Origin of the sequence: Sphingobacterium bovistauri, from assembly GCF_020295405.1 — a bacterium.
GTDB lineage: Bacteria > Bacteroidota > Bacteroidia > Sphingobacteriales > Sphingobacteriaceae > Sphingobacterium > Sphingobacterium bovistauri.
In genome coordinates this window covers 1-45,120 of sequence record NZ_JADEYP010000032.1, presented here as the reverse complement: position 1 = coordinate 45,120, position 45,120 = coordinate 1, and the positions used below count along the sequence as shown (strand labels likewise).

The following is a 45,120-nucleotide window of genomic DNA, read 5'->3' as shown; positions in this document are numbered from 1 at the left end:
TATAAACTCTTCTATTAGCAATAAAACAGAATCCAAAACTGTCAATAATTACAAAATATCCAAAATATCCTCTGTATCCAAGTATGCAGCTTAACAATTAGAAGTTTTCTTAAAAATCGAAATAAAACAAAGAAGCTGCCCTTTTTGGACAGCTTCTTCTTATTTTTACAGTGTTATCATTATCTATCTTGTTGAATACAAAAATAAAGCAGCTTTTTACAGTAATAAAAAATTACACTATTTTAAACTACGTCAAATAGTGCTCTTGACTAACATGATTATTAATTGATATCATTTTGTAATTGTGCTAAGTAGTTATATTGACGACCTTTGATAGCTGCTTCAGTATCTTTTTTTCGACCTATAAGCGCACCTATCCCCAAGCCAATTGGTAGACCAATACCAATTAACGCCATGTTTTTCAAAGCTGTTCCTAGTATTATACCGAAAGGAATGCCAAATGCAGTCATGCCTATAGCTAACCATTTTTTACTGTAATATCCTACAGGTACAATTTTTAAATCTTGCTCAATGAAGTTGATAATCTCATTTTCTGTCAAATTAACTAAGCGAAATAATGCGCCATTTATTTTGTTTGAAGAATTTAGATTTTGGATTTTATAGTTAATTTTTTCAATTAAAATTTCCGACTCTATACGTGATTCCACGACAGTAAGTAGATTTTGCAATCGAATATATGCTTTCGTCAGTTTGTCATTAGGCATCCCAGCGATTAGATCGGTTTGTAATTGAATTAATTTCATATTAATTGCGTTGTTAAAGGTATGTGATTGGGTAGATGATATTATATGCTAAGATTTTTTCAGCGTGCATCTTAACTTACAATAAATATAATTATAATATTTTATTTAATCAATATATATTGTTAAGTATAAGTTTTTTTTACAATATATTTCTGCAATTTTACAATAGTATGGCGAAATATTTTGTGATAGAGAACCGTTTATAATGATTGTAAAACATGCCTCATACGAGAACAATACTGTGGGATGGTAAGTAAGTAAAGAGGCTAATAAACATGTTTTGATGGCTGCACTATGCTATAATCTTAAGAAATACGTAAAGTTGGTTCGCAAAAATTCCCAAATCATAGCCCAAAGTATGACCGTAATGCAAGGTCAACTTTTGTTTTATCAAAACGGACTTATCAACTTGCAAATAAGCCAATCTAAGCGCTTCAAATTTCTACAATAAATCATCACTAAAAACAACAAACCGCGCTTAAAAAGGCTTAAACGAGGTTAAATATTCTTGATTTTTAACTTTTAGAAGGAGTTGTGCAACAGTTACCGATCTTGTACGATCGTTATGTTATTTTTTGTTTTATTTCGTCAAAATTTTCAGCTAAAAGTAGTTTGTAGAATTCTTTTACTTCTAACCAATCTTTAGCTTTGTAATTTGATTGAACTCCTTCAAATACAATTGCCAAATTTAATTCTTTGTCAGTTTCAATAACATTTTCATCGTCAGTTATTACTGAAACCCAAAATGCTCCGTGTTCATCATTGGTTTCTTGAATTTCAATAATTGCTTTTTCAATATCGGTAAAATCAATATTATCTTTATTGTAGCCTTCAGCGTATTGAATATAGTTTTCGCTCATAATTTAGCTGATATAATCCCAAAATTTATCCATTGAATTATTTAAATATGAATTTAAGGCAAATTCAAAATCATCACTAATATTTTTTTGAAGAATTTCATTCGTTAAGTCAGGTCTAATAGCCCAAATCCAACAAAGAATTTCTTCATTTAATGGTGGATTATTGTCTGGAATAAATTCGATAAATCCTTCGTTTACTCCGATTGCATTTATAACTATACAATCTACAACTGATAATCTTTCATCTAAATTTTCAAAATCAACTATTTCTTCAAAAGTAATTTCGTTTGGATAATTTTCGATTAATTCTTTAAGCGTTTTGTTTTTCATAATGTCGTACAACGTTTTCGGGCTTTGCGTTCAGCAGGTTTCGGAGCACAAAATTTCAATTTTGCATTTAAACCCGCTTTTGATAATACGATGTTAGCTGTAGTGCTTGTTATTTTTCTGTTGCGTTTACAATTATTTTTCCAGTTAAGTACATGCTATGATAAGTTGCAAAAATTAATTCGAATTTAAAGTTGTTTTCATTTTGTTTTAAATCAGTTTTATAAAATGAGTTTTTAAATTGAATTTCATCTTCCCAGCTTTTACAAATTTCATCTATGAATGGTCGTGCTTGAATTTTGTTGTCTTTGAGTATACATTCAACATTCAACATTTGATTTTTATTGGATAACGATTTTGTGAATTTGATTTTTTTTATTCCGTGAATTTTGCTTAATCCATATTCAAAATCTGCTATAAATCCTCCTATGTTTTGAAAATCATAAGGCTTACATTCAACTGGAAGATTCATAAAAAAAGATTCATAATTCCAATAATTAAAATCAGACCTTAAAATTTTAGTTATTTTTCCGCGACCAACAGTTTTAAATCCTTCTCTTGCCTCAAAATATTGTCCTTCTAAAAATTGACCAACATGAAAATGTGGGCTTAATGTTCGTATTTTAACTTTTACTGTTTCACCAGGGTTACAAATTTCTTTGTCTATAAATTCCTGTGGTGCATCCCAATCTTTACCCTTGTAAAAAAACTGGCCTCTATACCCTGAATTTATATAACCTTTTCTTCCTCCTTCTTGCTCAGTTAAGTAATATATTTCGCCTTCAAGTTCTGGATTGGAAAGTTTAATTTTTTGATTTAACATTATTTGGATATGTTGTTTTTAGCATTACAGCTAACGTACCGGCGGCTTGGCGTCAGTGGCGGAAATTGAAGCGAAAAGTTTCAATTTAGCGACATTGTAAGCAAAAGCCAATTAATTGATTAAATTTAAGAAAAAAGTCAATATAACCACGAAGTGCTCACGAATTCATTATAATAGAAAAATAAAATAGATAAGTAATTGGCTTTTTTGCGGAATAGAAAGCCCAAACTTCAAAGTTTGCCTTAATTCTCCATTGCGCTAAACCCTTGTGCATGTTGCACAACTCAATATGGTAAAAAATGCGTATCTTATAGTATGCAAGGACGCAAGAATTTCACTCCTCAATTATTTTATCAAACTAGTTTGGAAAGTTTAGTTCCCAAGGATAACTTTTATCGGATATTGCTTGGCGAGCTGGATTTACATTATTTGTATGCATCTACTTCTAAGTATTACGGTAGAGAAGGACAAGGCAGCATTGATCCGGTAGTATTCTTTAAGATATTGCTAGTTGGCTATTTGAATAATATCAATAGCGACAGATTGTTATTGCGATTTTGTGGAGATAGCTTGAGTATTCGCTTGTTTTTGTGTTATGATTTGGATGAAGAGTTGCCTTGGCATTCGACGATCTCACGCACACGCCAACTGTATGGTGAAGAAGTTTTTTTAAGTTTATTTCAAGAAGTTTTGCGCAAATGCATAGCTAAAGGTATGGTTCGTGGTAAGCGTCAATGTGTAGACAGTGCTTTTATGAAAGCCAATGCGAGTATGGATTCTTTGATCGAAAAGGAGATTGTGGATGATGTGAAGGCTTATACTGAAGAACTGAATATCCATTCGGAATATCAAGTTACGGCACAGAATCAGAAAGAGGTGGAGCAACACCATGCATGGAAGAAAGAAACCTATAAAGATATGCCAGGCTCACGGATGACCATCCAAAAGGATGAAGATGGTGAGGAGATCCGTCCAAAATTTCTGAGCAACCACACGCATTATTCGCCTACAGATCCTGATGCAAAGATCTCGACCAAACCGGGCAAGCCTCGTCAATTGAATTATGCTGGTCAGCTAGCTGTAGACGATGCTCATCATGTGATTACAGGTGCCTGTGCAAGCACAGCTGGGAGCAAGGATAGTGCTATTTTTTGTGAGATAATGGATCAGACTATCGATAACCTGAAAGAAAATAATATCGAATTAGAAGAAGTTATTGCTGATGCAGGTTACAGTAGTGGGGGTAGTTTGCAGTATTGTGAAGATCACCATATTGATGCATGGATACCGAATTTTGGACAATACAAACCCGAGCGTGAAGGTTTTATTTTCAACGCAGATCAAGACCGTTACGAATGTATTAAAGAGGGCGGGAATAGGGCGATTTTACCCTTTAAAGGTATCCGAAGAGACAGCAAGGGTTACAGCAAGAAAACGTTCAGAAGTAGCGAGAAGGATTGTAAAGATTGTCCTTTACGCGAGCATTGTTGTGGTAAGGTGAGCAAGTTTAAGAAGTTGGATGAGAGTATTCATAAGCCACTTTATGACAAGATGCACCAAAAATTGACAGCAAACAAAGCTTATCATCGACGATGGTAAAGCGTAGGAGTAGTACAGTAGAGCCTGTTTTGGGGACATTGATCAACCACCACAATATGAAGCGGATAAATAGTCGAGGTCTGGCGCAGGCAAATAAACATGTTTTGATGGCAGCACTATGCTATAACTTGAAAAAGTATCTGAAATTCAGTCGCAAAAATCCCCAAATCCTAGCCCAAAGTATGACCGTAAAGAAAGGTCAACTTTTGTTTTATCAAAACGTACTTATCAACATGCAAATAAGCCAATTTAAGCGCTTCAAATTTCTACAATAAATCATCGCTAAAAACAACAAACCTCGCTTAAAAAGGCTTAAACGAGGTTAAATATTCTTGATTTTTAACTTTTAGAAGTAGTTGTGCAACAGTTACCCTTGTTAGCTGATGTAATTTATGGTTTGCAATAGATTGTTACCTCTGTATTTAGTTCCTGACAGCTTGATATTAGAGACGAAACAAACCATAAAATTTGTATTGTTTCATTTCTTTCTGCGAAATAAACACCATTAGTTAGATTTTCTAAATACGTTTCTAAGTCTGATTTCGAAATAAAATCTATTACAAGAACTACATGTTTCCTAAGATATGGATTGTTTATTGTCTCTTTAAACTGATTAATTATTTGATTTGCATTTTGCCCTTTTCTGCTTCTTGTAATTTGTGTGTTTACACCGTCTGAACTATTGTAATTTGAGTTCCAAATGTTTCTTTTGCTTTCTAGTTGAAAGTCTTGGGGTGTTAAGTTTCCAAGATTTTTTTGTGCTTGACCAACAATATCTTGAAATGCCGAAGCCGAAGCGTTAGATGATTTGTGTTTTGAATGAAAGAATGAAATTTTATTTTCAGAAATTCCTATATGGTCTGCCCATTCTTTTGATAAATCGTCACAAATGAAATAATCAAAGTCGTTTTGAAAGTTGTCCTCAACAAATCTGAAAATTGAATTAGTTTCAAATAAAGTTGAAGTTGCCAAAAAAGCCCCCTTCTCGGATGTTACATTATCAAGGTCATTGTGTGGCTGAAAAATTTTTAAAAAATTAGGAATACTACCAATAAGACGACTGTCTTTAAACAGTTTTCTATTTGTATATGCTAGGTCTATATTGTCAAAATTAATGATAAATGAATTTTTGCCATTAATGTAATCGGTTATCGAAATTTCATTTCCATTGTCATGTATAAGCTTTACATTTTTCAATTTTTGTGAACGGACAGTAATTGATTTGTCATTTAATTTTATTTCCAAGTCCTTACTAGTACTATTCTCAATGCTGTGTATTCCTCCATTTGTAAATACTTTACATAAGCGTTCAAATTTTGCTAAGAAATCGATTAGATTAAAATCTTTATCTTGATTTTCGCCATCATCATTTATGTATCTTATAATAACTCTATTTATTAATCCCTGCTCAAAATCTGTGTATATATTGCTAAAATTAAAAAGTATAGAAATTGGCACTAATGTATCTTTAAGAACTTCATAATCTTGTGGTTCAGCAAAGATTGATAAAAAGGTATTAGTGTTTATGTGATTTTTTATTTGGTGTACAAGGTTTTTAGACCAAAAGCAGAAATTTTCTATCGAATTTTTCTTTCCAAATTTATTTATTCTTGATGAATTCAACATTAAAGATGTTTTCTCTTCATTATTTTTTAGTCTTAACGAGTTTAGTAAATAATTGCTCGCTCCAAGTGCAGAAAAGTTTTCTTTTAAATCAATTGCTTCAATTGTTTTTTCTCTTACTGCTTTATCTGATACATTTAGATTTTTGAGAGAAAATTTTTCAAAACTGGTATCGTCTGTTACAAATAAAGTAGATAATACCGAATAGTCTAATGGTTTGAATTGTTTGATAAAATCTTGAAGTTTACTGATATTTTTTTTACTAATTACGATGTAATCTTCAATTTCAACAATAAGCAAATATGCAATCTTCTCCTCCTCCCAATTGGCTAGTTCTTCTTCTATAAAGGTTGGTTTTGTTGTGTATTTAAATACGCAAACTGAATAATAAATATCCTCATCGTCATTTAGCTTTAATCTAATTGAGTTTAGGAGGTAGTTTCCTGTTTTTACAGAAGATACTGTTCTGAAGATTTCAGTTATTTTATTATTTGAAATTTGCACATCATCACTATTCTCGTAGAAATATGCATTTTCGTTTATTAAAATATTTTCGATTTTCTCTTGAATTGTCATCGGAGGTCGGTTATTATATCAGCTAACATAATTATAAACGCAATATAATATTTTTTCTTAGAAGTGTAAAGTTGTTTATAACTTTCTGTTATATAGTTAGTTTTATTTTAATTCAGTTTTGCGGTATTTGTATAAAGACACATATTTATAGTTTATCTTTATTTGTTTTGCGTTATGAATTTTTTAATAGAAAATTATAAAATTGAGGAATCCAGAAAAGAAAATAGGCATGTGTTAGTGTTTCATTTTTCAATGGATAATAAATTGCGTAAGGAATTAAAAGAATTTTTACCGACCGTAAGGTGGTCTATGACAGACAAGGTGTGGTGGGTTCATGATACAGTACCGGTACGCAGATTATTAGGTATGAGACCTCGTGATTTTACTGGGGAAGAGTTGCTTGTGCATATGTCTACTATTAATGCTGTAGAATTCAATAATTATTTAACCGAATTACATCTAAAAGGATATAGTCCTAATACTATAAAAACCTATGCTGTCGAATTTGCACAATTACTTTATGTATTGAAAGATAATGCTGTACGTGATTTAACTACCGAAAAATTAAGATCATATTTATTTTATTGTATAAAGGTACAACAGCTTTCTGAAAATCAAATTCATAGTAGGCTTAATGCGCTTAAGTTTTATTTTGAGTCCGTATTGAAACAAGAAAAGTTCTTTTTTGAGATTCCGCGCCCTAAGAAGATAAATTTGTTGCCAAAAGTATTAAGCACAAAAGAAATAGCAAGGCTTTTTGGTTGCACAACGAATCTAAAACACCTGATGATGCTTAAATTGTGCTATGGCATGGGCTTGAGGGTGAGTGAAGTCGCAAATTTGCACGTATCTGATATTGATTCAGATCGAATGCAAGTACGTATTAGTTGTTCCAAAAATAAGAAAGATCGGTATGTACCTTTGCCCGAATCAATTTTGCCTGAACTAAGAGCTTATTATATACAATACAAACCTAAAGATTATTTATTTGAAGGACAGTTAGGTGGTACTATAGCCATACGTACGATACAAGCAGTTTTTAAAATTAGCATGCGTAAAGCTAAGATAAATAAGAAAGTAGGTATACATGGGCTAAGGCATAGTTATGCTACACATCTATTGGAATATGGAACGGATATGTCTTTTATTCAAAAATTATTGGGACATAATCATATTTCGACAACTGAGATTTATGCACAAGTATCCAATAAAATCTTGTCTAAGGTACAAAGCCCACTTGATAGGATGTAAAAGAAAAGGATATCTTTACGAGATATCCTTTTCTTTAGATTTTTTTTCTGCCTTTTCTTTTTGTTTGCGTTGAAAATCCGCGACTTCTATAATACGTGGAATACTGCTTTTAGGTGCCATATTACGTAGTTTCTTGAGTTTTTTGCGGTAGCGTATCGCTCTAAATGTGCGGTTATCTTTATAGAGATTCCAATTCATTAATAATACAGAGAAAAGCACGATTGCTAATCCTGCTATTTGTAAAACGGTAACTTGATGATCCGTGAAAAAATAGACTAGGGCAAGCGCAACAATTGGATTGACATAAGCATAGGTACTTACTTCTGTGGCAGGTCGCACTTGCAAAAGCCAGATGTAAGAGCTAAAGGCTAATATAGAGCCCATTAGCACTAAGTAAATCATTGCTCCCCAGTCTGCAGGATGCACTTGGGTGTAGTTGAAAGCTGCGTATTCACCTTTGACTAATGCTACGATGGTAAAAGCAACACCTGCTGTTACCATTTGCCATGCCGTTTTTACCATTACATTAAGCGAAGGCTCTTTCTTTTTGTCCCAAGACTTCGGCTTTTGATAATATTTTGAATATAAAGAACCAATAGTCCATCCTATAGTTCCCAATACCAAAACTATCATGGCGGTAATGTTTTGGGATTTCTCTTCTTGGGGGATAGAATTGGTCATTAATTGTTCTGCAAATAGCATGACTACGCCTGTAAACCCAAAGGCTAGCCCCATAATAATCGCTGGACTTGAAAAGTTTTCTTTCCATTTTGGTTTGTCAAAAATTATAAACCAAATAGCTGTAGCAGCAGACAAAATGGATACAATACCGCTGGATATGTATTGCTCAGACCAAATAATCGCAGCCATATCTATGAATAGCAATAGAAAACCAACGAAAACAGCTTGCTTAATATCCGCTTTGTTGAATAATTTATAGCCACGTAGCTTGCAGTAGCCCATTAATAATGAACCTGCGATAATAAATCGAATAGACCCCAGTACAAATGGGGTGAACGAACGTAGAGCCTCCTCTATAAAGAAAAAAGTGGAGCCCCATACAATGTATACAACGAGATAAGCTGCAACAATTTTAGCAGCAGATATCTTTTGATCTTCCATTATACCGTTTGTGTTGGAATAACTAATTTTTGTTCTTCTTTTACAGTTTCTAATACGATAGTGGTACGCGTAGAAATGATTCCTTCGATTTTCCCCAATGTATTGCGCATAAGATCGACCAATCCAGCAGCGTCATTAGTCCTAACTTTAATCAAATATCCATCATCACCTGCGATATCATGTACTTCTTGCACTTCTGGTATTTCAGCCAATAAGTATGCAACACCTTGTTCGCCAATAATGTCTGATGTTTTAATAAAAATAAAAGAAAGTAGATTTTGATCTAATGCAGCCGGATTTATTTTTGCATTGTATTGCAAGATAACTTCTTTTTGTTCTAGTTTTTTGACACGTTCTAGTATTGCAGAAGGAGCCATGCCTAGTTCTCGTGCAATATCAGCATTATTAGTACGCGCATTATTTTGCATAATGCGTAGTATCTGATAATCAATATTGTCTAATGAAATTTCTAGTTTTTTCATAATTCTGCAAAATTAGTAATTTTTAGAATAATATTCAAATTTTTGGTGTTAAATACGAATTTTGTTCTACAGTGATGTTTTGTGCGTTTTTAAAGGTAGGTTGTGTTTAATCTACTTGCGTTTTTTTTGCGTTATTTAAATTAAAACAAACACAAACACAAACATAAAATAATAGGGTTGTAAACTATCAAAAATAAGATTCTTTATGTAGATTTGTTTACATTAATGTTGAATTTTAACAAAAGTATGTCACTATCATTAGAAAAGCTTAAAATCGAAATTGAAGGAGAGTTATATTTTGAAGAGAACAATCCTAAACATCAAACTATTTTAGTTGCCTATTCGACTGATGCTTCTGTATATCAGGAAAAGCCGTTGGCTGTAGCTATACCTTATACCAAGTCTGATTTATTGAAATTGATTGATTATGCTAATGCACATCAAATTACATTGATACCACGTACCGCTGGTACATCATTAGCAGGACAGGTTGTGGGTAAAGGAATAATTGTTGATGTTTCGAAGTTTTTCAATAAGATCTTGGAAGTGAATGAGCAAGAACAATGGGCTCGCGTGCAACCAGGTGTGATTCGTGATGATTTGAATGCGTATTTGAAAAGTTACGGTTTGATGTTTGGTCCCGAAACTTCTACAGCAAATCGTGCAATGATAGGAGGCATGATTGGTAATAATTCATCAGGCTTACATTCTATTGTTTGGGGAGATACACGCGAAAATTTGATAGAAGCGAATGTTTTGCTCAATGATGGTACTGAAGTTATTTTTAAGGAGTTAAATAACCAAGATTATTTTAAAAAGCTTTCACAAAAAGATCGCGAAGGAGAAATATATCGCCAGCTAAATGATATTATCAGTAATAAGGATAATATTGATGTCATTGATTCGGGGTATCCCAAAAAAGATATCACACGACGTAATACAGGCTATGCTTTGGATTATTTAGTGGATATATCGAAACCTTTTAATCTATGCAATCTTTTGGCTGGTTCAGAAGGTACCATCGGTATCGTAACAGAGGCTAAGATTAAATTAAGATCTCTTCCTCCAAAAGAAATAGGTTTGTTGTGTGTTCACTTCTCGGATATGGTGGAATGTATGCATGGTAATGTGGTTGCATTGTCACATAATCCTGAAGCTTCGGAGCTGGTGGATAAATACATTTTGGATTTCACCATAGGACATCCAACTTATCAATACAATAGATTTTTTATTGAAGGTGATCCACAAGCTTTATTGATTGTCGAATTTAGAGCTGATAATGTTGAAGATATTATTCAGAAGGCGGATGCATTAAAAGAAGATTTAATTAATCAAGGTTTAGGCTATGCTTATCCTTTAGTTTTGGGAAATAAGGATACCAATTTGGTCTGGGATGTGCGTAAAGCAGGTTTGGGATTGATTCGTAATTTGCCGGGGGATGAACAACCCGTTAATTTGATTGAGGATTGTGCTGTTTCTCCAGTGGACTTACCAGCTTATGTAGCAGATGTACAACAATTATTGAAAGACGAAGGTGTACATGCTTCTTATTATGCGCATGCAGGAGCAGGTGAGTTGCATATTGAGCCCTTTGTAAATTTGAAATCAGCAGAAGGTCGACGTCAGTTTCGCTCTATTTTAGAGAAAACTACAGATCTTGTGTTGAAATATAATGGTTCATTGAGTGGTGAGCATGGAGATGGTCGACTTAGAGGTGAATTTATTGGTAAGGTATTGGGAGATAAAGTATATGTTTTACTGCAAAATGTGAAAAATATTTTTGATCCAAATGGAATTTTCAATGCAAATAAAATTGTCAATACACCACCAATGGATACTTCACTACGCTATGATAATGTCGTAGATGGCAAAGAAATTAAGACTTATTTTGATTTTACGAAAGACGAAAGCATCTTACGTCTAGCAGAAAAATGTTCGGGATCTGGTGATTGTCGTAAGACAGAAATCACGGGCGGTACGATGTGTCCTTCTTTTATGGCTACACGCAATGAAAAGGATACGACACGAGCGCGAGCTAATATGTTGAGACAGTTTTTGACGAATTCTACAAAGCAAAACCGTTTTGATCACGAAGAGATTAAAGAGGTCATGGATTTGTGTTTGAGTTGTAAAGGTTGTAAGACAGAATGTCCATCTAGTGTGGATGTAGCGAAGATGAAAGCAGAGTTTTTGCAACATTATTACGACGCTAACGGCGCACCTTTTCGCTCTAAAGTAATTGCTAATTTCACTAAGTCACAACAGTTGGGCTCTTTGGTAGCTCCGATTTATAACTTCTTTTCACAAAATAAATTTACTTCTGGTGTTATTAAGCAAATCGTAGGTTTTGCACCAGATAGATCTTTGCCAGAAGTATCGGGTACCACGTTGAAACAATGGTTGAAAAAGCAAAATACGCCAACTTCAAAACGTAAAGTATATCTTTTTTGTGATGAATTTACAGATTATAACGATACAAGTATCGGGCAAACAGCTTATAAATTGTTGACAGCATTGGGTTATGAAGTGTTGTTTGCTCCACACAAAGAAAGTGGACGTACGTATTTATCAAAAGGTTTTGTCAAGGAAGCGAAGAAATTGGCTAATGCGAATGTTTCCATGTTAAAAGACAAAATAACTGCTGATATACCACTTTTAGGTATCGAGCCTTCGGCAATTATTACTTTCCGTGATGAATATTTAACCTTGGTAGATGTAGCTTTGAAAGCTGATGCCCAAAAAATTGCTTCACACACGTTTATGGTGGATGAGTTTTTAGCGCAAGAAATAGATAAAGGACATATTCATCCAGAACAATTTTCTGTCGAAAAACAACATATCAAATTGCATGGTCACTGTTATCAAAAAGCTTTCCACCTGGTTGGCTATACGGAAAAATTATTGTCCTTTCCTGCAAATTATAGTGTCGAAGTAATTCCTTCGGGTTGCTGTGGTATGGCTGGTTCATTTGGGTACGAAAAAGAGCATTATGATATTTCGATGAAAGTTGCGGAATTAGTGTTACTTCCTGCTGTTCGTACAGCTAAAGAAGATACAATCATCGTGGCAGCGGGTACTTCGTGTCGTCACCAAATCAAAGATGGTGCAGCTCGTAAATCCTATCATCCGGTTGAAATTTTGTATAATGCTTTAATAAAATAAAACTTTATTGTAATTTGAATACTTTAATTAGTAAAGTAAATATTATGAAAGCTATAAAATCAATATTGGCTACAGCGTTGGTGATCGGGATGTTAACAGGTTGTGGTAATTCAGGCAATTCCAATCAAACAGCGGTAACAGGTACTTCGTTGGAGAAATTCACTAACGATAAGACTGCTGCAAAACAACAGTTGTTTTTACGTATCGTGGATGAGTCTCAAACTGATTCTTCACATTTGTATGTCGCTAAATCTGTTTTTGAACAGGATACTGTAGGATTGCAAATTGAAGTTTTAAAAAATATAATTCCAGGTGTAAATGGTCAGGGGCGACCTACAGAAGAAGGATTTGTGAAAGCTGCAATGAAATTTTCATCGATTGGTGCTGAGTCAGATAATCTAGTAAAGGCTTTAGCATCTATGTTTGGTTCTCAGTCAGGAGGATCTTTTGCGAAGGAAACACTTTTGCCAACTGTATTTTCATCGAATACCGTGGCGGTAGATTTGACAAAAAAAGCAACATACAGCTTTAAGTTGTTTTTTGATAATACAGTGGGTGAGCCTGCTGAGGTTTTTGCTACATTAGATTTGTACAAGCGTTCCTTTGAAATTGGTGAAAAGGATGCATCATATCGAACACAATTACTTTCAGCTTTGGAAGGTAAATAAATAAAATAGGCTTATCAACTTTGATAAGCCTATTTTATTTATATATATGTTGATAGATTGCTTTACTGAGGATGTTGATAGCTTGTTCGGCTTCGATCTCATTCATATGCCCAAATCCTAAACGCATACCGGTAATGTATTGATTTTGGTATAATAAATAGTTGGGTATTGTAAGATTTAGTGTTTGACAATACTTTGCTATAGATAACAGTGGTAGTTTGCTACTGAATGTAATCCAGAATGCTAATCCTGATTTAGGTGTTTCAAAATCGACGGTTTGTTCCAGATTTTGAGTTAGAAGCTGTTGAAAGTAATCTCTTCTTTTTAGGTATGTTTTAGTATTTCGATGAATCTGTCTTAATAAAAGTCCTTCCTTGATATATTCCACAATTGTTTTCTCAATCAGATAATTTGAAGGTGATTGTAGGCTGTTTTTTACCTTTATCAATTCTGAAATAACATTATCAGGAGCTATGATGTAGGCTATATTATACGGTGTAGGTAATAGGTCTTGAAATGAATTAAGATAAATGACGCAGCCATGTGTGTCCATTTTTTTGAGTGTGCTTAGTTTGTTTTTAGCATATACAAAATCACTCGAATTATCATCTTCAATGATTATGCATTTGTACTGATTGGCTAAAAGAAGTAATTGTTGTTTTGTGTCTTCATCTATAGATTTTACAGTCGGGTATAGGTGGTTAGTCTGAAGATAAATTGCTCTTATGGTATATGTTTTGAACAGACTGTGTAATTTATTGAAATCTAATCCATCTTCGGTTACGCCAACAGGAAGAATATCTATGTTAGCGTGTTTGAGCTTCATGTGTACCGCATAATTACCTGGTTCAATAATAATTACTTTATCATTAGCTTTTAGTAGCGTTTGGATAATTGTATTTATAGCCGTAGTATTATTGTTTGTGGCAAGTATTTGATGCGTACTTAAAGTTAAAGACTTAGTAACATGAATGTAATTGATAAGCTGATTTTTAAGACTTTCATTTTCTTGAAAGAAATCTCTATTTAGTGTGTTTGTTGTTGTTTTTTTTAGACTAATTGAGGATAAAGTTTGATTCATCTCTTTAAGTGGTAATAAAGCGTTGTCTGCTGTGCCATCAGTAAAGTAATATTCGCTGGTAATTGTCGTATTAGGCAATTCCAAAATGATGTTCCTATCTATTGTAAAATCTGCATTTATTGGGTTTTCTATATTATGTATATGCGTTTGAGGAGTATTTTTTAGTTTTTTTGCGGATACGAAAACTCCTTTTTTAGGGATTATATCTACCCAGCCTTGTGCAGAGAGTTCGTCGAATGCTGAGACGACGGTATTGCGGTGTACGTATAGAGCTGTGCTTAACATTCTACTACTCGGTAATTTGCTCCCCGTACTCAGTGCTTTTGTATGTATCGCGTTAATAATTCCTTGTGCTATTTGTAAATAAATAGGTGTTGAGTCAGTACGCTCTATTCGTATGTAAGTACTTAATATCTGCAATTCTGGACTATTCATTGTTTTAAAACTGGACTAGATGAATTAATTCGAAATATAACACATTTGCAACACTTTAAATAATTATTATCCGCATGAATAAAAAGTTAGTTGCGTTTATTTTTTCTAGTTTATTAGCGAGTCATTTTGTTTTGGCACAAACTGCAGCGACCATGAGACAAGACTCGATTGCTGAGGTTATTATATCGGAAAACCGATTCCAAATTCCATTTGCGAAGCGAAATAGGAATATTGAAATCATTACGAGCGAAGACATTGCTAGGCTCTCGGTTAAGTCAGTCAATGAAGTGTTGGCATATATGAATGGTGTAGATGTCCGTCAAAGAGGGCCTTTTGGTACCCAAGCAGACATTAGTATTGATGGCGGAACTTTCGAGCAGGCACTTATTTTACTTAATGGCGTAAAAATTTCTGATCCACAAACGGGGCATCATACCATGAATATTCCAGTTGCATTAGATGCTATTGAGCGAATCGAAGTTTTGCGAGGCCCTATGGCTCGTGTATATGGTGTTAATGCATTGACAGGAGCTATAAATATCGTCACTAAGACTGCAAATAGTAATGCGCTCTCTGTACATGTGCAAAGCGGTTCTTCGTTTGAAAATAAGGCTGAAAATGACGGTGATGGCAAATATTGGGGCGGAGGCCTGCAGGTGGTAGGGCAATTGGGTAATGAGAAATTGCAAAATTTGTTTTCTCTATCTGGTCAAAAGTCAAATGGTCAACGCTATAATAGCGCGACACAGGATTTTCGTTTGTATTATCAAGGTGCTTATTCTATTAATGAGCTTAATTCATTAGAATGGTCTGCAGGATATATTGATAATGAATTTGGAGCTAACGGCTATTACGCAGCACCTGGTGATAAAGAGTCTTATGAGCTAGTTAAAACTGGATTCGCTCATTTTGCAACTAAACATTACTTGAGTGAAAACTTTTATATCAGTCCACGTATCTCAAATCGATATAATACGGATGATTACCGTTACTTCCGCAATGACTTAAGTAAGGCACGTTCTGAACATAAAAACAATGTTTTATCATTTGAGTTAAATAGCCGATTATCCACGAAAGTAGGTGATTTCGGAATTGGTCTGGAGATAAGAGATGAAGATGTGAAAAGTAATAATCTTGGTAATCATTCGCGTGAAAACTTTGGTTCATATTTAGAATATCGTACTGAATTAATTCCTAAAATAGCACTTCATTTAGGTGCCTATAGCAATTATAATAGCAATTACGGTTGGGAGATTTATCCTGGCGTAGATATTGGTTATCAATTTTCTAAAAATTGGAAATTGAATGTTAATGTTGGGAAAAGTCAACGTATTCCATCGTTTACAGATTTGTATTTAAAACAACCTGCTAATATTGGTAATCCAGATTTGAAATCTGAATATGCGTTGCAATATGAGGCTTCGGTGCAGGGGGCAGTTGGTAAGTCACAATTGGAGATTCGTTATTTCTTCAGAGATATTAGCGATTTCGTAGATTGGGTCAAAAATACGGGTAATATATCTGATCCTGCTGAAATAAGTAAAATTCCATATAAACCATATAATTTGGGGAATAATAGAATGCATGGAATAAGTGCTTCTTTAAGTCGTACGTATTCACTAGGTAGTAGTAGAAAACTTTCTTATCGATTCGGTTATAATTATTTAGCTCCTGAAGAATTGATGTATACTAATGGTGTAATATCTAAATATGTTTTAGAAAGTTTAAAGCATCAGGGGTTAATCAGAATAATGTATTCGACTTCTAAATGGGAATTCAGCACGGGAAATAGATGGATAAAAAGAGAATTGAATGACCCTTATTTTTTATCAGACGCACGTATAGCTTTTAAATTTAAATCATTAAATGTATATACCGATTTGACGAATTTAGCTAATGTTTCGTATCAAGAGTCGGGTGCTGTTCTAATGCCTAAACGATGGTTTACAATGGGGGTGAAGTGTATTATTAAATAATCAAAATCCCTATTTTTAGGTATGATAAAGCTAGTCGTTAATAAGTATTTTTGTGGAAAGGTATTGCTACTACCAAAAGATTATTTACTTAACTATGTGTGAAAAGAAAAAAAGCATCTGAGGAATCAGATGCTTTTTTATGTTGTAGTAAAATCTATTTGATGAATTTGCCTACTTCTTGAGCTAAGTCAATGATTTTGTTTGAATAACCCCATTCGTTGTCATACCAAGATACAACTTTTACGAAGTTATCATTCAATGAAATACCAGCTTGTGCATCGAAGATTGACGTACGCGCATCACCTAAGAAATCTGTAGATACAACTTCGTCTTCAGTGTAACCTAAGATACCTTTTAATTCACCTTCTGAAGCCTCTTTCATTGCTTTTTTAACATCTTCGTAAGAAGCGCCTTTATCTAAGCGAACTACTAAATCTACTACTGAAACATCGGCTGTAGGAACACGGAATGACATCCCTGTTAATTTACCTTTCAATGAAGGTAAAACTAAACCTACTGCTTTAGCTGCGCCTGTTGATGAAGGGATGATGTTTTGGTAAGCACCACGTCCACCTCTCCAATCTTTCGCTGAAGGACCGTCTACAGTTTTTTGAGTAGCAGTCACGGCGTGAACTGTAGTCATTAAACCTTCAATGATACCGAATTTATCGTGTAATACTTTAGCAATAGGAGCTAAACAGTTAGTAGTACATGAAGCGTTTGATACAATATTTTGATCTGCTGTTAATTCTTTGTGGTTTACACCCATTACGAATGTAGGTGTATCATCTTTTGCCGGAGCAGACATGATTACCTTTTTAGCACCAGCATCGATATGTTTTTGTGCAGTGTCTTGTGTTAAGAATAAACCAGTAGATTCAATAACAACTTCAGCACCTACTTCATTCCATTTTAAGTTTGCAGGATCTTTTTCAGCAGTTACACGGATAGTTTTTCCGTTTACTACTAAGTTGCCATCTTTTACCTCTACAGTACCGTCAAATCTTCCGTGAGTAGAATCATATTTTAACATGTAAGCCATGTAATCTGGTTCTACTAAATCGTTGATACCTACGATTTCGATATCAGCACGATTCACAGCAGCTCTGAAAGCTAAACGACCAATACGGCCAAATCCGTTAATTCCAATTTTCATTTTCTTAATTTTTATTAATGTAATATTTTATTAGATTTTGAATAGGTTCTTTATTAATTGTTTGAATATTCAAATGATATTCTTTAGCATATTCCATAAGCCAATCTTGGTAGTGATGAGCTACTGATCCAGTCAAACTGATAGGGGAGTCTGGATATTGGTCAAGTAATGGTAATATGTAGGTGCTTATATAAAGGTCAAGACCTTTTTTAATAGTATTTGAAAGGTAAGTCTCATGCCTATTTTCATAGAAAAAATCAGCGAAAGAAGTCAAAAATATATTAGGATTTGGGTTGTTGTAAAGTTTCTCCAATATATATTTTCTGTCCAAATTATATTTATCATCTAATTTCTCACGAAAACCTTGAGGCATTGCATCAGTTAGGTAATCACGCAATACTTGTTGGGCAATCCAGTTTGTGGATCCTTCATCTGCCAAAATGTAACCTAAACCATAGTTATTAGGTACTATTTTTTTACCAGTATAATAAGCTGCATTGGAACCCGAGCCAATAATACCTACGATGCCTTTTTCATCTCCAAAAGTAGAGAGGGCAGAGGCATCCAAATCGTGCGAAGCCTTTACTTTAGCATTTTTGAAGAAGTTAGAAAATACGGCAACGATTTTATCCTGTCTTTCTTTTGATGATGCGCCGGCTCCAAAGAAGAAAATTTTACGAATTCTTTCTGCATTGTAGAGCAAATCCGTGTTTTTATTTAAGAGTTGATTGATAAAATTTTCATCTTGAATATACGAATTGATACCTGCTGTACGAAAACCATGCAATAGTTTTCCTTTGTCAGCAAGTCGCCAATCTGCATATCTAGATCCAGTGAAAATTACTAAAATCATATAGGAATATTATTTGTTCATAATATTTGCAATTTCTAATAACTCATCATCCAATTTAAACTCTTTATTGTTTAATGCTTCCTCTAATGGAGTTATTATCATTTGGTTTCCGCGAATACCTATTGTTCCGCGTGTATTACCTTTGATAAGTTCGTTGACTGCGGTATACCCCATACGTGTAGCAAGAACTCTGTCAAAACTACTTGGAGATCCTCCACGTTGCAAATGCCCTAATATACTAACTTTTATGTCAAGATGATTAATTTTATCTTTAACAATTTTAGCAACATTATACGCACCACCATTTTTGTCACCCTCAGCAATGATAACAATCATAGATGTTTTTTGACGAGCTTCAGCAAACTCTAATTCTTCGATCAGGTTGTCAATTCCTGAGTTTAATTCGGGCAGAAGAATTGCTTCAGCACCACCACCTACACCAGCATTAAGTGCAATACAACCTGAGTCCCTACCCATCACTTCAACGAAAAATACACGGCTATGAGAAGAAGCTGTGTCACGTATTTTATCAATAGCGTCTATTACAGTATTATTCGCAGTGTCGTAACCTAATGTGTAGTCAGTGCCGTATAGATCATTATCAATAGTGCCTGGTATACACATTACAGGAATGTCATATTCTTTAGAGAAGAAATCGGCACCTGTAAATGTCCCATCACCACCGATAGCTACTAAAGCGTCGATTGCATGTGCTTTGATATTATCATAGGCTTGTTTTCTACCTTCTTTAGTTTTGAATTCTAGGCAGCGTGCTGATTTTAGTATTGTACCTCCTTTTTGAATGATTGAACTTACCGAACGACGATTCATGTCAATAAACGAACCTTCAATCATTCCTTGATAACCATGATAAATACCAGTTACAGCTATATTATTATAAATAGCAGTTCTAACAACTGCACGAATTGCGGCATTCATGCCAGGTGCATCACCACCCGAAGTAAAAACTCCAATTCTTTTAATATCTTTCAAAGTAATTTAGATTAAGTTCCCACGAATATAATGTGTATTTTTTACACTATTAAATTTTTATCCAATTATTTTTTGTTTGTTTGGCAATTTTTATCCATCTTGTCGCTGTTAATCAAACGTATTTAAGCGTTTATTCGGTTGATTGACTGAGATTAGTTTAATAACGCCAAAAACTTTAAATTATTGGTTGTTTTGAATTTAATTGCACTAATTTGTGGTAAGAGTTTTTTAACAAAATAATTATTTAGGGAAATTATGTTGTCATTTTTTACAGTAGATTGTTTGATATTTACCTTTCATGAAGGTAAGTTGAAAGTCTTGTTGAATGAGCGTAATGAGTATCCTTACCGCGATTGGTGGGCTATGCCTGGGTATTTTGTTGATAAGCAAGAGGAGATGGAGGAAGCTGTTAATCGTATTGCATACGAACATACAGGCTTAAAAAATATCTATCTAGAGCAATTAGTAGCAATGGCTGGACTTAAGCGACATCCAGAAGGACGTATTTTGACGGTGGCTTATATGGCATTGGTGCGTTATGATGATGTTAAGAATAAAGTTAAGCCTGTCACAAACTATATGCGTCAAGCTAAATGGTTTGATGTGAATGAAGTCCCAGAATTAGCATTTGACCATAATGATATCTTAAAATTAGGTCTAGAAAAATTGAAACGTAATTTAAATTACTCAACCGCTTCGTTTGAGATTCTACCCGAAAAATTCACTTTAACCCAGTTGCAACAGATTTATGAAGCAGTACTAGGGGAGACGCTTGATAAACGCAATTTTAGAAAGCGAATGAGTAATTTAGGCTATCTTAAAGAATTAGATGAATATCAAACAGGTGTTTCCTACCGAGCTGCTAGACTCTACAAGCTAGATAAACGCAAATTCTTAAAACTGTTCGCTTAGAATAGTATTTTACTAAACAAAACTTTTTTGTCAGATAATTGTATTTTTTTAGTACAATTCGAAGTTCTATTTAAATGTTTTGTATTTTTGAACATTCTTTTGTTAAAGTCAAAAGTAAAAAATACAAAATGGATAAAAGAAAAGAGGAAATAATAGAGATTGCTATTCGTCGATTTTCTCATTATGGTTTTGCAAAAACCACAATGAATGAAATTGCTGATGACCTTAAAATTACTAAGGCGAATCTGTATTACTATTATCCAGAAAAGATTGGGCTGATTAAAGATGTCATTGCCTATATTTCGCAGGATTTAATAGTTGATGAAGAGAGGTTAGTTTCTGGATATAATGGTGATTTTTTAGGTACAATGTTTGCGTTGTTAAGCTTTCGAGCTGACCATATGCGTAAGTATTATATGCTTTACATTAATGAAAATCTAGATTGGATTAAAGATCATCAGTTTACTGAATTTATTGATGAAATAGAATGTAAGGATTTATCAGTATTACAAACATTGCTTCATAAAGCTGTGGATGAGGGAACTCTAAAATTAAGTAATATTGAAGAATCTACTTATGTATTGCGAAATATTATAAAAGGATTAGGATTAATACATACCATACGAGATGTAATCTGTGGTATACCAAATAAGGAAAATATAGATAAGATATTAGATAGCCAAATTAGCGCTATCAAATTAATTTTTGAAGAACGTATAGTTACTAATAAATAAAAATGAAAAGGATCAGAATAATAGCTGTTTTATTAGCCGGTCTGTTCAGTGCTTCTTATGCAAGTGCACAAGAAGTATTGAGCCTACAAGATGCCATAAAATTTGCTTTACAAAACAAAGCAGATGCCAAAAAGGCAGCTTTGGAAGTGGAGAACGCTCAGTATCAAATAGATGAAGTGAGAGGCAGTGCTTTGCCTCAGATTAATGCATCTGGAAGTTTGAAGTACAATATTCTTATTCCAGAGATGGCAATAGGTGATAACGTATTCAAAATGGGACAACCTTGGAGTTCTACTGCTGGTGTTTCATTGAATCAACAATTGTTTAATCAGTCCGTTTTTACAGGTTTAAAAGCAGCTAATACGACACGTGAATTTTATGCTATTAATAAAAGCTTAACAGAGGAACAATTAATTGAACGTGTAGCGAAAGCTTATTATGATGTGTTTCAAACACAATTAAGTCTTGAAACAATTGATATCAATTTAAATAGCACTACAAAAACTAGAGATGTAATCTCAGGTTTGGTAGATGCAGGTTTGGGCAAGAAAATTGATCTTGACCGTACTAATGTAGCTGTCAATAATTTGAAGGCTAACCGTCAGATCGTAGTTAATGCATTAGAGTTACAAGAGAATGCATTGAAATTTGCGATTGGAATGCCAATGGATCGTGATGTTCAATTACCTAAAGAAACATTTGATGTGAATGCAGGTATTGCATTGGAATCAATGAATGTAGAGAATAGAACGGAAGTTTTATTGTCTAAGAAACAAATTGAATTATTGGAGCTCAATAAACAAGCTAAAATTGCAGATTTGTACCCAAAATTATCTTTAGGGGCAGATTTTGGTTTCAGTGGTTTTGGTAAAGGTTTTCCAATTGGTGGAGATTTTAATTGGCCAAAGACGTCGAGTGTAGGTTTGAATTTATCTATTCCGATTTTTGCAGGAGGATCTACAAAATCAAGAATAAACCAAGCGGATATTCAAATTCGTCAAGCGCAAGTAGCTTTAGATGATACAAAATTAGGATTATCGTTAGCAAATGATAATGCTAAGGCACAAATCAAAAATTCATTATTGACGATCAATACGAATAGAAGTAATGTGAATCTAGCGAAAGAAGTATTGGAAGATACGAATAACAATTACAAAAATGGTTTAGCTACGTTGACAGAATTACTTGATGCTGAAAATGCTTATGCGGATGCACAAAACAATTTGAATACAGCTTTATTGAATTATAAAGTAGCTGAAGTACAGCTAATAAAAGCGAACGGTCAATTAAAATCATTAATAAACGAATAAGAAAATAATCTAAATAAGAATATGAAACGTGCTATAATTACGGTAATTATTATTGCTGCTGCTTTAGGAGGTATATTTTTTATCTTAAACAAAAATAAAGCAAAAAACGAAGCTGTAACTGCAGAGGCAGCTAAAACAAATGCATATGTAGCAGTACGTATTGACACTGCTCGTTTGGATAATATCAATTTAGCGAATTCTGCTAATGGTACTTTCCAGCCAAAACAAGAGGTTACTGTAGGGGCTGAGGCTTCAGGTAGAGTGGTACGTGTATTGGTAGACGAGGGTTCTCGTGTGAGTGCTGGACAGACTTTGGCGGTGATCGAAGGTGATAAATTGAATGTAAATGTGTCAAATGCACAGGCAAATTATGATAATGCACAACAAAATCTTCAACGTTTTGAAAGTGCTTACAAAACTGGTGGTGTTACGCAACAACAATTAGATCAAGCAAGATTGCAATTTGAGACATCAAAAAATAATTTAAAAAGTTCTAAATTAACGGCTGGTGATGTCACTATCAAAACTTCAGTAAGTGGTATCGTGAATTCTCGTAAAATAGAGCCAGGAACTTATGTAAGCCCGGGTACTGCAGCGTTTGAAATTGTCAATGTTAGCTCATTAAAATTACGTGTGAACGTAGATGAGAAGAATGTAGCAGCACTTCGTGTTGGTCAGTCTGTGGATATAATCGCATCTGTTTATACAGATAAAACATATACAGGTAAAGTTACTTTTATCGCGCCTAAATCAGACGGTAGCTTAAATTTCCCAGTAGAAATCGAAGTACCTAACTCAAGTGGTGAATTACGTGCAGGTATGTATGGTACAGCTACTTTTGGTGGAAATGCTTCTTCAAGCGCATTAGTAATCCCTCGTTCGGCTTTCGTAGGATCTGTTAGTGATAATAGAGTGTTTGTAGCGAAAAATGGTAAGGCTATCGAAACTAAAGTGGTTTCTGGTAGAAACTTTGGTGACAATATCGAAGTGTTGAGCGGATTAAATGCTGGTGATCAGGTTATTATTTCTGGACAAATCAACTTGTTAGATCAAACTGCAATCGAAGTTATTAAGTAATTAAGATTGAGTAAATATTAGCTATGAAAATATCTGAAATATCGATAAAACGACCTAGTATCATTTTGGTGTTATTCATCATTTTGACACTGGGTGGTATATTCTCATACTCTCAGATGGGGTATGAGTTGATTCCGAAATTCGAAGTAAATGTGATTACCGTACAGACGGTGTATCCCGGAGCTTCGCCTACGGAAGTAGAAAATACAGTGACGAAAAAAATTGAAGATGCTGTAGCGTCCTTGGAGATGGTGAAGAAGATTGAGTCTACTTCGATGGAAAACGTCTCAGTGGTGATGATTACGCTCAATAATGGCGCCGATGTCAATTTCTTGTTGACAGATGCGCAGCGTAAAATCAATTCAATTTTGAATGACTTACCAGATGATGTAAATGCACCATCTTTAAATAAATTCTCTTTGGATGATGTCGCTATCATGAGTTTAGCGGTGACTTCTTCTTTATCGGAGAAAGAACTTTACGACTTATTGGATTCCAAAATTCAACCCGTATTTGCACGTGTAAACGGTGTGGCTAAGGTGGATATGATTGGTGGTGAAGAGCGCGAAATTCAGGTGAAAGTAGATCCAGATAAAATCGAAGGATACGGACTTTCTTTATCGGCAGTACAACAAGCTATTGCTTCTTCCAACTTAGACTTTCCAACAGGTAATGTTGCTTCTCAACAAAATAGAACAACAATTCGTCTTGCGGGTAAAGTAACTACTATTGATGAGTTACGTAATTTGCCGTTGACAACACCTGCTGGTGTGACAATATTCTTGCGTGATATCGCAGATATTCAAGATGGTGTAACGGAGATTGAGAAAATTGCACGTGTAGATCGTAAAAACACGATTATGTTGCAAGTCTTCAAGCAATCTGACGCAAATGCTGTTGCAGTATCGGAATTGGTACGCAAGACAATTGCTGACGTGGATGAAGAAGGGAATGTAATAAGTGGTATTGAAAAGGATTATGCAGCACAAGGAATCAAGATTGATGTAGCAAATGATTCATCAGAATTTACATTGACTGCAGCGAGTAACGTAATCTTTGACTTAGTGGTGGCGATTGTATTGGTAGGTTTTATCATGTTGTTTTTCTTACACTCGTTGAGAAATGCGGCAATTACGATGGTAGCTATTCCTTTGTCACTTATTGCTACATTCATTGGATTGTATCTAATGGGGTACACGTTGAATCTAATGTCTCTATTAGGACTTTCCTTAGTGGTAGGTATTTTGGTCGATGATGCAATTGTTGTTATTGAGAATATTCACCGTCATATGGAGATGGGTAAAAGCAAAGTGCGTGCAGCATATGATGGTGCAGCAGAGATTGGTTTTACCGTTGTAGCTATTACATTAGTTATTGTGGTAGTATTCTTACCTATTGCGATGTCAACAGGTCTAGTTGCTAATATATTGGCACAATTCTGTGTGACTGTAATTATTTCGACGTTATTGTCTCTATTAGTTTCCTTTACGTTAGTGCCTTGGTTATACTCTCGTTTTGGTAAATTAGAATATTTAAGTACAACTTCATTCTTCGGACGAATTGTTCACGGATTTGAGGCTGGTTTAGATGCTTTCACACATAAGATATCAGATATCTTAAAATGGTCATTGAAAAGCAGATTAAACAAAATTTTAACCCTGTTATTATCTATTGGACTTTTCTTTGGTTCTGTGGCATTGATTCCTATGGGCTATATTGGTTCAGACTTTTTCCCTTCATCGGATAGAGGTGAATTCATGTTGCAATTTGAATTAGAAAAGGATGCTACTTTAGAACGTACAAATGCATTAGTGCGTCAAGCAGAAGATATTTTAGCTGGTAAAGGAGAAATCAAAAAAACGATTACGACTGTAGGTCAATCTTCGGATGGTGGTATGAGTGCAGCGACGGGATCTCGATACAAAGCAGAGATTCACGTCATGTTGACGGACGAGGCAAAGAAAAACACAGATTCTAAAGTGTTCGCTGTGAATTTGCGTAATGAGTTGTTACCACTTTTGGTCGGAGCAAAAATTGTCAGCGTACCGATGGGTATCATGGGGCCTGAGCAAGCACCATTAAAATTAACTATCATTGGGTCTTCGGTACAAGATGCACAAGAGTTTGCTTTGCAAGCGGCGGATTTGCTAAGAGAAATTCCGGGAAGTAGAGATGTGAAGTTGACTTCGGAATCGGGTAATCCAGAGATTAGTGTGCGAGTAGATCGTGATAAAATGACTTCTTTAGGATTGAATGTGGCATCGGTTGGTATGACTATGCAAACGGCATTTTCTGGTAATACAGATAATAAATTCCGTGCAGGTGATAACGAGTATGATATCAATATTCAGTTTGACGATAAAGGTCGTTCAAATTTAAATGATGTTAAAAAATTAAAATTTATCAATAATTCAGGGCAGTCTATCTCATTAGATCAATTTGCTACAGTAGAATTTAGTTCGGGACCTACATTGTTAGAGCGTCGCGACAAATCTCCAGCTGTATCTGTACAAGGTGGTGTAATTGGTCGTCCTACGGGTACGATTGCTGCAGAATGGGAAGAGAAATTTTCAAAATTACCACGTAAAGCTGGGGTAACTTATGTTTGGGGTGGTAATATGGAGAATCAATCAGAAGGTTTTGGTACATTAGGAGTAGCTTTGATCGCGTCTATCTTATTGGTATACCTAGTGATGGTAGCGCTATATGATAACTTTGCAACTCCATTCGTTGTATTATTCTCTATTCCATTATCATTTATTGGAGCATTATTGTTCTTAGCATTGACAAATCAATCGTTAAACATTTTTACTATTCTAGGTATAATCATGTTGATTGGTTTGGTGGCGAAGAATGCGATCATGCTTGTGGATTTTGCGAATCACCGTAAGGAAGATGGATATACGACACATGATGCATTGGTAGCTGCTAATCACGCACGTCTTCGTCCTATCTTGATGACGACGATTGCGATGGTGTTTGGTATGATTCCGATCGCTATGGCGACTGGTGATGGTGCAGATATGAATAGAGGTCTTGCTATTGTAATTATTGGTGGATTATTATCTTCAATGTTCTTGACGTTAGTTGTAGTGCCAGTAGTATATTCATTAATGGATAGTCTGCAACGTCGTTTTAGTAAAGGTGAAAAAATCAACTATGCAGATGCTATGGTTGCGGATTACGTACCGAATGAGCATTTTGTAGACAAACATTAGTAATTATTCATTCAGTCAAAAAAAAGGAGAGTTATTAACTCTCCTTTTTTTTGACTGAATTTCATTGACTTAATCAATTTTTTCAAAAATATTCGTATATTAAATAATAAAAAATTTGCGATTTAAGGCTTTTTAGGTATATTTGCATCACCAAAACGGAAGAGGCTATACCCGGAAGTGATGGTTGAAAGCATTCCTAGCTCAATTGGATAGAGCGTCTGACTACGGATCAGAAGGTTAGGGGTTCGACTCCCTTGGAGTGCACTTAGTTAACTGAAAGCCTAATTCATACAAGGATTAGGCTTTTTATTTTGTCACAAAATAAAACATAATCAAACTATGCTAAACCTTGTATTATTCGGTCCTCCAGGAGCAGGTAAAGGAACTCAATCGGAAAAACTTATTGCAAAGTACAAGTTGGTACATATATCTACTGGTGATATTTTCCGTGCACACATCAAGGATCAAACTGAACTAGGTAAACAAGTAAGTCAAATCATCGCAGAGGGAAATTTGGTTCCAGATTCGATTACTATTGCGATGTTGGAAGAAGAAATCAAAAAGAACCCTGAAGCAACAGGATTTATTTTTGATGGTTTTCCACGTACGGTAGCACAAGCTGAGGCATTAGATGCATTTTTGAATAGCATTGATACTTCTATTTCTGGTGTGGTGGCTTTGGATGTGACAGAAGAAGAATTAACTCAACGTATCGCTAAACGTCAAGAGATCTCTGGTCGTGCAGATGATGCAGCAGATAAGTTGAAAAAACGTATAGAAGAATACTTCAGTAAGACTATTCATGTATTGCCTTACTACGAAGCGCAAGGGAAGTTGACTAAAGTAAACGGTATTGGCGAGATCGAAGCAATTTTCGGTGAATTGTCTGCTGTTATTGACGGCTACCAAGCTTAATTTTATAAAGAATATATTAACGATATGGCTCAAGGTTCAAATTTTGTTGATTATGTAAAGGTGTGTTGTCGTTCGGGGCATGGTGGGGCTGGTTCTTCACATTTGCATCGCGATAAAACTACGATGAAGGGTGGGCCAGACGGTGGTGATGGAGGACGCGGTGGACATATTATCCTAACAGGTTCTTCGCAACACTGGACGTTATTACACTTAAAATTCAGAAAGCATATCCTCGCAGCCAATGGTGAACGAGGTGGTTCAGCATTGCGTACTGGAGCTACGGGTAAAGACGAGATTTTGGAAGTGCCACTAGGTACTGTCGCGAAAGATGCAGAAACAGGTGAAATTATTTTTGAAATAACCGAAGAAGGGGAAACAAAAATCTTAACCCCTGGTGGTAAAGGTGGTTTAGGAAATAACAATTTCAAGTCAGCTACCCAACAAACACCGCGTTTTTCGCAACCAGGAATGCCTGGCCAAGAAAGATGGATTATTTTGGAGTTGAAGGTATTAGCGGATGTAGGTTTGGTAGGATTCCCGAATGCGGGTAAATCGACTTTGCTTTCTGTAGTATCTGCAGCAAAACCGGAGATTGCGAATTATCCTTTTACAACCTTAGTGCCGAATTTAGGTATTGTAGGTTATCGCGACAATAAATCTTTCGTGATGGCGGATATTCCAGGTATCATCGAAGGAGCGTCAGAAGGAAAGGGATTAGGTTACCGTTTCTTGCGCCATATTGAGCGTAACTCGGTACTGTTGTTTATGGTTCCAGCTGATACAGATCGTACGATAGAAGAGGAATACACCATTCTATTGAATGAATTGAAAGCATACAACCCAGAAATGTTGGCAAAACCACGTCTTTTGGCAATTACCAAATCGGATATGTTAGATGAAGAATTGGAAGAAGAAATGAAAGCTCAGCTTCCTTCAGATATTCCATATATCTTTATTTCTTCAGTTGCGGGCAAGAAAATTACGCAATTGAAAGATATGCTTTGGAAAGCAATAAACGAGTAGTAAGCAAGATGCAAATTTACTGCTTTAAAAATCAGTAAGTTTGCTGAAAATTACCATAAAAAATGCAAAATAGTTTGCAGAAACGCTCAGAATAGCTATCTTTGCATCACTTCAAACAACGAAGGGTATTTCATTAAGAAATAGGATTCCGTAGCTCAGCTGGTAGAGCAATACACTTTTAATGTATGGGTCCTGGGTTCGAATCCCAGCGGGATCACGAAATAAAAAGCCTCACAGAAATGTGAGGCTTTTTTGTGCCCTAGACCAAGAACTACAACACATTCAATTAAACCTAATTGTTTTATTATTGACTCTTGGGGTGATATTATTAAACAATAAGATTTTGTATATTAGTTTAATCTACGCTATTATCAGCGGACAGGCAATTTTAAATCGTGTAAATTTCATAATTTTGATATCAGGATATATAAAAAATATGAGAATTCAGAGTTCTCAATTCTCCTATTTTAAATGCTCCTTCGATTTGAGGCCGGTTAAGTGATATAGTTGTTAACATAAATACCCTTGCATATGGAAATATTCCAGCGACCGAAATCGGTAATCGAGTTTTTATAGCAGATTTATATGTAAGATTTTATGAAATCAACAGCTAATACTCATGTGTTATTCAAGTTTTGAAGACTATGTAAATAATAAAGATTACTTAAAACTTTAGCTAACATGATAATGTCGAAATGACTGTTGAAGGATAAATTGAAAGACTAGACTTTAATACGCTATATAAATGAATTCAAACCAATTGAACATATAAAAAAATGAAAATAGCAATCTTTGGAGCCACAGGTAAAACTGGAATTGAATTGGTAAAAGAAGCGCTTGCGCACGGACATGATGTCTCTGTCATGGTACGTGATCCGAAACGATTACCAACATTTTCTAAGGAGATAACCGTGTTTACAGGTGACTTTACAAACTTGGATGTTGTAAAATCTACTGTTCAAGGTCAGGATGCTGTAATCTGTACACTTGGCTCGAGAGAATTGTATAAAAATTCAGGACTAAGAACCTTTGGAACACGATTGATCATTGAAGCGATGCAGGAAGCGGGCGTACAGCGATTGGTTGTGATGTCGTCCATGGGTATAGGTGAAAGCTGGAACAAACTCTTTATGCCTGCAGCTCGTGCTGATCATGAGGCACAAGAGTCGGCTGTTAAATCAAGTTCTTTGGACTGGACGATTATCCGCCCTAGTGGTTTAACAGATGTACCAAGTGTGAGCACATATGAATTCGGGAAAGACATCTCGCCCAAGACTTCAAGAATATCACGTGCTAACGTGGCTGATTTGATGTTAAAAGTGATTGAATCCAATAGTCATGTACATAAAGCTATCACTATTACAAATTAACCCTATAGAGGATTTAAGTTAGGTTAGTTTTTTTGCTCTAAGACAAGTTAATTTCTAAAACTTAAAGCTATTTTTACTACAACATACTTAAGTTTTGACCAATGACTAAATCAGAAATAGCACAAGCTTTCTCAAATGGTGATTTTGATAAGTGTTTTGAGTACCTGACTGACAATACAATTTGGAATACACCAGGCGAACAGTTGCTCACGGGAAAACAGGAAATTGAAACATTTTGCAAATCAATCAGCAACTATTTTGATAGCGTGACGACCAATTTTCAGCAGCTCAATGTAATAGAGAACACGAATTGTGTTGCTATAAATGGTACCGCGGAATTTATCAGAGATGGTAAGAGCATTTCTTTTGTTTCGTCTTGTGATGTATATGTATTTCATAAGAACCATTCGATAAAGAGTATTACTTCGTATTGTATCACTGAGCGTCCAACAGTATAATGGCTTAAATCAAGGTAATATGAAATAGTTGTAGTGAACAGGTCGAATCAGCTGTTTATATCGGTTCAGTATAAAATATTTAACTTTCTTATTTGTCACTATTATAATGTTGAATCTTTTACTTTGTAATTAGTTATTAAGCGATTATTCACTAAAGAAATCATAAAACCATGCAAAAGTTAACATTTCAAAAGGAAATAGATGCCCCAGCGCAAAAAGTGTACGAGACCATGCTAGGGTTACAGGATAAATCTACCTATGAATATTGGGCAGCTACTTTTAATTCAACCTCTACATATGAGGGTAGTTGGGGTAAGGGAAGTAAAATCCTCTTTGTAGGCTGTGATGAGAATGGGAAAAGAGGCGGGATGGTTTCAGAAGTGGATGAAAATCAACCAGGAAAGTTAGTTTCGGTGAGGCATTTTGGCTTTGTAGACGGTGATGAGGAAATTACCACAGGTGAACAAGTCGAAAAATGGGCTGGTGGATATGAAATTTATCATTTCGAAGAGCACAATGGCAAAACGACAGTTATAGTTGAATTGGATACGATTGATGAATTTAAGGCATATTTTGAGGATAAATATCCCCAAGCTATGGATAAGCTAAAAGAAGCTTGCGAAAAGTAAGATTGTAACTAGCTATCAAATGTTAGTCGCTAACGTTTATTTATTTTTAATAGATAAAAACTGAATGATGAAAAATATTTAGCTGTTATTATTTCTCCTTTTAATTTTTACGAGTGGTTGTAAAAATACACTGGCACAAGATCCAATTCCAGATCATATTAGCCTAATTGTACTATCGAAGGAGTTTGGAGAAGCTTGCATCATTAATATTTAGTTACTCTATTATAAAGAATGAATTGTTTACAGAAATAGAAAGTCGATATCGCACTACTTCCTAAAGAAGTAGTATTGGTGAATCGCAATCCTGATTATTCGTTATGGAGACGTTTTTCTTGTATCCATAACTGTTTACGATAGTGCATTTGATCCTTCATTATGGTGGAATAATCATTATCCCAAAGCGACATCAAGCGACATCATAACTATAAATCCTCCAATAAAACCTATTGTAGCTAAATCCGAACTTTTATTTTGTTGTGCTTCCGGAATAACCTCTTCCACGACAACGAAAATCATAGCACCAGCTGCAAAAGCTAATGCGTATGGGAGAATAGGAGAGAAGAATGTTACCGCAAGCGCACCAACGACTCCAGCGATAGGTTCAACAATTGCTGAAGCTTGTCCATAAAAGAAACTTTTGCGACGTGATAGCCCCATTCTACGTAAAGGCATGGATACAGCAATACCTTCAGGGAAATTTTGTAATCCAATTCCTAGTGCCAAAGTAGCTGCACCAGCGATAGTTGCTTCGGGGATACCTGCTGCTACACCACCAAATAATACTCCCACAGCCAAACCTTCGGGAATATTGTGTAAAGTAATGGCCAAAATCATTAAAGTGGTCTTTTGCCAAGGCGTTTTTACCCCTTCTACTTTTTGGAAATTAACGTGTAAATGGGGGAGTACTTTATCAATACTATATAGAAATCCAGCACCCAAAAGAAAACCTATAACAGCGGGATAAACTTGTGTAAAGCCGCTTCCTTCACTCATATTTATAGCAGGAATTAACAAACTCCAGACACTAGCAGCGACCATTACCCCCCCTGTAAATCCCAGCATGGCATCCATTAGATTTTTGTTATATCCTTTGAAGAAGAATACAAAAGATGATCCTAATGCTGTGACGAACCATGTGAATAGAGTAGCGTATAATGCAGCAATGATGGGATCGATACTTTTTAAATAGGTTATTACGGTATCTAGCATACTTTGTTAAAATTTGTTTTTAATTCCCATAAAGATACAATTCGCTGTTATAAAATCACAAATGCTAAATTATAAGTTTTAAATTATTTATAAATTGTAACAGAAATGTATTAAAATCGGATTGATTAATAGAATTTATTGTTCTTTTTAACGTAAAAAACAATAATTGGTAATTGTTTTACTGTTTGGGAAGTCTGTTGTAATATTTTTGGTGTAAAAAAAGCCTCATCATTGATGAAGCTTTTTTACGTACTGAGGTAAATAAGGATTGACCTTTTAATTTAATTAGAATTCAAGTAAATAATGAATTTAAGTCTTAAAAGAAAATCTCGACCTTAATAATGTATTATAAAATCTAATAATTGATGCCTAAAATTTTGCTGTGAACAGCTCGTTTGATAAATAGAAATAATCAATTATATTTTGGATAATATTATTTTTTATTGAAAATTTCTTCTAATTTTTCGCCTAATTTATAACCTTTCAAATTCACGGCAATTACTTTTCCATTAGGATCAATTAAGTAGTTTTGAGGTACTGCTCTAACCATATAAAGTGTAGCAGCCTCATTTTTCCAGCCCTTTAGGTCACTCACGTTCGTCCAATTTAATTGGTCTTTTTCAATAGCAGCCAACCAAGCGTTTTTACCATTTGGGGAATCCAATGAAACACCTAATACTGCAAAACCTTTATCTTTATATTGGTTGTAATTTTTTACAACATTTGGATTTTCTGCGCGACAAGGTCCGCACCAACTAGCCCAAAAATCTAAAAGTACATATTGACCTCTGAAATCAGATAATTTAACTGGTTTATCATTTACGTCATTTTGCGTAAAATCTGGAGCAATTTTTCCTATACCAGCAACTAATGCACCTTTAAGGTAATCTTTAAGTAATGCCCCTACAGATGAGTTTTGTATATCTACTGATAATGTGTGAAATAATGTGTCAAATTCGTTAGGCAGAAGCATATGATGAATGCCTCTTAGTCCATGTATACTAAATAATGAAGTTGGATTTTCTTTAATATAATTACTAACAAGATCTTTTCTAAGTATATTGATTTTATCTTGTTTTGCAAATATTGGTTTTGTAATATTTAAATCTTGTCTTTGTTCTGCAGTAAGTGCACCGAATTCTTTACGTATTTCCGCAAATTGCTTTTCAGAAGGTTTTAAATAATTTATATAATGTTCATACTGCACATTAATTGGCATTCCTGTAACCTTAGCATTGCTTATAGAATCTTTAAAATTAATGGTTGCAATTCCTTTCTCAACATAAATCGTTTTTGAATCATCGATTTGTGTTTTTTTGTTCACGTTAATGTTAGGGCTATAGGATAAAGTTACCTGTGTAGCTTGGTTTACCGTTAATTTGAATTCGGCTGGTTGATCTGAAATTAATACAGAATCTGTAATAACAGGACCGTATAAGTTATATTTTATAAACACTTTTCCCGAAGGATTTTTTCCGTCAACTTTAAATTTTAATGTTGTTTGCTCATCTTGTGCCGATACGATGCTTGGTAAAAAACCAAGAATTAACAGGGATTTTTTGAAAATTTTGTGCATAAAATTTTTATCGTAATGTTTAATTTTTTATTAAAGTAACGTGGACTTTTTTCTTTTGATATTAATTTAATTTCAATGCTATTTTTGCCGGAAAAATTCGTTCAGGATCGTTGAAAATCGCACAACTTTCGATCAGGTTATTCTCAGCAAGTTTTACTTTTTTATTGAACACTTTTTTACCGTCGTAGATCACTTTAATTTTCTTTGATAAATCAATCATATCATCACTTAAATAGATGTCAATACTACCAGAAGAAAGTGGTTTTGATTTACTCAAATCGGAGTTCTTTACTGCATCATTTAAATAAATAGTATTTGATTTTTTGTCGATATTGAATATGAATGAAGCACGGTTATATTCGTCTCCTTCAGCGATGTTCAAAGGCTTGGTGATAGCTATATTGTAGAAGGATTGGCGGTATCTACCGTCCATTGCAAATAATATCCATTCGTATGATGTAGGGCGTGGTGTTCTGCTATATTGAACCAACCAAGGTGTTGTTACACTGTAATCTATACCATGACCTTTACCTTTTTGAATATTAATTTTGTGTACATAATTTCCAGGATACACATTACTTAAGCTATCGAATTGATCCTTTGCGCTTTGTGTTAGTTTGTTGCGACCAAACATATGGTCAAATTCACCTGTTTCAAAAGAGAATGCAATATGTCTAAAATTAATAGGAGGTGCGTTATGCAAAGGTTCTCCACCAGCCATTGGTCCTGCGCCAGCTAAATAATCGGCATAAAATGCACCTAATCGTTGACTTCCATATCCACCCTCAGAAATACCCATCATGTAGAATTTATTTGGATTGAAAGTGTCATCGATCATAATCATTCTGATCAAATTTTCCCATGCATATTGTTTTGATTTGAACCACCAACGGTAACGTCGTTCACTCGGAATTTGAGGTACTATATACGAAGTAGCACCATCTTTGTATTGGTAGCTTAATCCTAATGTGCTAAGGAATTCTCGGTCCTTAGGACCTGACCCATGTAAATTTAAAAAGATAGGGTATCCAGTAGCAGGTTTTTCCTTTTTCTTAATGTAATAAAATGGCATTGGCTCTTCACCTTTTAATTGCCAAGTGTGCACAGGAATGTCTGCTAAAACTTGTGGATTATCAGGGAATTTTGTAGGTAGTTTTTCAAACGTAGTATTAGCGATTTTCCATAAATTCCATATTTTTCCTTGAGAAATTTTTACATCTTTTAAAGATAGAATATTTCCTTTTTCAAATTTGTAATTTCCTGACTTTTCATAGTCAGCGATTCTTTCTCTAAAGTATTTTACGATCAAACTGTCTTGCTCAGAGCTTTGGGCAGAAGCAGGAATTAAGCAGCAAATAAAAGAAAAGCTGAGTAAAAGTAAAGTGCTATTAAATTTTAGCATAGGATTTAATATTTAGATATTTTGATTTAATGGCGTCAAATATATGTAGAATTATAATTCAAGATTCTACTGGATATGTTTTTGTTGGTAACATTAGCGTTACTGACTTGGTCGGAAAAATTTTAAGTCTATTTGCGAATTTTGTTAATTTTTTCAAGTATATGTCGTAAAATTGTGAAAATATGCAATTGATTACTGGATTTTATAAGAAATTTGCATTATTGAATTAATAAATGACTTTTGTAGATAAATTTATTGATAATCAAATAGATAGCGATTCGGAGTTACTTAGGCTAATCAAATTAAGTGACCGTCATGCTTTTGCATTGATTTACAATAAGTATTGCGAAATATTATTTGAACATGCATATCGAATTGTCAGAGATCGAGAGGTTTGCATGGATATTGTTCAGGAAATATTCGCTTGGTTTTGGACGAATAGGGAGTATTTAGAAATAAACTCCTTGAAGCCTTATTTGTTAGCTGCAGTAAAATTTCAAGTAGCAAATTATATTCGTAAGAATAAAACCCACGAAAAGTATATTCAAAATTTTCTTAAAGTAAGTTCTTCTATACCAGCAATTGATGAAATTTCAGAAATAAAGGAATTAAAAGATTTAATCACACATCTTACCAATCTTTTGCCCGAAAAGTGTAAGCAAGTCTTTATGCTTAGCCGTAATGAATATCTTTCAAACAAAGAGATTGCAGCAAAAATGGGAATTTCTGAAAAAACTGTTGAAATGCATATCACGCTAGCTTTGAAAAAGTTAAGGGTCGGGGTTTCGGATTACCTTAATCTTCTTTTGATCTTTTTTTAATTTTTTCTCTTTCCTGTACAGGGATGGGCTCCTGTTGTGTTACTTATATATAGATAAAAGTATGGAAAACGATTTCTTCAAACATCTATTGACTAAAATTTCGGAGGGCCGAGCGTCTGATGATGAGTTGTTGTTGTATCAAAAGTGGTACGAGCAACAATTGCTTGAGGATATCGATGAAGAAGAGTTTACCGCAGTTAAAGCAGGTGTTTCTTCAGAAATTTATTCGAGGCTACAATCCATTTTGGATGCCGAAGGTACTCTTGAGCCGAATAATATCGATGGTTCTTTTGTGGGTAAATCATTATGGAAAAGGTGGGTAGCTTCGGTTGCTGCAGTGCTTTTAATTATTGGTTTGGGAGTGTATTCCGTTAAAAATCAACAACCAATTCACATCATTCAGAAGGAATATAAGCAAGTGAATTTTGATACGACAGAAGGGGTCATATTGAAACTTGCCAATGGTAATGAAATTGATTTGTCATCAATATCTAGCGATAGCATTAGTCAATTAACGAATAAAGATGTAGTGAAGGAAGGTGATATGATTCAGTATGATCTGTCATCAACTGTTCAGCATTCATCGGGTCAAGGAAAGCAAGAAGAGATTTTTAATACGCTGTATACGCCTGCCGGTAAAACTTTTCAAATTGTGTTAGCTGATGGAACTAAAGTTTGGCTAAATGCTCAATCTATGTTGCGTTTTCCAATTAATTTTTTGAGTGATCAAAGAAGAGTACAGCTGATTGGGGAAGGTTATTTTGAGGTAGTTTCCAATTCTTCAAAGCCTTTTGTAGTTGAAAGTCAAGGACAAGAAGTTCTTGTTCATGGGACTAAGTTTAATATCAATGCATACAATGATGTCTCGGCTATCAAAAGTACACTTTTTGAGGGAAGCGTATCTGTGCGTAATGTTAGTTCTAATAAAACTTTGAATCTGCTTCCAGGTCATCAATCCGTGTTTTCTTCTTCAAAATTCAACAAGCAGAAAGTACTTCTCAAAAATGTTTTGGGTTGGAAAAATGGATTTTTTGTCTTTCATAATGAAAAATTTGGAGACATATGCCACTCATTGTCTAGATGGTATAATGTTGAATTTGATACCTCTAACAATCCAAAAATATTAAATCAAGTGTTTAGTGGAACTGTAGCGAAGTTAGAAACTGTTGATGATGTATTGGCCGTATTAGCTGAGACCAGCACTTTTAAATACAAACGAGTAGGAAGGAGGATCTTGATTATGAATTAGATTTTACTTGTCTAAAATATCTATAACCTAGCGTCTATCGCATGAAAAATTAAATAACTAGTCCAAAATATTAATTTATTAATTATGAGGTATATCTTAATATTCCTTTTGTGTATAAATTTCCAACTTTTTGCAAATCAGTATGGAAATAAAATCACAATTGTAAAAAAGAATATCAATCTTGAAACGATTTTAAAAAATATTCAGTCACAGACTGATTTACACATCATTTGGCAGCCTAATCAAATTAACAATGATGTGAAATATAATGTCAACGTATCGAACTTAACATTTGAAGAGTTATTTCGTCAATTACATTTAGACGATCATCATACCTATACTGTTAAAAACAAAACTATCATTATTAAACCAAAAACTAAGGTGAGTAATAATGTTGTTCAAAGTTTTGTTGTATCAGGTGTGGTAAAAGACAATATTTCAAAAAAGCCAATTGCTGGTGTAAGTGTTATAGTCGAAAAATCTGGTTCTATCTACTCTGTAAGTTCGGATAGTAAAGGAAATTTTTCTATAAATGTTAAAGCTGGCGGCTTGTATGATTTGACATTTTCTTATGTTGGGTATTTACGTGCTAAACGTCAGGTTCAAGTAGAGCCTAATACCCCAACTGCAATTGAAACTTTCTTAGATGAAAAGGCAATTACATTTGAAGATGTTGTGGTAACAGGTTACCAAACATTAAGCAAAAGAGAGCAAACGTCTGCGATTACTTCCTTAAAAATGGAAGATATTATGTTGCCAGGGGTGAGTTCATTGGACCAAATGTTGGAAGGACGTGTTCCAGAACTTATGGTAATGAACAACTCAGGGGAGGTTGGTTCAACAGCAAGATTACGTGTGCGCGGAACCTCTACAATTTTGGGAAATAGAGAGCCTTTGTGGGTACTGGATGGATGGCCAATGACCGACCCAGTTAATGTCACACCAGAAGATTTGAACAATCCTGATTACATCAATATCATTGGAAATGCAATAGCAGGGATTAATCCACAAGATATTGAGCGTATTGACGTATTAAAAGATGCGGCTGCTACAGCACTTTATGGTACTAGAGCTGCAAACGGTGTAATTGTGGTAACGACGAAAAAAGGAACAGTTGGAAAGACAAGAGTTAGTTACAACCATTCTTCCAAAGTTACGAGAAGACCACGTTATACTGACCGTGCTATAAACTTGATGAATTCACAGGAAAGAGTAGAGTTTGGTCGTAATTTGTCAAATCTACATTATAGATTTCCTCAAAATATGGCTCCAGTAGGTTATGAAGGTGCTATCAATAAATACTATACAGGACAATTAGATTATGACGGTTTCTTAAAGGAGGTTAAACACTATGAAACTGTAAATACGGATTGGTTCGATATCTTGACAAGAGATGCTTATTCTTCATTCCATACAGTTGATGTTTCTGGCGGCACGAAAGAAGTTCGTTATTATGGTTCATTAGGTTACGACAAAGATAACGGTGTTATAAATAATTCTTATAGTGATCGTTATAGTATGCGTATGAACTTTGATGGAAATATCACATCAAAATTGAAGATGAATCTTCGTTTGAACGGTAATGTGCAAAAGAGAAATAATAATATACGAGATATAAACCCTATCGATTATGCTTATAATACAACTCGAGCGTTACCAGCATATCAAGAAGATGGTTCTTATTATTATTACAGTTTAAGTCCAACTAGTATAAGTCGTCCACAAGATAGATTTAGCTATAATATTTTAAATGAGTTGGATAATTCTAGTGATATATATAATGGTGCAGGTTTGAATGCAAACCTAGATTTGAAATACACTTTTTCTCCCGAATTTGATTTAAGCGTAGGTGGTACTTATTCTAGAAATAACACTACTCAAGAGCTATGGTGGGGTGATAGAACAAATTTTGTTGCTGGATTACGTAACTCAGAATATGGTGTACAGCCACCAAAGGGTGATTTGGGTCAATCATCACTACCTTATGGAGGTTCAATTAAAAATACAAGTACATCGAGTGATAATCTGGGTTTCCGTATACAAAGTGATTTCCGTAAATCATTTGGTAGTGATAAGCAACACTTATTTACGAGCACTGCAGGATTTGAAGTTCATAGTAATTCAAATAGATCATATTCGGATGAAGCTAGAGGTTATATAAAAGAAAGAGGTAATCAATTTATCAATGGTTTATCTAATTTGGATGAATACCCGCTTTACAAGCAATGGTTGAATCAAAATCACCGTTCAATTGGCGCAGGTCTTTCGAATGTCGTTTCAGGATACTTGACAGGTAGTTATTCATATTCTAACTATTTTACTGTTTCGATGAATGGTCGTACCGATTATTCGAATAATTTTGGTAGTCGTAGTAATGAGAAGTTTTTACCTGTATGGGCAGTGTCAGGTATGTGGAATCCTAAATTCACATTTTTTGATGATGTAGATTTCATTTCAGACTTAAGAATTAGATCATCATACGGTAAGCAGGGGAATATGTTGCCGGATCAAGGTCCTAATTTAATTATGAAATTGGGGGTATTGGATCCTTTTTACAACGAAAATATATCTACTGTAGCACGTTTTCCAAATCCGAACTTACGTTGGGAACAAACTTCATCTTTCAATGCTTCGATGGATGTTAGTTTCTTAAATAATAGATTAAACTTAAGCGGTACATTTTACAATAAGCAAACCAAAGACGCATTTACTAGCGTAAAAGTATCTAGTGTAAACGGTATTCTAGATTATGTAATGAACAATGGTGGATTACGTAATTATGGCTATAGTGTTACATTGGGAGCAAAGCCGATTGTTACAGACAATTTTACGTGGAATTTCTTCACGATGTATTCTGCTAACAAGAATAAAGTAGATGTTGGTACATTAGAAAGTTTTGAGTATTCTGATTACTTGAGTGGTATGGCTCTAGTAGATGGAGAATCAATTGGTACTTTTTATTCATACCAGTTCTTGGGATTGGATCCAACGAATGGACTACCAGTGTTTGAAGATTTTGAAGACCGTAAACATTTGTTGGAAGGCAAGTCTCTAGAAGAGACTGTAAAAATGACGATGCTTAATAGTGGTGTAAGAGAACCTAGATTTAATGGTAGTTTCTCGAATAGTTTTAGTTATAAATCATTCTCATTATCAATGAATATGACGTATAGCTTGGGATCTAAGGTGCGTCTATTCGCAATGTATTCTCCAGTATCTGGTGGTATCAAAGCGGAGACTAATATTCGTAAAGAATTTGTTGATAGGTGGCAAACTCCTGGTGACGAATTACAAACCAATATACCAGCAATTATTTCACCTTCAAACCCTCTGTTTACACAATATAGCAGACATTATTCAACATCACTCAATTCTGATGTTCCTACATTTGCTGCTAGTACGTGGGATATGTATGATAATGGAAGTCAGCGTGTCGTTAGTGGTAATTTTTTGAAGATGACCTCTATGTCTATGCGTTATACCTTAAAGCCTGCGCAATTGAAAAAGACTCCTTTTTCTGCTGCAGCTGTAAGTTTTAATACACAAAATTTATTTACGATAGGAGCTAAAGAATTGAAAGGACAGGATCCATCACAGGCAGGTTTTGCTAAATCTTCTCTATCAATTCGCCCTGCGTATACACTTCAATTTAATGTTTCTTTCTAATATGATGAATATGAAAAAACTACTTATTTTATTAGTTGTATTCTTGAATGTAGGCTGTAGCAAGTTTTTAACGGACTATTCACAGGATTTGGTTATTGTAAAAACAACGACAGATTTAGATGAATTAATGTTAGGCTCAGCTTATCTTGAAAGTAAAGAATTAAATGCTTTTGTAGGAGGACGAAATGCTAGCCCATTTCTGAATTTTTTAGATGATGATATCAATTCCGTAGTAGGTACTACTCTAGACTTTCAAGGAGGCTGGGAGCCGTGGATTAATCCATATATATACGGTTTCACCACATGGCAGTTGGATGTAAGCAGAAGTTACGACAAAAGCGAAGTTTACACAGATGATTTGACCTGGCTACATATTTACAATAGAATTAATATTGTGAATATGGTTTTAGCAGAGTTAGATAATGTAGCGCGTAACACTGATGCCGAAAAATTAGCCGCTGTGAGAATTGAGGGTGAGGCTTTATTCTTAAGAGCACAGTACTACTTATTACTAAGTAACTTGTATGGAGATGCGTATAACCCTGCTAATGCAGATGTTAAATTGACAGTTCCTTTAAAATTAACTGAATTTGTTGAACACAAAGGGAACACAAATCTTCAATTTACACGAGCTACGGCAAAAGAAATGTATGCTCAAATTGTAGAAGACCTGAAAAGATCAGTTGCTTGTTTTGACGAAAGTCCGCAAATCAAAAAATTGTATCGCGTATCTGGACCTGCATCTCAATTATTATTGAGTAGAGTGTATTTATATATGCAAGATTGGGAAAATGCATATAATACAGCTTCTGAATTTGTAGGTAAGAACTCTGTTTTGACCAATTTGAATATTCATAAAGAAGAAACACCTTTAATAACTAAAGATAATAGAGAGGTGATTTTTTCTCATGGGAATTTGAATTTACAAAATGTACTTACAGCCCATTCAGATGATTTTTGTGTAAGTAATGATTTGTATTCATTGTACCAAGAGGAGGATTTAAGAAAGAATATTTACTTTGCTGTTCAAGATCAAACAGATAGTGTCAGTTTGAATAATAAATATATTAGAGGAACTCACCGTTCGCATATATCTGATATTTTCATGTTACGAAATGCTGAAGGCTATCTGAATTTGGCTGAAGCAGCAGCAATGTTAGGCAGCCTTAATGAAGCTTCAGTAGCGCTTAACACGTTGCGCAATAGCAGAATAAGTAATTATATTCCGGGACAGTTTGATGCGAATACCATTGTAGATGAAATCAGAATAGAGCGCAGAAAGGAATTATGTTTTGAAGGTCATCGTTGGTTTGACTTGAGACGTTATGCTGTTAATCAAATTCATCCATATTCGAAAGATATTATTCGCTATTATTCGGCTTATGATATGAATAAAAGAGCATTGATTCAGACTGAAATTTATCGTTTACCTGCGGGCGATCCGGCATACACATTTGCTTTGCCTAAATCTGTAATCGAATTTGAATCCGGTTTGGTTAATAATCCACGAAATGTCAGAGAATACGAAGCTTTAGCTGACTAATTAATAATATAACAATATGAAAAAATTAATCTACTTCTTCTTTGTGCTATTATTTGTTAGCTGTAAAGAAGATGAAATTACTCCAAATATTAATTTCGATTCACCTTATGTAATAGAGGATGATCCAGAAAATGCAGTAAATCATAAACGCTATTTACTTTATCAAGAATATGGTGTTCCTGTGTATTTCTCGGACACTGTTAATACTGTATATATTACGAAAAATATACATGGTGATTCTGTATTCAACTATGAAATGTTAGACCTTAATTGGGGCTTTTCTTCTGTAGGTGCGATCGACTATACTTACGATTACATTACCAAAGAAGAAGAACGCTTGCTTGCTTTAAATAATATTGAGAAATATTTACAAAGCTCCTTACCTAATATGCGACCATTTTCAATTTTTCTTGTCGATAAATTTGAAGCAGAGGGTAATAATGAAGTAGTTTCACTTGATGATTTATCTGCTCCAGCGCCTCGAAATAAGGTTACTAGTGTCAATACCTATAGAACACTAGTAGTATCTCAGGCACATAAAACATATAGCACTGATTTTTGGTCAAAATATTCTTTAACATTATTAAAAAGCCAGTTACAAAAAATTATAACAGGAGAAGCATACAAAACAAAAGTAATAGGCTTTCAATCCGTGAGTAATGTGACTTACTTTGATAAATATTATTTGAATCTAGGTGTTAATATGACCGGGTTTACCCCAGTTAGCTGGAGAAATTTTAATTATAACAATGTATATACTGGTGCTTTAGCAACTACCTATGCCAAGATTATTAGTGTATTTGGTCAATTTGGGTTTATCGGTTTATCAACTACTACTGGTATATGGTATTCTCCTAATATCGCTACAGATAGAAATCTATACATCGAAGCAATATTAAGTTATAATCAGGAAACATTCGAGCGTGTATGGGGCAATAGTCCTCTAGTTATGGAAAAATATAGAATTATGCATGATATCATCGAGAATGATATGCAGATTCCTTTAGATGAAATTGTGAAATAATGAAATCGAAATTAGCTACGATAATATTTTGTGTTTGTTTATTGTTTTCATGCAGGAAAGATGAAGAAACAATACAAATTCCGACTTATGAGATAAGTCAAGAAGTAATAGATGGTATATCTTATAAATGTGTCACAGTAGGTGACCAAGTGTGGATGGCCGAAAATTTGAAAACTCGTCTAGATGGTGGTCGCGCAGACGGCAGCATGAGTTTCGATGAACCGATTGTTACATTAGCATCTAAAGAGTCATTAGAATTGAAACTATTAGTAAAGAATAAATTGATTAAGCAGTTGAATGATGGTTTTTTTAATACCAATAGTACTATCAATGCGGCGGCTGAATATTTTATTTATGATGACCTAATACCATATTTTTTTAATAGAAATACTTACGGATGGATACAATATGAAACTATGAACTTAAACAGAATGTGGGATTGGTACTATTCCCGTCCTGCTATTGATTTAGTTCGTTTTGAGGTAGCTAGATTGTTCGAGGAGGAGAAAAAACTTATTATCCTAGCTGCTGCAGATCAAAACTACATTAAAGAACATGGCTATCTGTATACTTTCGAGGCTAGTCAAAAGGTGATCCCTCAAGGCTGGAGAATTCCATCGGATGAAGATTGGATGAAGTTGGAAAGAGCAATGGGTATGTCTGAGCAAGATGTGCTGAAAAAAGATGAGTGGAGAGGTACTATCGGTAGTGTATTGAAAGCAAACCCTTCTGTCGATAATTTTAATGCAAAGTTGGGTGGTGCATATATCTATGGTGTTAGTCAACACAGTGATAATTTCATCAATAAGGATCTCAGAGGCTATTGGTGGACTTCTACTAAAGATGAAACAGTACCAGCTGATAGTACATATTATATTAGAGCATTGCGATTTGATAATGATCAAATGCTGAGAGGTACGACTCGTTTAGGAACAGCTTATAACATTAGGTTGGTAAGAGATAAGTAAGAGCAGTATATACAACAGTTATTAGCATTTTAAATACACAAACAAAGGCTGCCTGGTTTAGGGCAGCCTTTTGTTTGTTATAAACTTCTATAGTTTGATTAGATAGGTTCGAAAGTAATACCCGAAACAGTTTTTAAGGGGACTGTCTCACGAACTGTGTAAATTTAAAAATATGGAGTTCAGTTGTTAATTACAATTGGACTCTTTTTTCAAATAAAGTTAAGAACTGATTAAGGATTATGCCCCAATTATGAATTGGCATAGT

36 protein-coding genes and 2 tRNA genes are annotated in these 45,120 nt (G+C 34.5%); 24 read left to right on the top strand and 14 right to left on the bottom strand.

Features of this window, described 5'->3' with window-relative positions; translation table 11 throughout:
- Positions 1 to 281: 281 nt before the first annotated feature.
- The 4 genes from IPZ78_RS14655 to IPZ78_RS14640 form a co-directional block, all read right to left on the bottom strand.
- Positions 282 to 764: a hypothetical protein gene (locus IPZ78_RS14655; RefSeq protein ID WP_225554737.1), complete on the bottom strand. Its 483-nt coding sequence runs from the start codon at positions 762 to 764 to the stop codon at positions 282 to 284.
- Positions 765 to 1,327: 563 nt separating this feature from the next.
- Positions 1,328 to 1,624, bottom strand: coding sequence for a hypothetical protein (locus tag IPZ78_RS14650; RefSeq protein WP_225554736.1), 297 nt, complete (start codon positions 1,622 to 1,624; stop codon positions 1,328 to 1,330).
- Positions 1,625 to 1,627: 3 nt separating this feature from the next.
- Complete coding sequence (locus IPZ78_RS14645; protein ID WP_225554735.1) at positions 1,628 to 1,954, bottom strand: hypothetical protein; 327 nt, start codon at positions 1,952 to 1,954, stop codon at positions 1,628 to 1,630.
- Positions 1,955 to 2,063: 109 nt separating this feature from the next.
- The gene (locus IPZ78_RS14640) at positions 2,064 to 2,774 is read right to left on the bottom strand and encodes an EF-Tu C-terminal domain-related protein (RefSeq protein ID WP_225554734.1); all 711 of its coding nucleotides are present in this window, start codon (positions 2,772 to 2,774) and stop codon (positions 2,064 to 2,066) included.
- Between the two features lie 315 nt (positions 2,775 to 3,089).
- Between IPZ78_RS14640 and IPZ78_RS14635 the strand changes: the two genes are divergently transcribed.
- Both IPZ78_RS14635 and IPZ78_RS14630 read left to right on the top strand, forming a co-directional pair.
- A complete protein-coding gene (locus IPZ78_RS14635; RefSeq protein ID WP_225554733.1) occupies positions 3,090 to 4,373 on the top strand; it encodes a transposase in 1,284 nt (427 codons plus the stop codon).
- Positions 4,367 to 4,648, top strand: coding sequence for a transposase (locus IPZ78_RS14630; protein WP_225554732.1), 282 nt, complete (start codon positions 4,367 to 4,369; stop codon positions 4,646 to 4,648). Before IPZ78_RS14635 ends, IPZ78_RS14630 begins: the two co-directional genes overlap by 7 nt.
- 115 nt (positions 4,649 to 4,763) lie before the next feature.
- Here IPZ78_RS14630 and IPZ78_RS14625 read toward each other — a convergent pair whose 3' ends face one another.
- Positions 4,764 to 6,500 carry a hypothetical protein gene (locus tag IPZ78_RS14625; protein ID WP_225554731.1) on the bottom strand — a complete coding sequence of 579 codons (1,737 nt, stop codon included), beginning with the start codon at positions 6,498 to 6,500 and terminating at the stop codon, positions 4,764 to 4,766.
- A gap of 246 nt (positions 6,501 to 6,746) precedes the next feature.
- Here IPZ78_RS14625 and IPZ78_RS14620 point away from each other — a divergent pair, with 246 nt between their 5' ends.
- Positions 6,747 to 7,823 carry a tyrosine-type recombinase/integrase gene (locus tag IPZ78_RS14620; protein WP_225554730.1) on the top strand — a complete coding sequence of 359 codons (1,077 nt, stop codon included), beginning with the start codon at positions 6,747 to 6,749 and terminating at the stop codon, positions 7,821 to 7,823.
- Positions 7,824 to 7,838: 15 nt separating this feature from the next.
- Here IPZ78_RS14620 and IPZ78_RS14615 read toward each other — a convergent pair whose 3' ends face one another.
- Positions 7,839 to 8,945 carry an EamA family transporter gene (locus IPZ78_RS14615; protein ID WP_225554729.1) on the bottom strand — a complete coding sequence of 369 codons (1,107 nt, stop codon included), beginning with the start codon at positions 8,943 to 8,945 and terminating at the stop codon, positions 7,839 to 7,841.
- Positions 8,945 to 9,427 (bottom strand): Lrp/AsnC family transcriptional regulator, encoded by a 483-nt coding sequence (locus IPZ78_RS14610; RefSeq protein WP_225554728.1) that lies wholly within the window; start codon positions 9,425 to 9,427, stop codon positions 8,945 to 8,947. The genes IPZ78_RS14615 and IPZ78_RS14610 overlap by 1 nt, the downstream gene beginning before the upstream one ends.
- A 246-nt stretch (positions 9,428 to 9,673) precedes the next feature.
- On the opposite strand from IPZ78_RS14610, the gene IPZ78_RS14605 reads away from it, so the two are divergent.
- Complete coding sequence (locus IPZ78_RS14605; RefSeq protein ID WP_225554727.1) at positions 9,674 to 12,589, top strand: FAD-binding and (Fe-S)-binding domain-containing protein; 2,916 nt, start codon at positions 9,674 to 9,676, stop codon at positions 12,587 to 12,589.
- Between the two features lie 44 nt (positions 12,590 to 12,633).
- Entirely contained in the window at positions 12,634 to 13,257 is a 624-nt protein-coding gene (locus tag IPZ78_RS14600) for a hypothetical protein (RefSeq protein WP_225554726.1), read from the top strand.
- A gap of 34 nt (positions 13,258 to 13,291) precedes the next feature.
- Here the strand turns inward: IPZ78_RS14600 and IPZ78_RS14595 are convergent, their stop codons facing one another.
- The gene (locus tag IPZ78_RS14595; RefSeq protein WP_225554725.1) at positions 13,292 to 14,773 is read right to left on the bottom strand and encodes an aminotransferase-like domain-containing protein; all 1,482 of its coding nucleotides are present in this window, start codon (positions 14,771 to 14,773) and stop codon (positions 13,292 to 13,294) included.
- A gap of 74 nt (positions 14,774 to 14,847) precedes the next feature.
- Here IPZ78_RS14595 and IPZ78_RS14590 point away from each other — a divergent pair, with 74 nt between their 5' ends.
- On the top strand, positions 14,848 to 16,749 hold the full coding sequence (locus IPZ78_RS14590; protein WP_225554724.1) for a TonB-dependent receptor plug domain-containing protein: 1,902 nt from the start codon (positions 14,848 to 14,850) through the stop codon (positions 16,747 to 16,749).
- Between the two features lie 154 nt (positions 16,750 to 16,903).
- Here the strand turns inward: IPZ78_RS14590 and gap are convergent, their stop codons facing one another.
- From gap to pfkA, 3 genes are read right to left on the bottom strand one after another with little or no spacing between them, the layout of a single operon-like run.
- The gene (gap, locus tag IPZ78_RS14585; protein ID WP_225554723.1) at positions 16,904 to 17,905 is read right to left on the bottom strand and encodes a type I glyceraldehyde-3-phosphate dehydrogenase; all 1,002 of its coding nucleotides are present in this window, start codon (positions 17,903 to 17,905) and stop codon (positions 16,904 to 16,906) included.
- A gap of 4 nt (positions 17,906 to 17,909) precedes the next feature.
- A complete protein-coding gene (locus IPZ78_RS14580; RefSeq protein WP_225554722.1) occupies positions 17,910 to 18,758 on the bottom strand; it encodes a hypothetical protein in 849 nt (282 codons plus the stop codon).
- A gap of 9 nt (positions 18,759 to 18,767) precedes the next feature.
- Positions 18,768 to 19,751: a 6-phosphofructokinase gene (gene pfkA / locus IPZ78_RS14575; protein ID WP_225554721.1), complete on the bottom strand. Its 984-nt coding sequence runs from the start codon at positions 19,749 to 19,751 to the stop codon at positions 18,768 to 18,770.
- Between the two features lie 255 nt (positions 19,752 to 20,006).
- Between pfkA and IPZ78_RS14570 the strand changes: the two genes are divergently transcribed.
- The 12 genes from IPZ78_RS14570 to IPZ78_RS14515 all read left to right on the top strand — a co-directional run bounded on the left by IPZ78_RS14570 (position 20,007) and on the right by IPZ78_RS14515 (position 31,397).
- Entirely contained in the window at positions 20,007 to 20,663 is a 657-nt protein-coding gene (locus IPZ78_RS14570; protein ID WP_225554720.1) for an NUDIX hydrolase, read from the top strand.
- Between the two features lie 128 nt (positions 20,664 to 20,791).
- Complete coding sequence (locus tag IPZ78_RS14565; RefSeq protein WP_225554719.1) at positions 20,792 to 21,397, top strand: TetR/AcrR family transcriptional regulator; 606 nt, start codon at positions 20,792 to 20,794, stop codon at positions 21,395 to 21,397.
- A gap of 2 nt (positions 21,398 to 21,399) precedes the next feature.
- On the top strand, positions 21,400 to 22,707 hold the full coding sequence (locus IPZ78_RS14560) for a TolC family protein (RefSeq protein ID WP_225554718.1): 1,308 nt from the start codon (positions 21,400 to 21,402) through the stop codon (positions 22,705 to 22,707).
- Positions 22,708 to 22,728: 21 nt separating this feature from the next.
- Positions 22,729 to 23,784: an efflux RND transporter periplasmic adaptor subunit gene (locus IPZ78_RS14555; protein WP_225554717.1), complete on the top strand. Its 1,056-nt coding sequence runs from the start codon at positions 22,729 to 22,731 to the stop codon at positions 23,782 to 23,784.
- Between the two features lie 23 nt (positions 23,785 to 23,807).
- Entirely contained in the window at positions 23,808 to 27,002 is a 3,195-nt protein-coding gene (locus IPZ78_RS14550; protein ID WP_225554716.1) for an efflux RND transporter permease subunit, read from the top strand.
- A 190-nt stretch (positions 27,003 to 27,192) separates the two neighbouring features.
- Positions 27,193 to 27,266: transfer RNA gene (locus IPZ78_RS14545), tRNA-Arg, on the top strand.
- A 75-nt stretch (positions 27,267 to 27,341) separates the two neighbouring features.
- Entirely contained in the window at positions 27,342 to 27,917 is a 576-nt protein-coding gene (locus tag IPZ78_RS14540; RefSeq protein ID WP_225554715.1) for an adenylate kinase, read from the top strand.
- A gap of 24 nt (positions 27,918 to 27,941) precedes the next feature.
- Positions 27,942 to 28,940, top strand: a complete 999-nt coding sequence (obgE, locus tag IPZ78_RS14535; RefSeq protein ID WP_225554714.1) for a GTPase ObgE — start codon at positions 27,942 to 27,944, stop codon at positions 28,938 to 28,940.
- Positions 28,941 to 29,084: 144 nt separating this feature from the next.
- Positions 29,085 to 29,157, top strand: a tRNA-Lys gene (locus tag IPZ78_RS14530).
- A 559-nt stretch (positions 29,158 to 29,716) separates the two neighbouring features.
- Positions 29,717 to 30,310: an NAD(P)-dependent oxidoreductase gene (locus tag IPZ78_RS14525; protein ID WP_225554713.1), complete on the top strand. Its 594-nt coding sequence runs from the start codon at positions 29,717 to 29,719 to the stop codon at positions 30,308 to 30,310.
- A 101-nt stretch (positions 30,311 to 30,411) separates the two neighbouring features.
- Positions 30,412 to 30,768, top strand: coding sequence for a nuclear transport factor 2 family protein (locus tag IPZ78_RS14520; protein ID WP_225554712.1), 357 nt, complete (start codon positions 30,412 to 30,414; stop codon positions 30,766 to 30,768).
- Positions 30,769 to 30,938: 170 nt separating this feature from the next.
- Entirely contained in the window at positions 30,939 to 31,397 is a 459-nt protein-coding gene (locus IPZ78_RS14515; protein ID WP_225554711.1) for an SRPBCC family protein, read from the top strand.
- A gap of 390 nt (positions 31,398 to 31,787) precedes the next feature.
- Here the strand turns inward: IPZ78_RS14515 and IPZ78_RS14510 are convergent, their stop codons facing one another.
- The 3 genes from IPZ78_RS14510 to IPZ78_RS14500 all read right to left on the bottom strand — a co-directional run bounded on the left by IPZ78_RS14510 (position 31,788) and on the right by IPZ78_RS14500 (position 35,584).
- Entirely contained in the window at positions 31,788 to 32,606 is an 819-nt protein-coding gene (locus tag IPZ78_RS14510) for a ZIP family metal transporter (RefSeq protein WP_225554710.1), read from the bottom strand.
- 433 nt (positions 32,607 to 33,039) lie between these two features.
- On the bottom strand, positions 33,040 to 34,182 hold the full coding sequence (locus IPZ78_RS14505) for a TlpA disulfide reductase family protein (RefSeq protein WP_225554709.1): 1,143 nt from the start codon (positions 34,180 to 34,182) through the stop codon (positions 33,040 to 33,042).
- A gap of 61 nt (positions 34,183 to 34,243) precedes the next feature.
- Positions 34,244 to 35,584: a hypothetical protein gene (locus IPZ78_RS14500; RefSeq protein ID WP_225554708.1), complete on the bottom strand. Its 1,341-nt coding sequence runs from the start codon at positions 35,582 to 35,584 to the stop codon at positions 34,244 to 34,246.
- Positions 35,585 to 35,817: 233 nt separating this feature from the next.
- Here IPZ78_RS14500 and IPZ78_RS14495 point away from each other — a divergent pair, with 233 nt between their 5' ends.
- The 6 genes from IPZ78_RS14495 to IPZ78_RS14470 all read left to right on the top strand — a co-directional run bounded on the left by IPZ78_RS14495 (position 35,818) and on the right by IPZ78_RS14470 (position 44,855).
- Positions 35,818 to 36,405, top strand: a complete 588-nt coding sequence (locus IPZ78_RS14495) for an RNA polymerase sigma-70 factor (protein WP_225554707.1) — start codon at positions 35,818 to 35,820, stop codon at positions 36,403 to 36,405.
- A 61-nt stretch (positions 36,406 to 36,466) separates the two neighbouring features.
- Positions 36,467 to 37,654, top strand: coding sequence for a FecR family protein (locus tag IPZ78_RS14490; protein ID WP_225554706.1), 1,188 nt, complete (start codon positions 36,467 to 36,469; stop codon positions 37,652 to 37,654).
- An 84-nt stretch (positions 37,655 to 37,738) separates the two neighbouring features.
- On the top strand, positions 37,739 to 41,320 hold the full coding sequence (locus tag IPZ78_RS14485) for a SusC/RagA family TonB-linked outer membrane protein (protein WP_225554705.1): 3,582 nt from the start codon (positions 37,739 to 37,741) through the stop codon (positions 41,318 to 41,320).
- A 10-nt stretch (positions 41,321 to 41,330) separates the two neighbouring features.
- Positions 41,331 to 42,863: a RagB/SusD family nutrient uptake outer membrane protein gene (locus IPZ78_RS14480; RefSeq protein WP_225554704.1), complete on the top strand. Its 1,533-nt coding sequence runs from the start codon at positions 41,331 to 41,333 to the stop codon at positions 42,861 to 42,863.
- Between the two features lie 16 nt (positions 42,864 to 42,879).
- A complete protein-coding gene (locus IPZ78_RS14475; RefSeq protein ID WP_225554703.1) occupies positions 42,880 to 43,887 on the top strand; it encodes a hypothetical protein in 1,008 nt (335 codons plus the stop codon).
- A complete protein-coding gene (locus IPZ78_RS14470) occupies positions 43,887 to 44,855 on the top strand; it encodes a fibrobacter succinogenes major paralogous domain-containing protein (protein WP_225554702.1) in 969 nt (322 codons plus the stop codon). The genes IPZ78_RS14475 and IPZ78_RS14470 overlap by 1 nt, the downstream gene beginning before the upstream one ends.
- Positions 44,856 to 45,120: the final 265 nt, after the last annotated feature.

What these genes read in the sequence shown, in the direction of transcription:
- IPZ78_RS14655 (WP_225554737.1), bottom strand. Translation starts at nt 764, where the DNA reads ATGAAATTAATTCAATTACAAACCGATCTAATCGCTGGGATGCCTAAT.
- IPZ78_RS14650 (WP_225554736.1), bottom strand. Translation starts at nt 1,624, where the DNA reads ATGAGCGAAAACTATATTCAATACGCTGAAGGCTACAATAAAGATAAT.
- IPZ78_RS14645 (WP_225554735.1), bottom strand. Translation starts at nt 1,954, where the DNA reads ATGAAAAACAAAACGCTTAAAGAATTAATCGAAAATTATCCAAACGAA.
- IPZ78_RS14640 (WP_225554734.1), bottom strand. Translation starts at nt 2,774, where the DNA reads ATGTTAAATCAAAAAATTAAACTTTCCAATCCAGAACTTGAAGGCGAA.
- IPZ78_RS14635 (WP_225554733.1), top strand. Translation starts at nt 3,090, where the DNA reads ATGCAAGGACGCAAGAATTTCACTCCTCAATTATTTTATCAAACTAGT.
- IPZ78_RS14630 (WP_225554732.1), top strand. Translation starts at nt 4,367, where the DNA reads ATGGTAAAGCGTAGGAGTAGTACAGTAGAGCCTGTTTTGGGGACATTG.
- IPZ78_RS14620 (WP_225554730.1), top strand. Translation starts at nt 6,747, where the DNA reads ATGAATTTTTTAATAGAAAATTATAAAATTGAGGAATCCAGAAAAGAA.
- IPZ78_RS14615 (WP_225554729.1), bottom strand. Translation starts at nt 8,945, where the DNA reads ATGGAAGATCAAAAGATATCTGCTGCTAAAATTGTTGCAGCTTATCTC.
- IPZ78_RS14610 (WP_225554728.1), bottom strand. Translation starts at nt 9,427, where the DNA reads ATGAAAAAACTAGAAATTTCATTAGACAATATTGATTATCAGATACTA.
- IPZ78_RS14605 (WP_225554727.1), top strand. Translation starts at nt 9,674, where the DNA reads ATGTCACTATCATTAGAAAAGCTTAAAATCGAAATTGAAGGAGAGTTA.
- IPZ78_RS14600 (WP_225554726.1), top strand. Translation starts at nt 12,634, where the DNA reads ATGAAAGCTATAAAATCAATATTGGCTACAGCGTTGGTGATCGGGATG.
- IPZ78_RS14595 (WP_225554725.1), bottom strand. Translation starts at nt 14,773, where the DNA reads ATGAATAGTCCAGAATTGCAGATATTAAGTACTTACATACGAATAGAG.
- IPZ78_RS14590 (WP_225554724.1), top strand. Translation starts at nt 14,848, where the DNA reads ATGAATAAAAAGTTAGTTGCGTTTATTTTTTCTAGTTTATTAGCGAGT.
- gap (WP_225554723.1), bottom strand. Translation starts at nt 17,905, where the DNA reads ATGAAAATTGGAATTAACGGATTTGGCCGTATTGGTCGTTTAGCTTTC.
- IPZ78_RS14580 (WP_225554722.1), bottom strand. Translation starts at nt 18,758, where the DNA reads ATGATTTTAGTAATTTTCACTGGATCTAGATATGCAGATTGGCGACTT.
- IPZ78_RS14570 (WP_225554720.1), top strand. Translation starts at nt 20,007, where the DNA reads ATGTTGTCATTTTTTACAGTAGATTGTTTGATATTTACCTTTCATGAA.
- IPZ78_RS14565 (WP_225554719.1), top strand. Translation starts at nt 20,792, where the DNA reads ATGGATAAAAGAAAAGAGGAAATAATAGAGATTGCTATTCGTCGATTT.
- IPZ78_RS14560 (WP_225554718.1), top strand. Translation starts at nt 21,400, where the DNA reads ATGAAAAGGATCAGAATAATAGCTGTTTTATTAGCCGGTCTGTTCAGT.
- IPZ78_RS14555 (WP_225554717.1), top strand. Translation starts at nt 22,729, where the DNA reads ATGAAACGTGCTATAATTACGGTAATTATTATTGCTGCTGCTTTAGGA.
- IPZ78_RS14550 (WP_225554716.1), top strand. Translation starts at nt 23,808, where the DNA reads ATGAAAATATCTGAAATATCGATAAAACGACCTAGTATCATTTTGGTG.
- IPZ78_RS14540 (WP_225554715.1), top strand. Translation starts at nt 27,342, where the DNA reads ATGCTAAACCTTGTATTATTCGGTCCTCCAGGAGCAGGTAAAGGAACT.
- obgE (WP_225554714.1), top strand. Translation starts at nt 27,942, where the DNA reads ATGGCTCAAGGTTCAAATTTTGTTGATTATGTAAAGGTGTGTTGTCGT.
- IPZ78_RS14525 (WP_225554713.1), top strand. Translation starts at nt 29,717, where the DNA reads ATGAAAATAGCAATCTTTGGAGCCACAGGTAAAACTGGAATTGAATTG.
- IPZ78_RS14520 (WP_225554712.1), top strand. Translation starts at nt 30,412, where the DNA reads ATGACTAAATCAGAAATAGCACAAGCTTTCTCAAATGGTGATTTTGAT.
- IPZ78_RS14515 (WP_225554711.1), top strand. Translation starts at nt 30,939, where the DNA reads ATGCAAAAGTTAACATTTCAAAAGGAAATAGATGCCCCAGCGCAAAAA.
- IPZ78_RS14510 (WP_225554710.1), bottom strand. Translation starts at nt 32,606, where the DNA reads ATGCTAGATACCGTAATAACCTATTTAAAAAGTATCGATCCCATCATT.
- IPZ78_RS14505 (WP_225554709.1), bottom strand. Translation starts at nt 34,182, where the DNA reads ATGCACAAAATTTTCAAAAAATCCCTGTTAATTCTTGGTTTTTTACCA.
- IPZ78_RS14500 (WP_225554708.1), bottom strand. Translation starts at nt 35,584, where the DNA reads ATGCTAAAATTTAATAGCACTTTACTTTTACTCAGCTTTTCTTTTATT.
- IPZ78_RS14495 (WP_225554707.1), top strand. Translation starts at nt 35,818, where the DNA reads ATGACTTTTGTAGATAAATTTATTGATAATCAAATAGATAGCGATTCG.
- IPZ78_RS14490 (WP_225554706.1), top strand. Translation starts at nt 36,467, where the DNA reads ATGGAAAACGATTTCTTCAAACATCTATTGACTAAAATTTCGGAGGGC.
- IPZ78_RS14485 (WP_225554705.1), top strand. Translation starts at nt 37,739, where the DNA reads ATGAGGTATATCTTAATATTCCTTTTGTGTATAAATTTCCAACTTTTT.
- IPZ78_RS14480 (WP_225554704.1), top strand. Translation starts at nt 41,331, where the DNA reads ATGAAAAAACTACTTATTTTATTAGTTGTATTCTTGAATGTAGGCTGT.
- IPZ78_RS14475 (WP_225554703.1), top strand. Translation starts at nt 42,880, where the DNA reads ATGAAAAAATTAATCTACTTCTTCTTTGTGCTATTATTTGTTAGCTGT.
- IPZ78_RS14470 (WP_225554702.1), top strand. Translation starts at nt 43,887, where the DNA reads ATGAAATCGAAATTAGCTACGATAATATTTTGTGTTTGTTTATTGTTT.